The organism is Streptomyces sp. NPDC007189 (assembly GCF_040703635.1).
Taxonomy (GTDB): Bacteria; Actinomycetota; Actinomycetes; order Streptomycetales; family Streptomycetaceae; genus Streptomyces.
Window position 1 is genome coordinate 309809 of the sequence record NZ_JBEYEY010000002.1, and the last position, 57671, is coordinate 367479.

At 72.0% G+C, this 57671-nt stretch carries 45 protein-coding genes and 2 pseudogenes (1 of these 47 cut by a window edge); 23 read left to right on the plus strand and 24 right to left on the minus strand.

The window, feature by feature from the left end:
* Positions 1 to 628, minus strand: the 5' portion of a protein-coding gene (locus AB0950_RS04515) for a metal ABC transporter ATP-binding protein (protein WP_360144267.1). Its footprint begins 143 nt before the window's first position; the window shows 628 of its 771 coding nt (coding positions 1-628); its start codon is at positions 626 to 628; its stop codon lies beyond the left edge, outside the window.
* Positions 629 to 639: 11 nt separating this feature from the next.
* Positions 640 to 1599, minus strand: a complete 960-nt coding sequence (locus AB0950_RS04520; RefSeq protein ID WP_360144264.1) for a metal ABC transporter substrate-binding protein — start codon at positions 1597 to 1599, stop codon at positions 640 to 642.
* 195 nt (positions 1600 to 1794) lie between these two features.
* On the opposite strand from AB0950_RS04520, the gene AB0950_RS04525 reads away from it, so the two are divergent.
* The 5 genes from AB0950_RS04525 (at position 1795) to AB0950_RS04545 (ending at position 7213) form a co-directional block, all read left to right on the plus strand.
* On the plus strand, positions 1795 to 3177 hold the full coding sequence (locus AB0950_RS04525; protein WP_360144261.1) for a glycine--tRNA ligase: 1383 nt from the start codon (positions 1795 to 1797) through the stop codon (positions 3175 to 3177).
* Between the two features lie 207 nt (positions 3178 to 3384).
* Positions 3385 to 4665 (plus strand): GH25 family lysozyme, encoded by a 1281-nt coding sequence (locus AB0950_RS04530; protein ID WP_366777779.1) that lies wholly within the window; start codon positions 3385 to 3387, stop codon positions 4663 to 4665.
* Positions 4666 to 4710: 45 nt separating this feature from the next.
* Entirely contained in the window at positions 4711 to 5487 is a 777-nt protein-coding gene (locus AB0950_RS04535; protein WP_360144255.1) for a D-Ala-D-Ala carboxypeptidase family metallohydrolase, read from the plus strand.
* Between the two features lie 92 nt (positions 5488 to 5579).
* Positions 5580 to 6590, plus strand: a complete 1011-nt coding sequence (locus AB0950_RS04540) for an aldo/keto reductase (RefSeq protein WP_360144252.1) — start codon at positions 5580 to 5582, stop codon at positions 6588 to 6590.
* 26 nt (positions 6591 to 6616) lie between these two features.
* Complete coding sequence (locus AB0950_RS04545; RefSeq protein ID WP_360144249.1) at positions 6617 to 7213, plus strand: TetR family transcriptional regulator; 597 nt, start codon at positions 6617 to 6619, stop codon at positions 7211 to 7213.
* A 33-nt stretch (positions 7214 to 7246) separates the two neighbouring features.
* On the opposite strand, the gene AB0950_RS04550 is transcribed toward AB0950_RS04545, so the two are convergent.
* On the minus strand, positions 7247 to 7477 hold the full coding sequence (locus tag AB0950_RS04550) for a hypothetical protein (RefSeq protein ID WP_360144246.1): 231 nt from the start codon (positions 7475 to 7477) through the stop codon (positions 7247 to 7249).
* On the opposite strand from AB0950_RS04550, the gene AB0950_RS04555 reads away from it, so the two are divergent.
* Entirely contained in the window at positions 7467 to 7796 is a 330-nt protein-coding gene (locus AB0950_RS04555) for a hypothetical protein (protein ID WP_360144243.1), read from the plus strand. The two genes, AB0950_RS04550 and AB0950_RS04555, sit on opposite strands and share 11 nt — an antisense overlap.
* Before the next feature lie 160 nt (positions 7797 to 7956).
* Here AB0950_RS04555 and AB0950_RS04560 read toward each other — a convergent pair whose 3' ends face one another.
* Positions 7957 to 8181, minus strand: coding sequence for a hypothetical protein (locus AB0950_RS04560; protein WP_360144240.1), 225 nt, complete (start codon positions 8179 to 8181; stop codon positions 7957 to 7959).
* A 133-nt stretch (positions 8182 to 8314) separates the two neighbouring features.
* Complete coding sequence (locus AB0950_RS04565; protein WP_360570909.1) at positions 8315 to 9742, minus strand: MFS transporter; 1428 nt, start codon at positions 9740 to 9742, stop codon at positions 8315 to 8317.
* A 101-nt stretch (positions 9743 to 9843) separates the two neighbouring features.
* Here AB0950_RS04565 and AB0950_RS04570 point away from each other — a divergent pair, with 101 nt between their 5' ends.
* The 3 genes and pseudogenes from AB0950_RS04570 to AB0950_RS04580 all read left to right on the plus strand — a co-directional run bounded on the left by AB0950_RS04570 (position 9844) and on the right by AB0950_RS04580 (position 11639).
* Entirely contained in the window at positions 9844 to 10743 is a 900-nt protein-coding gene (locus AB0950_RS04570) for a helix-turn-helix transcriptional regulator (RefSeq protein WP_366777780.1), read from the plus strand.
* 66 nt (positions 10744 to 10809) lie between these two features.
* Positions 10810 to 11004, plus strand: a pseudogene (locus AB0950_RS04575) (maleylpyruvate isomerase N-terminal domain-containing protein); the annotation flags it as partial.
* A complete protein-coding gene (locus tag AB0950_RS04580; RefSeq protein WP_366777927.1) occupies positions 10929 to 11639 on the plus strand; it encodes a maleylpyruvate isomerase N-terminal domain-containing protein in 711 nt (236 codons plus the stop codon). The pseudogene AB0950_RS04575 and the gene AB0950_RS04580, both read left to right, overlap by 76 nt.
* Here the strand turns inward: AB0950_RS04580 and AB0950_RS04585 are convergent.
* Complete coding sequence (locus AB0950_RS04585; protein WP_360144231.1) at positions 11539 to 12990, minus strand: MFS transporter; 1452 nt, start codon at positions 12988 to 12990, stop codon at positions 11539 to 11541. The genes AB0950_RS04580 and AB0950_RS04585 overlap by 101 nt on opposite strands.
* Before the next feature lie 199 nt (positions 12991 to 13189).
* Between AB0950_RS04585 and dusB the strand changes: the two genes are divergently transcribed.
* The gene (gene dusB, locus AB0950_RS04590; RefSeq protein ID WP_360570915.1) at positions 13190 to 14320 is read left to right on the plus strand and encodes a tRNA dihydrouridine synthase DusB; all 1131 of its coding nucleotides are present in this window, start codon (positions 13190 to 13192) and stop codon (positions 14318 to 14320) included.
* Between the two features lie 45 nt (positions 14321 to 14365).
* Here the strand turns inward: dusB and AB0950_RS04595 are convergent, their stop codons facing one another.
* The 3 genes from AB0950_RS04595 to AB0950_RS04605 all read right to left on the minus strand — a co-directional run bounded on the left by AB0950_RS04595 (position 14366) and on the right by AB0950_RS04605 (position 20181).
* Positions 14366 to 16147, minus strand: coding sequence for a CDP-alcohol phosphatidyltransferase (locus tag AB0950_RS04595; RefSeq protein WP_366777781.1), 1782 nt, complete (start codon positions 16145 to 16147; stop codon positions 14366 to 14368).
* Positions 16148 to 16258: 111 nt separating this feature from the next.
* Complete coding sequence (locus tag AB0950_RS04600) at positions 16259 to 18196, minus strand: glycogen debranching N-terminal domain-containing protein (RefSeq protein WP_366777783.1); 1938 nt, start codon at positions 18194 to 18196, stop codon at positions 16259 to 16261.
* Positions 18193 to 20181 (minus strand): hypothetical protein, encoded by a 1989-nt coding sequence (locus AB0950_RS04605; protein ID WP_366777784.1) that lies wholly within the window; start codon positions 20179 to 20181, stop codon positions 18193 to 18195. The genes AB0950_RS04600 and AB0950_RS04605 overlap by 4 nt, the downstream gene beginning before the upstream one ends.
* A gap of 130 nt (positions 20182 to 20311) precedes the next feature.
* Between AB0950_RS04605 and AB0950_RS04610 the strand changes: the two genes are divergently transcribed.
* From AB0950_RS04610 to AB0950_RS04635, 6 genes are all read left to right on the plus strand, one after another.
* Positions 20312 to 21532, plus strand: a complete 1221-nt coding sequence (locus tag AB0950_RS04610; RefSeq protein ID WP_366777785.1) for an ROK family protein — start codon at positions 20312 to 20314, stop codon at positions 21530 to 21532.
* Between the two features lie 421 nt (positions 21533 to 21953).
* A complete protein-coding gene (gene ppdK / locus AB0950_RS04615) occupies positions 21954 to 24674 on the plus strand; it encodes a pyruvate, phosphate dikinase (protein ID WP_360144216.1) in 2721 nt (906 codons plus the stop codon).
* Positions 24675 to 25507: 833 nt separating this feature from the next.
* A complete protein-coding gene (locus tag AB0950_RS04620) occupies positions 25508 to 26044 on the plus strand; it encodes a hypothetical protein (RefSeq protein WP_366777786.1) in 537 nt (178 codons plus the stop codon).
* A gap of 216 nt (positions 26045 to 26260) precedes the next feature.
* Positions 26261 to 27523 (plus strand): sugar ABC transporter substrate-binding protein, encoded by a 1263-nt coding sequence (locus AB0950_RS04625; RefSeq protein ID WP_366777787.1) that lies wholly within the window; start codon positions 26261 to 26263, stop codon positions 27521 to 27523.
* Positions 27520 to 28422 carry a sugar ABC transporter permease gene (locus AB0950_RS04630; protein ID WP_361990621.1) on the plus strand — a complete coding sequence of 301 codons (903 nt, stop codon included), beginning with the start codon at positions 27520 to 27522 and terminating at the stop codon, positions 28420 to 28422. The genes AB0950_RS04625 and AB0950_RS04630 overlap by 4 nt, the downstream gene beginning before the upstream one ends.
* Positions 28415 to 29248, plus strand: coding sequence for a carbohydrate ABC transporter permease (locus AB0950_RS04635; RefSeq protein ID WP_360144204.1), 834 nt, complete (start codon positions 28415 to 28417; stop codon positions 29246 to 29248). The genes AB0950_RS04630 and AB0950_RS04635 overlap by 8 nt, the downstream gene beginning before the upstream one ends.
* Positions 29249 to 29273: 25 nt before the next feature.
* Here AB0950_RS04635 and AB0950_RS04640 read toward each other — a convergent pair whose 3' ends face one another.
* The 5 genes from AB0950_RS04640 to AB0950_RS04660 all read right to left on the minus strand — a co-directional run bounded on the left by AB0950_RS04640 (position 29274) and on the right by AB0950_RS04660 (position 34902).
* Entirely contained in the window at positions 29274 to 30038 is a 765-nt protein-coding gene (locus tag AB0950_RS04640; protein ID WP_360144201.1) for a glucose 1-dehydrogenase, read from the minus strand.
* A 71-nt stretch (positions 30039 to 30109) separates the two neighbouring features.
* Positions 30110 to 30694: a helix-turn-helix domain-containing protein gene (locus tag AB0950_RS04645; protein ID WP_360144198.1), complete on the minus strand. Its 585-nt coding sequence runs from the start codon at positions 30692 to 30694 to the stop codon at positions 30110 to 30112.
* Between the two features lie 43 nt (positions 30695 to 30737).
* Entirely contained in the window at positions 30738 to 31088 is a 351-nt protein-coding gene (gene nirD, locus AB0950_RS04650; protein WP_360144195.1) for a nitrite reductase small subunit NirD, read from the minus strand.
* On the minus strand, positions 31085 to 33685 hold the full coding sequence (gene nirB / locus AB0950_RS04655; protein ID WP_360144192.1) for a nitrite reductase large subunit NirB: 2601 nt from the start codon (positions 33683 to 33685) through the stop codon (positions 31085 to 31087). Before nirB ends, nirD begins: the two co-directional genes overlap by 4 nt.
* A complete protein-coding gene (locus AB0950_RS04660) occupies positions 33685 to 34902 on the minus strand; it encodes an FAD-dependent oxidoreductase (RefSeq protein ID WP_360570933.1) in 1218 nt (405 codons plus the stop codon). Before AB0950_RS04660 ends, nirB begins: the two co-directional genes overlap by 1 nt.
* A 282-nt stretch (positions 34903 to 35184) precedes the next feature.
* On the opposite strand from AB0950_RS04660, the gene AB0950_RS04665 reads away from it, so the two are divergent.
* Positions 35185 to 35967: a TSUP family transporter gene (locus tag AB0950_RS04665; protein ID WP_360144186.1), complete on the plus strand. Its 783-nt coding sequence runs from the start codon at positions 35185 to 35187 to the stop codon at positions 35965 to 35967.
* 36 nt (positions 35968 to 36003) lie between these two features.
* Here the strand turns inward: AB0950_RS04665 and AB0950_RS04670 are convergent, their stop codons facing one another.
* The 3 genes from AB0950_RS04670 to AB0950_RS04680 all read right to left on the minus strand — a co-directional run bounded on the left by AB0950_RS04670 (position 36004) and on the right by AB0950_RS04680 (position 39838).
* Positions 36004 to 36642 carry a class F sortase gene (locus AB0950_RS04670; protein WP_360570937.1) on the minus strand — a complete coding sequence of 213 codons (639 nt, stop codon included), beginning with the start codon at positions 36640 to 36642 and terminating at the stop codon, positions 36004 to 36006.
* Positions 36643 to 37384: 742 nt separating this feature from the next.
* Positions 37385 to 37891 (minus strand): hypothetical protein, encoded by a 507-nt coding sequence (locus tag AB0950_RS04675; protein ID WP_360570939.1) that lies wholly within the window; start codon positions 37889 to 37891, stop codon positions 37385 to 37387.
* Between the two features lie 294 nt (positions 37892 to 38185).
* Positions 38186 to 39838, minus strand: a complete 1653-nt coding sequence (locus tag AB0950_RS04680) for a M4 family metallopeptidase (protein WP_360144177.1) — start codon at positions 39836 to 39838, stop codon at positions 38186 to 38188.
* Between the two features lie 138 nt (positions 39839 to 39976).
* Between AB0950_RS04680 and AB0950_RS04685 the strand changes: the two genes are divergently transcribed.
* Positions 39977 to 40417, plus strand: coding sequence for a gamma-glutamylcyclotransferase family protein (locus AB0950_RS04685; RefSeq protein ID WP_360570941.1), 441 nt, complete (start codon positions 39977 to 39979; stop codon positions 40415 to 40417).
* Between the two features lie 28 nt (positions 40418 to 40445).
* Here AB0950_RS04685 and AB0950_RS04690 read toward each other — a convergent pair whose 3' ends face one another.
* The 3 genes from AB0950_RS04690 to AB0950_RS04700 all read right to left on the minus strand — a co-directional run bounded on the left by AB0950_RS04690 (position 40446) and on the right by AB0950_RS04700 (position 44784).
* Positions 40446 to 42533 carry a molybdopterin oxidoreductase family protein gene (locus AB0950_RS04690; RefSeq protein ID WP_366777788.1) on the minus strand — a complete coding sequence of 696 codons (2088 nt, stop codon included), beginning with the start codon at positions 42531 to 42533 and terminating at the stop codon, positions 40446 to 40448.
* Positions 42534 to 42632: 99 nt separating this feature from the next.
* Positions 42633 to 44102 carry a membrane-associated oxidoreductase gene (locus AB0950_RS04695; protein ID WP_366777789.1) on the minus strand — a complete coding sequence of 490 codons (1470 nt, stop codon included), beginning with the start codon at positions 44100 to 44102 and terminating at the stop codon, positions 42633 to 42635.
* 1 nt (position 44103) lies between these two features.
* Positions 44104 to 44784, minus strand: a complete 681-nt coding sequence (locus AB0950_RS04700) for an ElyC/SanA/YdcF family protein (protein WP_366777790.1) — start codon at positions 44782 to 44784, stop codon at positions 44104 to 44106.
* A gap of 153 nt (positions 44785 to 44937) precedes the next feature.
* On the opposite strand from AB0950_RS04700, the gene AB0950_RS04705 reads away from it, so the two are divergent.
* The 4 genes from AB0950_RS04705 to dnaG all read left to right on the plus strand — a co-directional run bounded on the left by AB0950_RS04705 (position 44938) and on the right by dnaG (position 50524).
* Positions 44938 to 45795, plus strand: coding sequence for a sirohydrochlorin chelatase (locus AB0950_RS04705; RefSeq protein WP_366777791.1), 858 nt, complete (start codon positions 44938 to 44940; stop codon positions 45793 to 45795).
* Between the two features lie 142 nt (positions 45796 to 45937).
* Positions 45938 to 47212: a deoxyguanosinetriphosphate triphosphohydrolase gene (locus tag AB0950_RS04710; protein ID WP_366777792.1), complete on the plus strand. Its 1275-nt coding sequence runs from the start codon at positions 45938 to 45940 to the stop codon at positions 47210 to 47212.
* A 103-nt stretch (positions 47213 to 47315) separates the two neighbouring features.
* Positions 47316 to 48581 carry an FAD-dependent oxidoreductase gene (locus AB0950_RS04715; RefSeq protein WP_360144156.1) on the plus strand — a complete coding sequence of 422 codons (1266 nt, stop codon included), beginning with the start codon at positions 47316 to 47318 and terminating at the stop codon, positions 48579 to 48581.
* Between the two features lie 38 nt (positions 48582 to 48619).
* Positions 48620 to 50524: a DNA primase gene (dnaG, locus tag AB0950_RS04720; RefSeq protein ID WP_360144153.1), complete on the plus strand. Its 1905-nt coding sequence runs from the start codon at positions 48620 to 48622 to the stop codon at positions 50522 to 50524.
* A 15-nt stretch (positions 50525 to 50539) separates the two neighbouring features.
* On the opposite strand, the gene AB0950_RS04725 is transcribed toward dnaG, so the two are convergent.
* Positions 50540 to 50881, minus strand: coding sequence for a hypothetical protein (locus AB0950_RS04725; protein WP_366777793.1), 342 nt, complete (start codon positions 50879 to 50881; stop codon positions 50540 to 50542).
* A 190-nt stretch (positions 50882 to 51071) separates the two neighbouring features.
* On the opposite strand from AB0950_RS04725, the pseudogene AB0950_RS04730 reads away from it, so the two are divergent.
* A pseudogene (locus AB0950_RS04730) lies at positions 51072 to 52274 on the plus strand (RNA polymerase sigma factor); the annotation flags it as partial.
* Positions 52275 to 52309: 35 nt separating this feature from the next.
* Here the strand turns inward: AB0950_RS04730 and AB0950_RS04735 are convergent.
* From AB0950_RS04735 to AB0950_RS04745, 3 genes are all read right to left on the minus strand, one after another.
* Entirely contained in the window at positions 52310 to 54241 is a 1932-nt protein-coding gene (locus AB0950_RS04735; RefSeq protein WP_366777794.1) for an ABC transporter ATP-binding protein, read from the minus strand.
* Positions 54241 to 55974 carry an ABC transporter ATP-binding protein gene (locus tag AB0950_RS04740; protein ID WP_360144144.1) on the minus strand — a complete coding sequence of 578 codons (1734 nt, stop codon included), beginning with the start codon at positions 55972 to 55974 and terminating at the stop codon, positions 54241 to 54243. Before AB0950_RS04740 ends, AB0950_RS04735 begins: the two co-directional genes overlap by 1 nt.
* Before the next feature lie 181 nt (positions 55975 to 56155).
* On the minus strand, positions 56156 to 57595 hold the full coding sequence (locus tag AB0950_RS04745) for an FGGY family carbohydrate kinase (protein ID WP_360144141.1): 1440 nt from the start codon (positions 57593 to 57595) through the stop codon (positions 56156 to 56158).
* Positions 57596 to 57671 lie beyond the last annotated feature (76 nt).

A 57671-nucleotide genomic window follows, 5' to 3' on the forward strand; every position in this document is an offset into this window, starting at 1 on the left:
CCCGGTCGATCAGGGGCTCCAGCGGGCCCAGTTCGTGCAGGACGAGCAGGACCGTCGTACCGGACTCGACCTGCTGCTCCAGGGTGCGGGCGAGCACCTCCTGGCTGGCCAGGTCGACGCCCGCCATCGGCTCGTCCATGATCAGCAGTTCGGGCTCGGCGACCAGGGCGCGGGCGATCAGGACGCGCTGGTGCTGGCCGCCGGAGAGGGCGCCCGCGGAGTCCTTGGCGCGGTCGGCCATCCCGACCAGCTCCAGGGCCCGGTGCACGGCGTCCCGGTCGGCCCTGCGGAAGACGCCGAAGCGGGTGCGGGAGAGCCGGCCGGACGAGACGATCTCGGTGACCGTCGCGGGCACGCCTCCCGCCGCCGTCGTGCGCTGCGGCACGTATCCCACGCGCGACCAGTCCCGGAAGGCGCGGCGCGGGGTGCCGAACAGCTCGATCGTGCCGCCGCTCGCCGGTACCTGGCCGATGATCGTGCGGATCGCCGTGGACTTGCCGGAGCCGTTGGCGCCGAGCAGCGCGACGACCTCGCCGCGGCCGACGGTGAGGTCGATGCCGCGCAGCACGGGCCGGGCGCCGAGTTCGGCGGTGACACCGCGCAGGGATATGACGGGTTCGCCGGTCATCTCGTGTCCCTTCACTTCGCGCCGAGCGCCTGCTGGAGGGCCTTGAGGTTGGCCTCCTGGACGGAGAAGTAGTCCTTGCCGCGGGACTTGGCGGTGATGCCCTCGATCGGGTCGAGCACGTCCGTCTTCAGGCCGGCGTCGTGCGCGATGGTCTTCGCGGTCTTGTCGCTGACGAGCGTCTCGTAGAAGACGGTGGAGACGCCGTCGGCCCTGGCCATCGTCTCCAGGTCCTTCACGCGGGCGGCGCTGGGCTCGGACTCGGGGTCGAGGCCGCCCACGGCCTCCTCGGTCAGGCCGTAGCGCTCGGCGAGGTAGCCGAAGGCGGCGTGGGTGGTGATGAAGACCTTGGTCTTCGGGTGCGCCAGGCCGCTGCGGAACCGCGTGTTCAGCTCGTCGAGCTGCTTGACCAGGGCCGCGGTGTTCTTCCGGTAGTCGGCGGCGTGCTTCGGGTCGGCCTTCTCGAAGGCCTTGCCGACGCCCTCGGCGACCTGGGCGTAGCGCACCGGGTCGAGCCAGATGTGCGGGTCCCTGCCGGCCGACTCCTCGCTGTCGTGGCTGTCGTGCGCGGCGGCGTGGCCGCCGACCTCGGTGCCGTGCTCCTCCAGCGTGGTGAGGGAGGCCGCGTCGATCCTGGTCTTGACCGGGGACTGGGCCACCGCGTCGTCGACGGAGGGCTGGAGGTTCTTCAGGTACAGGACGGCGTCGGAGTCCTGGAGCAGCGCGATCTGCCGGGGGCTGATCTCCAGGTCGTGCGGTTCCTGGCCGGGGGAGGTCAGACTGGTGACGTGGACGTGGTCCCCGCCGATCCGCTCGGCGAGGAAGGCCATCGGGTAGAACGACGCGACGACGTCGAACTTGCCGGTGTTCGCCGCTTCCGCCCCGTCCCCGGAGCATGCGGTGAGGGTGCCGAGGCCGAGGGCGGTCACGGCGGTGATCGCGGCGGCGGGTATGAGGCGTCGTCGTACGTTCATGACAGTCATTTTCAACAAACATGGAAACCGTTGTCAACAACGGCCGGTGAGAGGCCGGTGAGAGCCTCGCGGACCTGGGGAAGGCGTCTCGCTGAGGGGGGCCGATTTGGTCCGGGGGGAGCCTGCGCCGGTAACCTGAATCATTCGCTGGAAGCATCTCGCTTCAACGCCCGTCGTCGTAATGAAGAGAGCACCGTGGCCGCCGACAAGATCGACACCATCGTCAGCCTGAGCAAGCGCCGTGGCTTCGTTTTCCCGTGCAGTGAGATCTACGGCGGACAGCGCGCCGCCTGGGACTACGGACCGCTGGGTGTCGAGCTCAAGGAGAACATCAAGCGCCAGTGGTGGCGCTACATGGTGACGTCGCGCGAGGACGTCGTCGGTATCGACTCGTCCGTCATCCTGGCCTCCGAGGTGTGGGTCGCCTCCGGTCACGTCGCCACCTTCACGGACCCGCTGACCGAGTGCACCGCGTGTCACAAGCGGTTCCGCGCCGACCACCTCGAAGAGGCCTACGAGGAGAAGAAGGGCCACGCCCCGGCGAACGGCCTGGCCGACATCAACTGCCCGAACTGCGGCAACAAGGGCCAGTTCACCGAGCCCAAGCAGTTCTCCGGCCTGCTGTCGACGCACCTCGGCCCGACCCAGGACTCCGGCTCCGTCGCCTACCTGCGCCCGGAGACCGCCCAGGGCATCTTCACCAACTTCGGCCAGGTGCAGACCACCTCACGCCGCAAGCCGCCGTTCGGCATCGCCCAGATGGGCAAGTCGTTCCGCAACGAGATCACGCCGGGCAACTTCATCTTCCGCACCCGCGAGTTCGAGCAGATGGAGATGGAGTTCTTCGTCAAGCCCGGCGAGGACGAGAAGTGGCACGAGTACTGGATGGAGCAGCGCTGGAACTGGTACACCGGCCTGGGTCTGCGGACTGAGAACATGCGCTGGTACGAGCACCCGAAGGAGAAGCTCTCCCACTACTCCAAGCGCACCGCCGACATCGAGTACCGCTTCCAGTTCGGCGGCTCGGAGTGGGGCGAGCTGGAGGGCGTCGCGAACCGCACCGACTACGACCTCACGGCCCACTCCAAGGCCTCCGGCCAGGACCTGTCGTACTTCGACCAGGAGGCCGGCGAGCGCTGGACGCCGTACGTCATCGAGCCCGCGGCGGGTGTCGGCCGGACCATGCTGGCCTTCCTGCTCGACGCGTACGTCGAGGACGAGGCGCCGAACGCCAAGGGCAAGATGGAGAAGCGCACGGTGCTGCGCCTGGACCACCGCCTCGCCCCGGTGAAGGTCGCCGTCCTCCCGCTGTCCCGCAACCCCGAGCTGTCCCCGAAGGCCAAGGGTCTGGCTCAGGCGCTGCGCCAGAACTGGAACATCGAGTTCGACGACGCCGGCGCCATCGGCCGCCGCTACCGCCGCCAGGACGAGATCGGTACGCCGTACTGCGTGACCGTCGACTTCGACACGCTCGACGACAACGCCGTCACGGTGCGCGAGCGTGACTCGATGAAGCAGGAGCGGGTGTCTCTCGACCAGATCGAGGGCTACCTCGCCGGACGCCTGCTGGGCTGCTAGCCCCTCCGGCCCACCGCCTCACCGGCCCCTGACGGGGTTCCGCCCGGAACCCCGTCAGGGGCCGTGGTGTGTCCGGTGGGGGTGCGGGCGGCCTGGGCCGTTCTGGTTGCCGCAGTCGACTGTTCATGCGCGGACTGTTGCAGCCATGACAATCCACTCCTACGGTTTACGCGCGTCAACCCTTCCTTTCCGAGGAGTTGATCAGTCATGCCGTCCCCCAGACATCCGCGGTCAGCGGCGCCGGCCGGCGCGGCCGTCCTGCTGACCGCCTTACTGTTCCTGCTCTTCCTGCCCGGCACCGCCTCCGCCCAGCCCGCCGGCCCCGCGGCCCACGGCCAGGACCGCGGCACCCCGGTGCACATGACGCACCCCGAGGACGACTACGCCGGAGCCGGACTGCAACGCCTCGCACCCAACGCCCTCGCCCCGGCCGCCGTCACCGGCACCGGCCCGGCCGGACTCGACGTCAGCGGCCATCAGGGCACCGTCGACTGGGCGTCCGTGAAGGCCGACGGCGCCGCCTTCGCCTACGTCAAGGCCACCGAGGGCACCACCTACACCAGCCCCGACTTCTCCCAGCAGTACGACGGCGCCTACAACGCCGGCCTGGTCCGCGGCGCCTACCACTTCGCCCTGCCCGGCAACTCCAGCGGTACGGCGCAGGCCGACTGGTTCGTCGGCCACGGCGGCGGCTGGAGCGCTGACGGGAAGACCCTGCCGCCCGCGCTGGACATCGAGTACAACCCCTACGGGGCCACCTGCTACGGCCTGAGCCAGAGCGCGATGGTGTCCTGGATCCGGGACTTCAGCAACGAGGTGCACGCCCGCACCGGCCGCTACCCGACGATCTACACCACCACCGACTGGTGGACCACCTGCACCGGCGACAACGGCGGCTTCGGCGCGACCAACCCGCTCTGGATCGCCCGCTACGCCAGCGGTCCCGGCACACTGCCGGCCGGCTGGTCCGCCCAGACCATCTGGCAGTACGCCGACTCCGGTGTCTTCCCCGGCGACCAGGACACCTTCAACGGCACCGCCGCCCAGCTCCAGTCCTTCGCCCGCAGCGGCTACACACCCCCGCCGGCCGCCGGCTGGCCCACCGTGCGGCAGGGCGCCACCGGTGAGCGCGTCAGAACCGTGCAGTACCTGCTGAACGCGCACGGCGCCGGGCTCACCGTGGACGGCGCGTTCGGGGCGGCGACGGACAGCGCGGTGCGTTCCTTCCAGTCGGCGCACGGGCTCAGCGTCGACGGCATCGTCGGCCCGGACACCTGGCAGGCGCTGATCGTCACCGTGCGCCAGGGCTCCACCGGCCAGGCGGTGTCGGCGGTGCAGAGCCAGCTGAACGCGCACGGCGCCGCGCTCACCGTGGACGGCGCGTTCGGAGCGGCGACGGACAGCGCGGTGCGTTCCTTCCAGTCGGCGCACGGGCTGAGCGTCGACGGCATCGTCGGCCCGGACACCTGGCAGGCCCTCGTCGCCTGACCGCTGCCCGCTCTCCCATCCCACCCGAGAGAAGAGGAGACACGCATGAACGAGTCACAGCCGCACGACCGGATCATCGGGCGGCGCACACTCCTGCGCGGAGCGGCCGGCATGACCGCCGCGCTCGGCGCCGCGGCCGTCACCCTCGGCACGGCCGGCCCCGCCTCCGCGTACGGCTGGTCCCGCACCCTCCAGCAGGGCGCCTCCGGCTCCGACGTCGTGGAACTGCAGATCCGCGTCGGCGGCTGGGCGGCGTCCGGGGCCAGCCAGACGTACATCGCCTGGGACGGCGACTTCGGCCCGGCCACGGACGGCGCGGTCAGACGCTTCCAGTCCGCCTACGGCCTCAGCGCGGACGGCGTCGTGGGCCCGCAGACCCAGAGCGTGCTCAACAGCCTGGAGAGCAGCGACGGATCGACGGCGCACTTCGACTGGAGCGAGTTCACCTCGCACGACGGCTCCGGCTTCAGCGGCGGCAAGGTCGGCTCCGCCGCGGTCAAGGAGAACGTGCGCCGGCTGATGTACAAGCTGGAGGCGCTGCGCAGGAAGGCCGGCGACAGCGCGGTCACCATCAACTCCGGCTTCCGCAGCGTCTCGTACAACTCCTCGGTGGGCGGCGCGTCCAACAGCATGCACTGCTACGGCGTCGCCGCGGACGTCGTGGTCTCCGGACACACCACCTACCAGGTCTACAAGATCGCCGAGACCTGTGGGTTCTCCGGCCTGGAGGCGTACTCCCACTCCTGGCAGCACTGCGACAGCCGGGTCCAGTACCCCTCGTACGGCTCCGGCTCCTGGTGGTGGGAGAGCGGCGTGGTGTGACCGGCCGGGCCAGCAGCGACACCTGACACCACCCTGACACATGACAGCTGACAGATATTGAAATCTGTCAGCTGTCATGGCAAGGTGGTGCCATGACGATGCGAACCCGAACCCTCGGAACCACCGGCCCCCAGGTCTCCGCCCTCGGCCTGGGCTGCATGGGCATGTCCGCGCTCTACGGCGACGCCGACCGCGCGGAGTCCGTCGCGACCATCCATGCCGCCCTGGAGGCGGGCGTGACCCTGCTGGACACCGGCGACTTCTACGCCATGGGGCACAACGAGATGCTGATCGGCGAGGCCCTGCGCACCGCCCCGGCCGCCCTGCGCGAACAGGCCCTGACCAGCGTGAAGTTCGGCGCCCTGCGCGATCCGGAGGGCAACTGGAGCGGCTACGACGGCCGCCCGGCCGCCGTGAAGAACTTCGCCGCCTACTCCCTGCAGCGCCTCGGCGTCGACCACATCGACGTCTACCGGATCGCCCGCCTCGACCCCGACGTGCCGATCGAGGAGACCGTCGGCGCGATCGCCGAGCTGATCGAGAAGGGGTACGTCCGGCACGTCGGCCTGAGCGAGGTAGGAGCCGAGACCATCCGCCGGGCCGCCGCCACCGCTCCCGTGGCCGACCTGCAGATCGAGTACTCGCTGATCAGCCGGGGCATCGAGCGGGAGATCCTGCCGGCCACGCGCGAGCTGGGCATCGGCATCACGGCCTACGGCGTGCTCTCCCGCGGCCTGATCTCCGGCCACTTCTCCCGCGACCGGCAGCTGGCCGCGAACGACTTCCGCGCACACTCGCCCCGCTTCCAGGGCGAGAACCTCCAGCACAACCTGAACCTGGTCGAGGCCCTGCGCAAGATCGCCGAGCAGAAGGGCGCGAGCGTCGCGCAGATCGCCATCGCCTGGGTGCTCTCGCGCGGCGAGGACATCGTGCCGCTCATCGGTGCCCGCACCCGCGAGCGGCTCGGCGAGTCCCTCGGCGCGCTGGACGTCACCCTGGACGCGGCCGACCTCGCCGCGATCGAGGAGGCCGTGCCGGCGGACGCGGCGGCCGGCGACCGCTACCCGACCGCGCAGATGGCACACCTCGACAGCGAGCGCTGAGTGCGGCGCCGGGTACGGTCTAAGGCATGGCACCGCCCGCAGAGACCCTGACCGCCGAGCGCATCCTCGAAGCGACCGAGGAGGTGCTGCGCCGCCACGGCCCGGCCAAGGCCACCGTGGTCGACGTGGCCCGCGCGCTCGGCGTCAGCCACGGCAGCGTCTACCGGCACTTCCGCACCAAGGCCGCGCTGCGCGAGGCGGTCACCAAGCGCTGGCTGGACCGGACGGCGGAGAAACTCGCCGTCATCGCCGCCGGGGACGGCACCGCGGAGGAGAAACTGCGGGCCTGGCTCACCGCCCTGTTCGAGGCCAAGCGGCACAAGGCGGGCGACGATCCCGAACTGTTCGCCACCTACACGGTGCTGACCGACGAGAACGGCACGGTGGTCGGCGAGCACATCGCCGACCTGACCGGGCAGCTGACCCGGATCATCGCGGAAGGGGCCGGGTCGGGCGCCTTCCCGGTGCCCGACCCGGCCGCCGCGGCCCGAGCCGTCTTCCAGGCCACCGGCCGCTTCCACGACCCCTGTCACGCCCGGGAATGGACCGCTCCCGGCGTCGACGAGGAGTTCACGGCCGTAGTCGACCTGCTGATACGCGGGCTGACGACACCCGCACGGTGAGCCTCCCGGTACGGGGGCCGGCTCACCCGGGGGTCAGCTCACCTTCACCGTGACCGTGGACGAGTAGACCTTGGCCGAGCCGTTGACGGCCGCGACCCGCAGGGTCTCGGTGCCCTTGGTGTTGAGCTTGGCGACGATCGAGTACGAGCTGCCCCTGCGGACCTTCGCGGTCGCCTTCAGCGGCGTCCACTTGCCGGACTTCATGTGCTGGAGCACCAGCGGGGTGCCGATCTTCAGGCCCTTGGTGCGCCCGGTGAAGTTCACCGCCTGCCCCGCCTTCACCGAGGACTTGTGGGCGCGGACGGTGATCGACGCCATCCCGGTGGTCGGGGAGGCCATCGTCCCGCCCGGCGTCGGGCGCGCCATCGTGTCGCTCATCGACGGGCTGGCCATCGACATGCCGGGCGACGGGCTGTCCATCGACATGCCGGGCATCGTGCTGTCCGTCGACATGTCGGGCATCGGACTGTCCATCGACATGCTGGGCGTCGGGCTGGGACTCGGGCTCGCGGCGAACGCTCCGGCTGTTCCGCCGGAGAGCAGCGCCACGGACAGGGCACCAGCGCCGAGCGCCCGGACGTAGCTGTGGCGGAGTACCGAGGTCATGAGTGTCTCCTGTCGCTCGTGGAAGGGACGTCTCAAGGCTGACCCCGGTCCGCCACACGGGCCACTCGAGTTGTGACTCAGCGTGACAGTATTTGGTAAGAGTGCAGGTCAGGTGGGTTGCCGGGAACCTGTTTTCCCTACCGTGACGGCTGCCGGGCAGCCGCCGGGTCGACCGTCGCCTGATGGGCCTCGGCCAGATGCTCCTCCGCCTTCAGCCACGGCAGGAACTGGGCCCCCCTGCGCCAGCCGCACGTGTCGCATCTGATCGTGCGCTGCACCCCCGTGCGCTGCACCCGGACCACGTGCTCCCGGCCGTGCTGGTCCCAACGGCTCACCTTGCTCGTGGTGTTGCCCTGCGCCATGACGCCTCCCGCTCTCCAGGGTCCGCGAACACCCGGCCGGGACAGGAGTGTGCAGCACAACGAACATCAACAGGGGGAGCTTCACGCGGACTTGTCCGAGCCGTGGCCGGGAGCCGGCCGCCCGGCCCCCGGCTCAGCCGATCTCGCGCGGCAGCCGCAGGCTGAGCAGCCCGGTCAGCACCACCCCGGCCAACTGCACCAGCAGCGCCGTGACCAGCGCGTTCCGCATGCCCATGCGCGGCACCAGGGTGAGGAACAGCGTGCCCAGCGTGGCCACGCCGAGCGCGAGCGCCGACTGCTGGGTGGTGACCATCACACCGCTGCCCACGCCGGCCCGCGCGGGCGGCACCTCGGACATCACGATCCGGAAGACGTTGGGCAGTTGGAGCGCCTGCCCGGCGCCGGCCACGGCGGCGCCCGGCAGCAGCGAGCCGAAGTCCAGGTGCGGCCAGTCCCGCCACGCCGCCAGCACGATCAGCAGCACGCCCACGCCCTGCACCACCGAACCGGCGGTCACGACCCGGGTGCCGTAACGGCCGATCAGCCGCGGCCCGGCGAGGGACACGAAGAGGAACGTCACGGCCATCGGCGCGAGCGCCAGCCCGGCCGGCACCGGACCGAGCCCGGCGCCCTGCTGCAGCGCCAGCGCGATGACGAACATGAACCCGCTGAAGCCGATGGAGAACGGCAGCATCAGCACCAGACCGCGCCGCAGCGAGGCCAGCGCCAGCAGGCTCGGCGGCACCAGCGGGGTCCGGCCCGCCCGGTCGGCCCGCCGCTCCACGGCCCAGAACGCCCCCGCCGCGAACGGGAACGCGGCCAGCGACAGCCAGGTCCACAGCGGCCAGCCCGCGGCCCGGCCCTCGGTGAGCGGGGCGAGCAGCGTCAGCAGGGACACCGCGAGCAGGACCGTGCCGGGCACGTCGACGGGCTCGGGGTGCTGCGAGCGGGTCTCCGGCACCGCCCGCACGGCGAGGACCAGCCCCACCGCGACCACCGGCACGTTGACCAGGAACACCGACCGCCAGCCGGTCCCGGCGACGTCGGCGGCGACGAGCACCCCGCCGAGTATCTGCCCGGCGACCATGGACAGTCCGGCGGTCGCGCCGTACAGGCTCATGGCCTTGGCGCGGCGCGTGCCGCGGGTGGTGGCCTGGATGGTGGCGAGGACCTGCGGCAGCATCGCCGCGGCCGAGGCGCCCTGGGCGACCCGCGCCGCGACCAGGCTCCAGGCGCCGGGCGCCAGCCCGCAGGCCAGCGAGGTCAGGCCGAACGCGGCCATCCCGCCGAGGAACAGCCGGCGCCGTCCGAACAGGTCGCCGAGCCGCCCGCCGAGCACCAGCAGCACGGCGTACGCGACGCCGTACCCGGCCACGACCAGCTCCAGCACGGCCTCGCCCGCGGCCAGATCGGTGCCGATGGTCGGCAGGGCGACGTTGACGATGAAGAAATCGACCAGCGGCAGCGCCGCCGCCAGCAGTACGGTGAACAGCCCGAGCCCGCCGAGTGCGGGCGGCGCGGCCGTCGTACGGACGGCCCGGGTGGTGACGGTTTCACTCATGTCCCCGAGCCTGCGCCACCGCCCAGAGGGGTACCAGAGTGTCCTCATCCTGGTACAAGAACTACCTGGCAACAGGATGGCCGACAGGGCACCCTGGAACCATGACGACCATGGTCACGGACCGGACGAGCGCCCCGCAGCCGGCGAGCCGGGGCTCGGAGATCCGGCGGCACGAGCTGGCCGCGTTCCTGCGCAGCCGGCGTGAGCGCATCACCCCGGAGCAGGTGGGCCTGCCGCGCGGCGCCCGCCGCCGTACCCCCGGACTGCGCCGGGAGGAGGTCGCCCAGCTCTCCGCGGTCGGCGTGACCTGGTACACCTGGCTCGAACAGGCCCGCGACATCCAGGTCTCCGTGCAGGTGCTGGACGCTCTCGCCCGTACCCTGATGCTGGACGCCAGCGAACGCGCCCACCTGTTCCAGCTCGCCGGCGCCACCGACCCGACGCCCGCCGCGAGTTGCCCCAGCGTGACCCCGGCCCTGCGCGCGCTGCTGCGCCAGCTGGAGCCGGTCCCGGCCTGCGTCCAGAACAGCCGGTACGACATCCTCGCCTACAACCGCACCTACGGCCGCCTCCTGTGCGACCTGGACGCGATACCGGCGGAGGACCGCAACTGCATGCTCCTCGTCTACACGAACAAGGACTGGCAGTCATCGGTCGTCTCCCTGGAGGAGACCCAGCGCCTGATGGCCGCCCGGCTGCGCGCGTCCCTGGCCGGCCACCTCGGCGAGCCGGCCTGGAAGATGCTCCTGAAGCGGCTGGAGACGGAGTCCCCCAACTTCCGCGAGCACTGGGAGCGTTACGAGGTCGTCGGCACCCGCTCCAAGACCAAGGAGTTCCTCAACGCGCACGTGGGCCACCTGAAGGTGGAACACACCGACCTGTGGCTCGGCCCGGAACACGGCGCCCGCATGGTCACGTACACCCCGGCCGACGAGGAGACCCGCGAGCGCCTGGAGCGCCTGCACGCCCTCGCACTCGCCGACGCCACCGCCACGGTCTGACGCGCCTGGCCGCGCAGGCCGGGAAAACCGCTGTCCGGCAGGCGGAGTGCGGTGACAGACAGCGGAGTGGAAGAGACTCTGGAGTTCCCCGCCCTGCTGCGGCTCCTCGACGAGCGGTCGGCCGCCTTCCGTGCCGCGGTCGCCTCCGCGCCCGGCCTCGACGCGCCGGTGCCGACCTGCCCCGCGTGGACGCTGGCCGATCTGGCGCGGCACCTGGGCGAGGGGTGCCGCTCGTGGGCCGCCACGATCGCCGCGGGCCCGCGCCGCCTCGGCCAGGTCCGCACCGGACGACGCAGCGGTTGCTGGACGCGTTGCGGGAGGCCGGCCCGGGCCGCGGGTGCTGGACGTGGTGGGGCACCTGGCAGTCGCCGCGGACCTGCGGCGCCGTCGCCCGGCACCAGCTCCAGGAGATCGCCGTGCACACCTACGACGCGCAGCTCACCGCGGGCGCGCCGCAGCCGCTGCCGGACGAGGTGGCGCTCGACGGTGTCGAGGACTTCCTGTTCACCTGCTGCGCCACGACGGCCGCCTGGCCGCACCGGCCGGCCGTCGTCGACTACCACGCCACCGAGGCCGCTCCTGGCGCACCTGGCTGTCCGCCGACGGCGCACGGGCCGCCCGCCTGCCCGGCGAGGCCCCGGACGCGGCCGACGCCTCCGCCCGGGGCGCGGCCGCCTGCCGCTGGACTCGCTGAAGCTCGACGGCGACTGCCGGCTCTTCTAGCTGCTCCAGGCCTGGGAGCCGGAGGGGTAGGGCGCGGCACGGTGATCCGGCCGGGAGCACGGGCGGTACGGCCTAGCCGCGCCCGGACGCTCCCACCGGCTGGCGGATCTCCGCCGCCTGGAGCTTCTCGGCCGTGCGCTCCGCCGTACGGTGGGCCCAGGGGCCGCTGGTGAGCAGGCCGAGGACGAGGACGGCCAGGCCGCAGGCGGTGAGGATCCACCAGCCGGGGCGGGCCGCCGAGACGAAGGTGCCGCGGAAGGCGGAGGCGTGGATGCCGGAGGCCAGCACCGCGCCGATCACCGCGACGCCGAGCGTCTGGCCCAGCTGCCGGCTCGTGGAGGCGACCGCGGCGGCGACGCCGGCCTGGGCGCGCGGCATCCCGGAGACGGCGGTGTTGGTGATCGGCGCGTTCACGAAGCCGAAGCCGATGCCGAACAGGACGTAGCCGACGAGCAGGGTGGCGTTCGACGTCTCCGCCTCGAAGGCCGCGAACAGGGCGCCGCTCGCCGTCATCGCCGTACCGGCGATCAGGAGGGGCACACGGGGGCCGCGGCTGCCCACCAGGCGGCCGGACAGGGGCGCGCACAGGAAGGTCGGCGCGGCCATCGGCAGCATCCACAGACCCGCGTGCAGGGCGTCGAGGCCACGGACGTTCTGCAGGTAGAGCGTGGACAGGAACAGGAAGCCGCCCAGCGCCGCGAACGCGCTGATCGCTATCACCGTGGCGCCGCTGAACGGAGCCGAGTGGAAGAAGCGCAGGTCGATGAGGGGTTCCTCGCGCCGCGGCTCGTACCAGAGCAGGCCGAGCAGGGCCACGAAGGCGATCGCCGCGTAGGGGGCCACCGCGGCCGGGCCGGAGTCCGGCGCCTCGATGATCGCGTACGTCAGCGAGCCGAACAGGGCGATGACCAGGATCTGGCCGACGGGGTCGGGCCTGCGGGCCTTGGGCGCGCGGGACTCGGGGACGAAGCGGAGGGTGAGCAGCAGCGCCGCGAGGCCCACCGGGAGGTTGATCCAGAAGATCGCGCGCCAGCTCACCGACTGCACCAGCAGGCCGCCGACCAGCGGTCCCGCCGCCATGGAGATGCCGACGACCGCGCCCCAGACGCCGATCGCGCGGGCCCGCTCCCGGGCGTCGGTGAAGGTGTTGGTGATGATCGACATGGCGACCGGGTTGAGCATCGAGCCGCCGACCGCCTGCACCATGCGGAAGACCACCAGCAGGGACAGGTTCGGCGCGAGCGAGCACAGCAGCGAGCCGACGGAGAAGACCACCAGGCCGGACATGAAGACCCGCTTGCGGCCGATGCGGTCGGCCGTCGACCCCGCCAGCATCAGCAGTGAGGCGAGGACCAGGGTGTAGGCGTCGATCGTCCACTGCAGGCCTGAGGTGCTTGCGTGCAGATCGCGCTGCAGGGACGGCAGCGCCACGTTCAGCACGGTGTTGTCCAGGCTCACGATCAGCAGGCTCATGCAGCAGATCGCGAGCACCAGCAGACGGCGGCGAGGGCTCAACTCGGGCATGACGACAATCGTACGCGCAACTCGATAGTGCGTCTAACTAATAGTGTGCCTAAATGGTGTGGCGTACACGATGATCGCCGCGCCGCTCCCGCCCGGTCCGGCCGCTCAGCCGCAGTGGCCTGCCGGGCCGGTGGTGCGGTGAGGGACAATGGGTGCTTGCCCTGTGTCCCGTGTCGTAGATCCGTCCCGGAGCCCTGTGATGACCCAGCCCCTGACCATCGGCCCGCACGCCGTGACGCCGCCCGTCGTGCTCGCACCCATGGCGGGCATCACCAACGCGCCTTTCCGCACCCTCTGCCGTGACTTCAGCGGCGGCAAGGGCCTGTTCGTCAGCGAGATGATCACCACGCGGGCGCTGGTCGAGCGCAACGAGAAGACCATGCAGCTGATCAGGTTCGACGCGAGCGAGAAGCCCCGCTCGATCCAGCTGTACGGCGTCGATCCGGCGACCGTCGGCAAGGCCGTCCGCATGATCGCCGAGGAGGACCTGGCCGACCACATCGACCTGAACTTCGGCTGCCCGGTCCCGAAGGTGACCCGCAAGGGCGGCGGCTCGGCGCTGCCGTACAAGCGGAACCTGCTGCGGGCGATCCTGCGGGAGGCGGTCTCCGGTGCCGGTGACCTGCCGGTGACCATGAAGATGCGCAAGGGCATCGACGACGACCACCTCACCTACCTCGACGCCGGCCGCATCGCCGTCGAGGAGGGCGTCACGGCGATCGCCCTGCACGGCCGTACGGCCGCCCAGCACTACGGCGGCACCGCCGACTGGGACGCCATCGCCCGGCTCAAGGAGCACGTGCCGGAGATCCCCGTGCTCGGCAACGGCGACATCTGGTCGGCCGAGGACGCGCTGCGGATGGTGCGCGAGACCGGCTGCGACGGCGTGGTCGTGGGGCGCGGCTGCCTGGGGCGGCCGTGGCTGTTCGCGGACCTGGTGGCGGCGTTCGAGGGGCGGACCTCCTTCGCGCGGCCGACGCTGCGGGAGGTGGCCGACGTCATGGTCCGGCACGCGACCCTGCTCGGGGAGTGGAGCGGCGACGAGACCAAGGGCGTGGTCGACTTCCGCAAGCACGTCGCCTGGTACCTGAAGGGCTTCGCGGTCGGCTCCGAGATGCGCAAGCGGCTGGCGATCACGTCGTCGCTGGAGGAGCTGCGGGCCGGGCTGGACGAGCTGGACCTCGACCAGCCGTGGCCGGCCGGCGCGGACGGGCCGCGCGGCCGCACGTCCGGCAACAACCGGGTGGTGCTGCCGGACGGGTGGCTGAAGGACCCGTACGACTGCGCGGGCGTGACCGAGGACGCGGAGCTGGACACGTCGGGCGGGTGACCGTCCCGGGGGCTCCGCCCCGGACCCCCGATCGGCGGGCTGCTGTCAGCCCTTCTTCGGGTGCGGGGTCGACCCGTACGCCGTCAGGAAGCGGTCGCGGAACGCGCTCATCTTCCACACCGGGGCGTTGTGGGCGGGGCGCAGCCCGTCCGTCCAGCCCCAGCCGGCGATCTTGTCGAGGACCTTCGGGTCCTTGGCGACGATCGACACCGGCACGTCACGGCTGGCGTGGTTGCCGCTGACCCGGGCGATGGGCTGGTGGTCGCCGAGGAAGACCAGCACGGTGTCCTTGCTGCCGTAGCGCGTCAGCCACTCGGTCAGCGCGGTCACCGAGTACTGGACCGACTTGCCGTACTCCTGGCGGGACTTGGTGGTGTCGGCGATGACGTCGGCCGGCTTGTTGCCCGCCGCCTGGATGCCCTTGAAGACCGAGCCGTCGCCCAGCTGGTCCCAGCCGACCATCTTCGGGATCGGCGCCCACGGCTGATGGCTGGAGGTGAGGATGAGCAGCGACATCCGCGCCTTGCCGCCGGCGGGCTTCTTGCTGTGGACCCGCTCCTGGTACTGCTGCAGGGCGTACTGGTCGGGCATCGTCGACCAGCTGAACTTCGGTCCCTTGTAGCCGAGTTCGAAGGCGTTGTAGACCTTGTCCAGGCCGTACCACTTCTGCTCCGGCCACGCCTTCTGCACGCCCGGCATGACCCCGACCGTGTCGAAGGCGCCGGTCTTCTTGAACGCCTCGGTCAGGCTGAGGTGGTCGCTGGCCATGACCGTGCGGTAGCGCTGCTGGTTGCTGATCCACAGGCCCGACATGGTGGTGGAGTGGCCGAGCCAGCTGCTGCCGCCGTAGGTCGCCGAGGTCAGCCAGCCGCTCTTGGCGTGGAAGCCTGCCTTGGCCAGGGCCTTGGTGCGGGCGTCGAGGGTCGCGTCGACGCCGGGCGCCATGATCGGGTCCTCGATCGCGCTGCGGCCGTAGCTCTCGATGAACGTGAAGATCATGTCCTTGCCGCGCAGATCCGGGACCAGCTGGCTGCCCGGGGTGTTGCCGAAGGCGTCGACCTTGGCGACCTTCTGGAACTCCGCCTCGTCCTTGAGCGTGGCCGACACCAGACGGGCCTGCGCCTTCAGCGCGGTGGCGGTGCTGTCGGCGGCGAGCGGCACGCCGGACATCTGCAGGCCGAGGGAGGAGCAGGTGATCCAGACGACGCCGGCGACCAGCGTGCCCCGGGTCGCGATGCCGGTGTGCCGGGCGAGCAGGTTGCTCAGCCGCACCATGGACAGCGCCAGCAGCAGGAAGAGGAGCAGCACCGCGGCGATCACACCGGCCACGGCGGCCAGGGTCTCCGTACGGCCGAGCGAGTCCTCCAGATACGACTCCGCGTCGCCGAACAGGCTCCAGTCCAGTACGACGTTGAAGCCGCGGCCGAGGTACTGCTTGAACCCCATGTCGAGCGCGTTCAGCACGGTCATCACGCCCAGCGCGACCCCGGACACGGCCGCCAGCACCACCCGCGGCCGGCGCGGCAGCGCGATCAGCACGGCCGCGCCGATCACGGCCTCCGCCGGAATCCGCACGAACTGCCGGGGCTCCAGCCGGACCACGGTGTTCGGCATCACCAGCGCGGCGATCACCAGGGCGGCGGCCAGCACGGTGACGGAGACGGACAGGCCCTGAGCCGCCGCGGGGTGCTCCTCGCGCCAGCGCCGGGCACGGTCCTTGACCGCGGCCCAGGGGCGCGGCACGGAGCGGGGGCCGGGTATCGGGGGTGCGGACTGCTCCGGCTCCGCCTCTTCGGCTTCCGCTGCGGCTGGTTCGCGCGTGCTCATGTCCTGGGACAACCCGGCGTCCTTCCCTACGTGACCCGATCCGCAGTCCCGTACGGCGGCTCCCGGTCCCCTGTTCAGGGCACTGAGCAAACACCGGGCAAATACAGCGCGCTACACCCCGCCCATCGCCGTCAGCAGGGCGAGCGGCACCGCCGCCGACCGGGACTCCCGCACACACGCGTGCGGATACGGCACCGGCTCCGGATGCGTGTCCCTGCCGTACCCGGCCAGCGCCTCCGGCAACCGGTGCCCGGCCGCCGTCGCCGCGTCCACCAGCGCGTGCGCCACCGTCCGGGCCTCGTCGTGCAGCCCGTACCGCGCGAGACCCAGCGTGATCAGCGCGTTGTCGTGCGGCCACACGGAACCGCGGTGACAGGACAGCGGATGGTACGCCGACTGCCCCGCGGCCAGCGTCCGCACGCCCCACCCGGAGAAGAAGTCCGGCTCCAGCAGCCGCCGGCCCACGACCTCGCCGTACTCCTTGTCCAGCAGCCCGGACCACAGCAGGTGCCCGGCGTCGGACGCCAGCGCGTCGATCTGGCGGCCCTCGCCGTCCAGCGCGAGCGCCGGGAAGGAGTGTTCCCGCATCCAGAAGTCCCGCTGGAACCGGTCCCTCAGATCGGCGGCGGCCTGTTCCAGCAGGGCGCCGTACGTCTCGTCGCCCCACACGGTCCGTGCCAGCCACGCCGTGCGGCGCAGCGCGTCGTACGCGTAGCCCTGGGCGCCCGCCGCCATCACCGCGCCGGTGGGCCGGGTGCCGTCGGCGCAGCAGATCGCGCCGGGGGAGTCCTTCCAGTTCTGGTTGGCGAGGCCGCCCTCGTCGGCGCGGTAGACGAGGTAGCCGCGCGAGGTCAGGCCGCCGTGGTCCAGCATCCAGCCGACGGCGGCCCGCGCGTGCGGCTGGAGCCGCAGGGCCGGCCCGGTGTCCCCGGTCTGTTCGGCGTACGCGCCGAGCAGCACGAGGAACAGGGGGGTGGCGTCGACCGAGCCGTAGTACCGCCCGAACGGCACCTGGCCGAAGTGCGCCAGTTCGCCGTGCCGCACCTCGTGCACGATCTTGCCGGGCTGGGCGAGCGGGGAGGGGCCGGCGCCGGTGGCCTGGCTCGCGGCGAGCGCGGGGAGCGTGGCGGCGGCCAGTTCCGGCCGGTACGGCAGCGCGAACAGGGAGGTGAGCAGGGCGTCGCGGGCGAGCAGGGTGAGGAACCAGGGCGCGCCGCCGGCCGGGACCCGCAGCTCCTCGCCGTCCGGGCCGGTGGCCGGGACCTGGAGCGCGGCGAGGTCGGCGAGGCCCCGCGCGCAGGCCGCGGCCAGCTCCGGCCGGCCGGTGGGGAAGGCCACGCCCTCCATGAACTCCCCCTCCAGCGCGAGGAGTTGCTCGTGCACGGCGGCCGGGTCGCGCGGCACCCGCACGGCCCGCCGCTCGCCGTGTGGACGGGCGATCACGCGCAGCAGCAGTTCGGTGGTGCCGTGCGGCGGCAGTTCCAGGGCCCACACCAGCCGGCGGGCGCCGGTGCCGGTCTCCTCCACGGCGTCGGGGGCGGGGTCCGCGGTGATCGTCGTACAGGACCGCCACTCGGCGCGCCGGTAGGTGAACTCGATGCCGTCGTCGAGGACTTCGCGGGAGCGTACGGCGCCGGGCTTGGCGTAGGTGCGGTGGTCGCAGCGGAGTTCGAACTGGTCGGTGAAGTCGGCGTCGACGGTGAGGGCGAGGCGGACGGTGGTGGGCACCGGGCGGTTGCTGGTCACCCGCACGGACTCCACGAACGAGCCGTCGCCGACCGCCTGCCGGCGGAACAGGGTGTGCGCCGGAGGCTCCTGCCGGCCGCCGCGCGGGACCAGGACGCAGCAGGGCGCGTCACCGTCGGTGACCGGAGCGAGGACCTCGGGGACGGCGCCGTCGACGGTGAGCTGCCAGCGGCTGAGGTGCCGGGCGTCCCGTACGAAGAACCCGTCCGGGGAGCCGCTGCCGCGGACCCCGCTGATGTCGCCCCGGTCGCCCACGGCGGCGAACGTCGCTCCGTGCACGAGCAGATGGTGCCGGTCCGTCATCGCCGGTTCCCTCCTTCGTCACTCCTGTCGAACGTGCCGGTGACCGCCTCGGACACGCCCTCGCTGGCGCCCTTGAGAAGGTCTTGGTGCAGCTCGTGATGCAGGTCGAGGGCGAGCGCCGCGGTCCAGCCGAAGCCGGTCGCGCCGCAGGCCTCGCCGGTGTACGGGTCGACGTACTCCGCGAAGCCGGTGGCCTCGGCGAGCTGCAGCACGGCCGCGCGCAGCGCGTCGGCCCGCGCCCGCTCGCCGTGCACCCGCAGGCCCCGCTCCAGCAGCCAGCTGATGTTGAACCAGGCCGGCCCGCGCCAGTACCGGTGCGGGTCGAAGGCCTCGCCGAGCAGGTCGTAGCTGGGCACCAGCCGGGTGCGGTCACCGAGCCCGAAGTGCGGCCCGCACAGGGTGCGGACCAGCGCGGCGACGATCTCACGCGGCAGCCCGGGCAGGAGCAGCGGCACCAGCCCGGAGACCCCTCGCTCGGGAATCAGACGGGAGTCCGGGCCGGACAACCCTGGCCGGCCGCCCGGTCCGGACGCCGTGGGTTGGCCGCTCGTGCCGGAGGCCGTCGGTTGGTCGCTCGGGCCGGACGCCCAGCGTTGGTCGATCGTGCCGGAGGCTGTCGGTTGGTCGCTCGGGCCGGACGCCCTCGGTCGGTCGCTCGGGTCGGACGCCCCCGGTCGGTCGCTTTGGCCGGAGGCCCCGGGTCGGTCGCTCGGGCCGGGCACCCTGGGTCGGTCGCTCGGGTCGGACGTCCGGGGTCGGTCGCTCGGGTCGGACGCCCTGGGTTGGTCGCTTGGGTCGGACGCCCTGGGGTGGTCGATCGTGCCGGAGGCTGTCGGTTGGTCGCTCGGGTCGGACGCCCTCGGTCGGTCGCTCGGGTCGGACGGCCTCGGTCGGTCGCTCGGGCTGGACGCTCCGGGTCGGTGGCTCGGGCCGGACGCCACAGGTCGGTCGCTCGGACCGGACCCCCTCTGCCGGCCGCCCGAGCCGGACACTCCCCGCTGGCCGCCCGGGTTGCCCCGCCCGTCCGCGCGTAGGTCCCGGCATCGGAACATGCCGGCCGCCGGGTCCCACAGCCGGTGCACCAGGGCCGTCGTCAGCCGGTCGGCGCGGGCGCGGCGGGCGGCGCCGGACGCGCCGAGTTCCTCGGCGATCCGGGCCAGCGCCTGTTCGGAGGCGATGAGCAGGGCGTTGAACGCCGGGTCCTCCACGGCGAACTCACCGCCGCCGTCGGCGTACCCGGCGTCCCGGTAGTCGGCGGCCAGCCGTACGTACCGCCCGTAGTCCAGATCCGTCGGCCGGTCCTCGGGCGCGCCGTGGTCGAGGTCGGCGCGGCGGAAGGAGCGGGCCGGGGCCGGGGTGATCCGGGCGAGCGGGGCGTCCCAGCAGGGGCTGTTGTCCATGCCCTGCTCCCAGGGGTGGATCACGGACACCAGCCCGCCGCCGCCCAGGTCCCGGCGGTGCAGCAGATAGCGGTGCCAGGCGGCCAGCCGCGGGTACACCCGGGCCAGGAAGCCGCGGGCGCGCGACAGTTCGGGGTCGGCGCGGTGCACCAGCCAGGCCGCGAGCGCGTGGACGGGTGGCTGCACGATCCCGGACGTCTGTACGGTGCGCGGGGCGCCCGCCGCGCGACCGGCGGTGGAGGAGCGCCAGAAGTCGGGGCTGGGGAAGTAGGCGTCGAGCGGTACGGAGGGGTTGAAGACGATGTGCGGTACACGCCCGTCGGCCCACTGGGCGGCCAGCAGCGTCTCCAGCTCCATCTGCGCCCGCCGCGGCGAGAGGCGCCGCAGGCCGATCGCGATGAACGCCGAGTCCCAGGACCACTGGTGCGGATACAGGTTCAGGGAGGGGACGGTCGAGCAGCCCGTCCAGTTGGCGTCCAGCACGCGGGCCGCCTTGAGGTGCAGGGAGGCGGTGGCGGGCGGCGGGGGATCACAGGAGGTCCCGTACGGCGCGGGACGGACGGTGAGCTGCGTGCTGCGATCCACTCGGGGCTCCCCGAAGACGAAGACGCCCGGCCGGACGACCGGGTTTGGCGGTAACCGTCGTAGAGTTACGTCTATTTAACACGCAAAACTCAATATGTAATGCAGGCTTGGGAAACACAAGGGGGTGCACATGACCGGACGTCCGGGAAGAGCGGGGAAGAGCGGCGGTCCGGCCGGCGCCGGAGAACTCCTCGAACTGGTCCGCAGCGGGCGGGCGGTGACACGCGGTGCGCTCCAGCAGGCGACCGGACTGTCCCGGGCGACCGTCGGCCAGCGCCTGGACCGGCTGTTCCGGGCGGGCTGGCTGCGCGAGGGCGCCGGCGGCCCGGTCGACTCGCCGCTCGGCGGCCGCCCCTCCATCACCCTGGAGTTCGACGACTCCCACGCCGTCGTCCTCGCCGCCGACCTGGACACCCGGCACGCCCGCGCGGCCGTGCTGTCCCTGACCGGCGAGATCCTCGCCGAGCACTCGGGGACACTGGTGATCGGGGACGGCCCCGAGGTCGTCCTGCCCGAACTGGGCCGCTGGTTCGGCGAGTTGCTGGAGAAGACCGGGAACCCGGCGGCGGACGTCTGCGGCATCGGTCTCGCCGTGCCCGGCCCGGTGGACACCCGGACCGGCCGGGTGGTGCAGCCGCCGATGATGCCGGGCTGGGACGGCTACGACATCACGGGCCGCCTCTGCCGCGCCTTCACCGAGCACACCGGCGCCCCGGCCGTCCCCGTCCTGGTCGACAACGACGCCAACCTCATGGCGTACGGCGAACAGCGCGCCGGCCACCCCGACTGCGCGGCCTTCGTCCTGGTCAAGGTGTCCACCGGCATCGGCGCCGGGGTGGTCGTGGACGGCTCGGTCTACCGGGGGATCGACGGCGGCGCCGGCGACATCGGGCACATCCGGGTGGGCGCGGACGCGCTGTGCCGGTGCGGTGCGCAGGGCTGTCTCGCCGCCGTCGCGAGCGGGGGCGCCGTGGCCCGGCGGCTGGCGGAGAGCGGGGTGCCGGCCGCCTCCGGCGCGGACGTGCGGGACCTGCTGGCGGCCGGGCATCCGCAGGCGGCGGCGCTGGCCCGGGAGGCCGGGCGCCGGGTCGGCGACGTCCTGGCGACGGTGGTGACCCTGCTGAACCCGGGGGTGCTGATGATCGCGGGCGACCTGGCCGGGACGCCCTTCCTCACCGGCGTGCGGGAAATCCTCTACCAGCGGGCACTGCCGCGCTCGACGGCCCACCTGGACGTCGTGACCTCCCGGCTGGGGGAGCGGGCGGCGCTCATCGGAGCGGGGGCGCTGGTGGTGGAACACCTCTACGCGCCGGAGCGGGCCGAGGAGCGGCTGCGGGCGCTGGGCCTCTGACGCGGCGTGTGACATGGGGGTTTCCGGGTACTGGGCAGCGGTCCGCATGGTGAAATCCGGCGGGCTGTGGCAGCGTGATTCTCGCCACCCTTGATAAGGGTTGCGCTCAGATGAGCGGATCTTGGGCGACTGCACTTCTCCAAGGGGTGGCACTGGGTGCCACCCCTTGATCGTTCATCGATCGAACTCAGACGTGCGGGATGGCCGCTCATGTGAGCGGAAGAGAGGTCTTCAGGAGGTAGTTGTATTCAAGAAGTGAACACATTCGACGGTGTCGGCTTGCCAAGCCTTGACTTTCGATCCGCTGGCGGACGACTGGTTACAGGCGCATGACGCACAAGTGGACGTACCGATGTTCCTTCGATCTGGGTATGTTCCTCGCCGTCAGGGCAGCCACCGCGGCCTCAAGGAGTCGAGACCCGTGTCGGAAAACAAAGGACCCCACGTAGTGAAGTTCGTTTACGACTTCACCGAGGGCAACAAGGACCTCAAGGACCTCCTCGGCGGCAAGGGCGCCAACCTCGCCGAGATGACCAACCTCGGTCTGCCGGTCCCTCCCGGCTTCACCATCACCACCGAGGCCTGCAAGGTCTACCTCGAGAGCGGCGAGGAGCCCGCGGCACTGCGTGACGAGGTGAGTGCGCACCTCGAGGCGCTCGAGGCCCGTATGGGCAAGAAGCTGGGCCAGCCCGACAACCCTCTGCTGGTCTCCGTCCGCTCGGGCGCCAAGTTCTCCATGCCCGGCATGATGGACACGGTCCTGAACATCGGCCTGTCCGACAAGTCGGTTCAGGGCCTGGCCAAGCAGGCCGGCGACGACCGCTTCGCGTGGGACTCCTACCGCCGCCTGATCCAGATGTTCGGCAAGACCGTCCTCGGCGTCGACGGCGACCTCTTCGAGGAGGCCCTCGAGGCGGCCAAGGAGGCCAAGAAGGTCACGGTCGACACCGATCTGGAGGCCGCCGACCTGAAGAAGCTGGTCACCAAGTTCAAGAAGATCGTCAAGGCGGAGGCCGGCCGGGACTTCCCGCAGGACCCGCGCGAGCAGATGGACCTCGCCATCAAGGCGGTCTTCGACTCGTGGAACGGCGAGCGCGCCAAGCTCTACCGCCGCCAGGAGCGCATCCCGCACGACCTGGGCACCGCCGTCAACGTCTGCTCGATGGTCTTCGGCAACCTCGGCCCCGACTCCGGCACCGGCGTCGCCTTCACCCGCGACCCCGCCTCCGGCCACCAGGGCGTCTACGGCGACTACCTGCAGAACGCCCAGGGCGAGGACGTGGTCGCGGGCATCCGCAACACCGTCCCGCTGGCGGAGCTGGAGAAGATCGACAAGAAGTCGTACGACCAGCTCATGCAGATCATGGAGACGCTGGAGAACCACTACAAGGACCTCTGCGACATCGAGTTCACGATCGAGCGCGGTCAGCTGTGGATGCTCCAGACCCGCGTCGGCAAGCGCACCGCCGGCGCCGCCTTCCGCATCGCCACCCAGCTGGTCGACCAGGGCCTGATCGACGAGACGGAGGCGCTCCAGCGCGTCACCGGCGCCCAGCTCGCCCAGCTGATGTTCCCGCGCTTCGACGAGGACGCGAAGGTCGAGCAGGTCGCGCGCGGCATCGCGGCCTCGCCGGGCGCGGCGGTCGGCAAGGCGGTCTTCGACTCGTACACGGCCGTGAAGTGGTCCCGCTCCGGCGAGAAGGTCATCCTGGTCCGCCGCGAGACGAACCCCGACGACCTGGACGGCATGATCGCGGCCGAGGGCATCCTGACCTCCCGCGGCGGCAAGACCTCCCACGCGGCCGTCGTGGCCCGCGGCATGGGCAAGACCTGTGTCTGCGGCGCGGAGGAGCTGGAGGTCGACACCAAGCGCCGCCGTATGACGGTCCCCGGCGGCCACGTCGTCGAGGAAGGCGACGTCATCTCCATCGACGGCTCCTCCGGCAAGGTCTACCTGGGCGAGGTCCCGGTGGTCCCCTCCCCGGTGGTGGAGTACTTCGAGGGTCGGATGCACCCCGGCGCCGACGACGCGGACGAGCTGGTCGAGGCGGTCCACCGCATGATGGCCTTCGCCGACCGCAAGCGCCGCCTGCGCGTGCGCGCCAACGCCGACAACGCCGAGGACGCGCTGCGCGCCCGCCGCTTCGGCGCCCAGGGCATCGGCCTGTGCCGCACGGAGCACATGTTCCTCGGTGACCGCCGCGAGCTGGTCGAGCGCCTGATCCTGGCGGACACGGAGGAGGAGCGCGAGGCGTCCCTGAAGGCCCTGCTGCCGCTCCAGAAGAAGGACTTCGTGGAGCTGTTCGAGGCGATGGACGGCCTGCCGGTCACGATCCGCCTCCTCGACCCCCCGCTGCACGAGTTCCTCCCCGACATCACCGAGCTGTCGGTCCGCGTGGCGCTGGCGGAGTCCCGCCAGGAGCCGCACGAGAACGACCTCCGCCTGCTCCAGGCGGTGCACCGGCTGCACGAGCAGAACCCGATGCTGGGCCTGCGCGGCGTACGCCTCGGCCTGGTCATCCCCGGCCTGTTCACCATGCAGGTCCGGGCGATCGCCGAGGCGGCGGCGGAACGCAAGGCGGCCAAGGGCGACCCGCGCGCCGAGATCATGATCCCGCTCGTCGGCACGGTCCAGGAGCTGGAGATCGTCCGCGAGGAGGCCGACAAGGTCGTCGCGGAGGTCGAGGCGGCGACGGGCACGCAGCTGAAGCTGGCGATCGGCACGATGATCGAGCTGCCGCGCGCCGCGCTGACGGCGGGTCAGATCGCCGAGGCGGCCGAGTTCTTCAGCTTCGGCACGAACGACCTGACGCAGACGGTGTGGGGCTTCAGCCGCGACGACGTGGAGGCCTCGTTCTTCACCGCGTACCTGGAGAAGGGCATCTTCGGCGTCAGCCCGTTCGAGACGATCGACAAGGACGGCGTCGGCTCCCTGGTGAAGGCGGCGGCGGAGGCGGGCCGGCGCACCCGCCCCGACCTCAAGCTCGGCGTCTGCGGCGAGCACGGCGGCGACCCCGAGTCCGTCCACTTCTTCCACGAGGTCGGCCTGGACTACGTCTCCTGCTCCCCCTTCCGCATCCCGGTCGCCCGCCTCGAGGCAGGCCGCGCGGCGACGCAGTCGGAGGGCAGCGACCACCGCTAGGCCCTTCCGGCCCCGCAGGACCCCGAAGCCGCCGCCGGTCCCCGACCCTCACCGATCGGCGGCGGCTTCGGCGCACGAAAGAGGAGAGGCGGCACCCCGTGCGGGGGGTGCCGCCTCTCCGTGCGTCGGACCGGTCCGAAGCCTTAGTGCCCTCGCCGTGCCCCCCATCAGGCCACCCGGAGCCCTGTTGTGTGCTGACCGGCTCATATCCACCTGCTGGGTCTCCGCCTGCCACGCCGAGTACCGCGACGCCGCCTGGGGCCGCTGGTCGCCTACCTCGACTTGATCGAGCAAGCGAAGCCCCTCCGGCCGATGACGCCCGCCAAACGGGTGGCCCTGGCCGAAGCCAACGCCGCCCGCCGCGGCCCGACCCACCGGCGACGTCCGCTGCCGGGGGCCACACGACGGGCCGTCGGCCTGCGTGCGGACGGCCCGGCAAGCCGAAAAGGCCTGCCAGGCAAACTGACGGGCCGTCATGAAAAATGTGAGCCCAATTACTTTATCGCCGGATCTCCAGAGGCGCCATCGGTGCTGATCCACGTGTCGGAGACAGGCCAGCATCTGGCCTAACAATGCAGGTCGGACCGTTATCGCAGGCAGTTCGCACGGAAAGCGTGTTGAAGCTGGATGCAGCTCAACGTTTGCATCCTCGAACCCATCGGACAGTTTCCTCGGCTATACGAGGAGAGAGAGGACGCAAAATGTCCCCGAATCGCAAGGCGACGCGCAACCGGCCCGAAGGCGAGGGTACTCCCTCGCGTCACTCCCGGCTGGGCGCGAGGACGGCGGCCCTGATCGTGCTCGGCGGAGTGGTGGGTCTCTCGTCAGCGCCCATGGCGCACGCCGCAGCTCATGATTCGCTCAAGACCTTCCGCTCAAGCGGCACCTTCACCGTCGCCAAGGATGACGCTGACGCTGCCGAGGACCGGTCGGAGGCCAGGGATGAGGCGGAGGACCGGTCGGAGGCCAAGGGCGAGGCCGAGGACCGGTCGGAGGCCAGGGCTGAGGCGAAGGACCGGTCGGAGGCCAAGGACGATGACGACGACCGGTCGGAGGCCAGGGACGAGGCGGAGGACCGGTCGGAGGCCAAGGACGATGACGACTGCCGGTCGGACGTCAAGGGTGAGGCGGAGGACCGGTCGGAGGCCAGGGACGAGGCCGAGGACCCGTCGGAGGCCAAGGACGATGACGACGACTGGTCGGACGTCAAGAATCATGAGGGCGACTGGGCGGAATTCTACGACGACGGCTTCCAGATCGTCGTTGTCGTCAACAACAACAACAATAACAACAACGGCGCCAATGCCAACAACAACAACAATAACAACAACGGCGCCCGCACCGCCAACAACACCAACAACAACGTCTGATTTCAGGGTCCGGGCGGATGGAAAAGCCATCTGCCCGGACCGTGATTTTCCGCGGCGCTCCGGGCCGGGGCGCCGTGGATCCTGCCGAGGTGTGGCCCGGCGCCCGTACTGACCGATGGCATACGGCCACAGCCCCCCTTCCGTAATCAGGACGCATGGCTGATCGTTGGGCCGTGCATCGATGAGGAAGACGAGCGACGGCAGGGGGCGCCAACGATGACGATGAGCCGTAGGGGAGTGCTGGCCGCGGGGGCCACGGCGGGGGCCGGGCTGCTCGCCGCCTGCGGGTCCAACACCGGGCGCGGGGGCGGGGGGTCCGGCACCGGGCTGTCCCAGTGGTACCACCAGTACGGCGAGACCGGCACCGAGCAGGCCGTGCAGCGGTACGCCGCCGCCTACAAGAAGGCGCACGTGACCGTGCAGTGGCGGCCGGGGAACTACGACCAGCAGACCGCCGCCGCCCTGCTCACCGACTCCGGGCCGGACGTCTTCGAGGTCAACGGGCCGACCCTGGACCAGATACAGGGTGGGCAGGTCGTCGACCTCACCGATCTGATCGAAGGGGTCAAGGACGACTTCAATCCGGCCGTGCTCACGCCGAAGACGTACGACGGCCGGGTCTGGGGCATACCGCAGGTCATCGACATGCAGATGCTCTACTACCGCAAGAGCCTGCTGAAGGACGCCGGGGTCGAGCCGCCCGCCACGCTCGACGCGCTCGTGGACGCCGCACGGGCGCTCACCAGCGGCAAGGTCAAGGGACTGTTCCTCGGCAACGACGGCGGAGCGGGCGTGCTCGGCGGCACGCCCCTGTACGCCGCGGGGCTGCGGCTCGTCACCGAGGACGGCAAGGTCGGCTTCGACGACCCCGCCGCCGCCCGCACCCTCGGCAAACTGCACCGGCTGTACGCCGACAAGTCCCTCCTGCTCGGCGCGCCCGCCGACTGGTCCGACCCGTCCGCGTTCCTCCAGGGGCTGACCGCGATGCAGTGGTCCGGACTGTGGGCGCTGCCGCAGGTGCAGAAGGAACTGGGGGACGACTTCGGCGTCCTGCCCTTCCCGAAGGACGGCGGCGCGGGCCGGCCCTCCGTACCCGTGGGGGCGTACGGCTCCGCCGTCAGCGCGCGCGGCAGGCACAAGGCGGCCGCCAAGGAGTTCGTGCGCTGGCTGTGGGTCGAACGCACCGACTTCCAGGAGGACTTCGCGCTGTCGTACGGCTTTCACATCCCGGCCCGGATCTCCCTCGCGAAGAAGGCCGCCAAGCTGCGCTCCGGCGCCGCCGCCGACGCCGTGCGCTTCACCACCGACCACGGTTACGCCCAGCCCCTGCTGTGGACGCCGGCCGCCCAGACCGCCTACCAGGACGCCCTCAGCCGGATCATCAGGAGCGGAGCCAGTCCCGAGAGCGAACTGCGGGCCGTCGTACGGAAGGTGACCGCCGAACTCGACCGCGTGAAGAACGCGAAGAAGAACTCGTGAGGCGGCGCAGGACCCTGTGGTTCTGGGTGTTCGTGGGGCCCTTCGCGCTCGGGCTCGCGGTGTTCACCTACGTTCCGCTGCTGTGGAGCGTGGGCCTCAGCTTCTTCGACGCCCACAACACGGTCACGCCCACGCACTTCGTCGGCCTGGACAACTACACGGCGATGCTGCGGGACGACGCGTTCGTCGACAGCCTGAAGACCTTCCTCGTCTTCACGGCCTTCATCGTGCCGGTCACCTACGTCTTCTCGCTCTCCCTGGCCCTGATGGTCAACCGGCTCAGGCGCGCCCGCGCGTTCTTCCGCTCGGTCTTCTTCCTCCCCGCCGCGTGCAGTTACGTCGTCGCCGCGCTGGTGTGGAAGATGTCACTCTTCAACGGGGTGCGGTTCGGGCTCGCCAACACCGTCCTCGGGTGGTTCGGCGGGGACCCGGTGGCCTGGCTGTCCACCACCGATCCGCCCTGGTACTGGCTGGTCATCGTGACCGTACGGCTGTGGCTGCAGGCCGGTTTCTACATGATCCTCTTCCTCGCCGGGCTGCAGCGGATCGACCCGGTGCTGTACGAGGCGGCCGCCGTGGACGGGGCCCGGCCCGGCTGGACGGTGCTGCGCCACATCACCCTGCCCCAGCTGCGGGCCACCTCGGTCGCGGTGCTGCTGCTGCTCGTCGTCAACGCCTTCCAGGCCTTCGACGAGTTCTACAACCTGCTGTCCGACGCCCGGGGTTACCCGCCGTACGCCCGGCCGCCGCTCGTCTACCTCTACTACACCGCCCTCGGCCAGGGGCAGAACCTCGGCCTGGGCAGCGCGGGCGCGGTGATCCTCGCGCTGATCATCGCGGTCGTCACGGTGGGCCAGGCCCGGTGGCTGCGGCTGGGAAGGACGGACGCCGATGGATGAGGCCCTGGTGCGGGCCGGGCGGGCGCTCAGACTGGTGCTGCTGATCGCGCTCGCCCTGCTCTTCCTGATCCCCTTCTATCTGCTGCTCCGCAACGGGCTGTCCCGCGAGCAGGACATCACCTCGCCCGAATGGACCTTCTTTCCGCGCGAGGTGAGGTGGGGCAACGTCCGGGAGCTGTTCGACGATCCGTCCGTCCCGTTCGCCCGCTCCCTGGTCAACTCCGCGCTGATCGCGGTCGCGACCACGCTGGGCACCCTGCTCCTGGCCTCGCTCGCCGGCTACGGCCTCGCCCGCATCCCGTACCGGCACGCGAACAAGGTCTTCTACGGCATCCTGGGCACCCTGCTGGTCCCGGCCGCCGTCACGTTCGTACCGAGCTTCGTGCTGGTGTCGTCGCTGGGCTGGATCTCCACCCTGCGCGGGCTGATCGTGCCGACGCTGTTCTCCGCGTTCGCCTGTTTCGTCTTCCGCCAGTACTTCCTGGGTTTCCCACGGGAACTGGAGGACGCGGCGCAGGTCGACGGGCTCGGGTACTGGCGCACGTACTGGCTGGTGGTCGTGCCGAACGCGCGGCCGGTGTTCGCCGCCGTCGGCACGATCGTGTTCCTCGGCGCGTGGAACTCCTTCCTGTGGCCCCTGGTCATCGGGCAGGACCAGAGCGCCTGGACGGTGCAGGTGGCGTTGTCGTCGTTCACGACGTCGCAGGTGATCAGGCTGCACGAACTCTTCGTCGCGGCCGTCGTGTCGATCCTGCCGTTGCTGGTGGTGTTCCTGTGCTTCCAGCGGTGGATCGTGGCCGGGGTGGAGCGCTCCGGGATCGACTGACCCCCAGCGTGAGGGCCGGCCCCGGCTACAGCGTGGCGCCGCTGTCCACGACCAGGTCGGTGCCGACGACCGAGGCGGCGTCGTCCGAGGCGAGGTAGAGGACGGCGGCGGCGACCTCCCGGGTGGTGGCGATGCGGCCGAGCGGCAGCGTGGCCCTCGCGCGTTCGGCGCGGTCCGCCTCGGTCTCGCCGGGGCGCAGGGACATGGGGGTCTCGGTGGCGCCGGGGCTGACCACGTTGATCCGGACGCCGTCCCGGATGTGGTCCAGGGCGGCGCCCCGGCTGAGCGCGGTCACGGCGGCCTTGGTCGCGGCGTAGGCGGCGGCGCCGGGGGAGGCGGTGTGGAGGCCGAAGGTGGAGGAGACGTTCACGATCGCGCCGCCCGCCGGCTGGGCGCGCATCTGCCGGATCTGCGCCTGGAGGGCCAGGAACACGCCGGTGACGTTGGTCGCGAGCTGGGTGTGCCAGTCCTGCTCCGGCAGGTCGGCGAGGGGCTGCCCGCCGCGGAAGACACCGGCGTTGTTGACCGCCACGTCGAGCGAGCCGAAGTGTTCCACGGCGGCCCGCACGAGCGCCTCGGCGTCCGCGGCCTGGGAGACGTCGGCGCTCACCGCGAGGGCCTTGCCGCCCTGTTCCTCGATGAGCGTGACAGTCTCCTCCAGCGGCTCCCGTCGCCGCCCGGCGACGACGACCCGGGCGCCCTCCGCGGCGAACGCAAGGGCGACGGCCCGTCCGATGCCGGAGCCCGCGCCGGTGACGAGGGCCGTCCGGCCGGTGAAGCGGTGCGTCATGATGATCCCCCTGTTTTTGACCGATCGATTCAATATCAAGTGAAAAAAAGGGCGCTGCCCGGCCGGATGGCTCAGTCGAGCAGCGCCAGTGCCTGTTCCGCCGCGTCCCGCACCCGCGCCGGGTCCGCCGACGCCTTGCCGACGACCCGCAGGCCCTGCATCAGCACCAGCAGGGTGCGGGCCAGGGCGAGCGGATCGCGGCCGGCCGGCAGCTCGCCCTGGCTCTGGGCGCGGACCAGCGCGGAGTGCAGCAGTGTCTCCAGGTGGTCCCAGTTGCGCTCGACGCGCCGGGCGGCGGCCGGGTCGTGCGGGGCCAGCTCGGCGGCCGTGTTGGTGATCAGGCAGCCGTTCAGCCGCAGCCGTTCGTCGGCGGCCTCCGCCGCATAGCGCCGTACGACCGCGCGGACGGCCGGCAGGGCGGGGCCCGGCTGGGACAGCTCCCGCACGATCACCGAGAGCCCCGACTCCTCGTAGCGCGCCAGCGCCTTGAGGTACAGGTCGTGCTTGTTGCCGAAGGTCGCGTACAGGCTCGCCCTGCCGATGCCGAGGTGCTCGACCAGGTCGGCCATCGACGTCGCCTCGTAGCCGCGCCGCCAGAACAGCTCGAGGGCCGACTGCAGCGCGGCGTCCGGATCGAACTCCTTGGTCCTGGCCACGCACCGCAGCCTAGGCTTTTCTGGAACGATCAGTCAAGCAATCTCAGGCCGCGCGCACCTCGTACGCAGCCACCCGCACCTCCGCGTCGTCCAGGCACTGGCCGCTGACCAGGTCGAAGCGCTGCTTCAGCAGCGGCGAGGCCACGAACGGGCGGCCGGCGTGGGTGCCGGTCAGACCGCGGGAGAGGACGGCGGCGCCGGTGAAGGGATCGCGGTTGTCGACGGCGTACAGGCGGTCGGCGCGGTCCCGGAAGAGGGCCACCTGGCGGCCGTCCGGCAGCAGGGCGGCCACCCCGCGGCCCGGCGTCAGCACGCTCAGGTCGCAGGCGGTGAACCAGCCCTCCGCCACTCGGAGCTGGACCTTCACATCGGTGGTCTCGACAGCCAGGGTCATCGGGCGCTTCCTTCCAGGACGTCGTCGGCGGGCCGCATGCCGATGTTCAGCAGCGGCAGGTCGGGCTTGATCTGGTCGCGCTCGGGGACGAAGGCGACGACCGGGTCCGGGGTGTCCGGGGCGTTCACGAAGGACACGAACCGGGCGAGCTTCTCCGGGTCGTTGATGGTCTCCGCCCACTCGTCGCGGTAGTGGGTGATGTGCGCCCGCATCAGTGCTTCCAGCTCGTCGCAGATGCCGAGCGAGTCGTGCACCACCACGTCCCGCACGTGGTCGAGGCCGCCGGGGATGCGCTCCAGCCAGGTCGAGGTGCGCTCCAGGCGGTCGGCGGTGCGGATGTAGAACATCAGGAACCGGTCGATCAGACGGACCAGTTCGGCGTCGGACAGGTCCTGGGCCAGCAGGTCGGCGTGGCGCGGGGTGGCGCCGCCGTTGCCGCCGACGTACAGGTTCCAGCCGCTCGCGGTGGCGATCACCCCGAAGTCCTTCGACTGGGCCTCGGCGCACTCGCGCTGGCAGCCGGAGACCGCCGACTTCAGCTTGTGCGGCGACCTCAGGCCCCGGTAGCGCAGCTCCAGGTCGATCGCCATCTTCACCGAGTCCTGCACGCCGTACCGGCACCAGGTGGAGCCCACGCAGGACTTCACGGTCCGCAGCGCCTTGCCGTACGCGTGGCCGGACTCGAACCCGGCGTCCACCAGCCTCGCCCAGATCAGCGGCAGTTGCTCGACCCGGGCGCCGAACATGTCGATCCGCTGGCCGCCGGTGATCTTCGTGTAGAGGCCGAAGTCGCGGGCGATCTCGCCGATCACGATCAGCTTCTCGGGCGCGATCTCGCCGCCGGGGATGCGCGGCACCACCGAGTACGAGCCGTTCTTCTGCAGGTTGGCCAGGAAGTGGTCGTTGGTGTCCTGCAGGGCGGCCTGCTCGCCGTCCAGGACATAGCCGCTCGCGCCGATCGTCGGGGCGAGCGAGGCGATGACCGAGCCGACCGCCGGCTTGCAGACCTCGCAGCCGTCGCCGCCCCGGGCGCCCTCACGGCCGTACCGGTCCAGCAGCTCCTGGTACGACGTGATGCGCAGGGCGAGGACGATCTCGTACAGCTCCTCGCGGGTCTGGGAGAAGCAGCCGCACAGGCCCTTGTCGACCTCGATCCCGGAGGCCTCCAGCTCGGCGTCGACCAGCTGGCCGAGCACCTTCACGCAGGAGCCGCAGCCGGTGCCTGCCTTGGTGCACTTCTTCACCTCGGGCACGGTGGTGCACTGGTGCTCCGTCACCGCGCCCCGGATGGTGCCCTTGCTGACGTTGTGGCAGGAGCAGATGATCGCCTCGTCCGGCAGGGCGGACGGGCCGAGCTGAGCCCCCGAGCCGGCTCCGGCGGGCAGGACGAGCGACTCGGGGGAGACAGGGGGCACCGAACCGGTCAGCGCGCGCAGGGTGCCGTACGCCTCGGCGTCGCCGACCAGGATGCCGCCGAGCAGCGTGCCGTCCGGGCCGATGACCAGCTTCTTGTACAGGCCCGCGCGGGAGTCGGAGTAGACGACGTCCAGGCAGTCCTCGGCGGTGCCGTGCGCGTCGCCGAAGGAGGCCACGTCCACGCCGAGCAGCTTCAGCTTGGTGGACAGGTCGGCGCCCGCGAAGGACGCCTCGTCCTCGGCGATGGTGGCCGCCGCCGTCTCCGCCTGCTCGTACCCGGGCGCCACCAGGCCGTACACCCGGCCGTCCGCCGCCAGCGCGCATTCGCCGATCGCGAAGACGTGCGGGTCGCTGACGGTACGGCACTGCTCGTCGACGGTGATGCCGCCGCGCTCGCCGACGGCGAGGCCGCAGTCCCGGGCCAGCTGGTCGCGCGGGCGCACACCGGCGCTGAACACCACCATGTCGGTGGCCAGTTCGGAGCCGTCGGACAGCTTCATGCCGGTGACGGCGCCGGAGGCGTCCGTGACGATCTCCTGCGTGCCCACGCCCGTGTGCACGGTCAGGCCCATGCCCTCGATGGTCCGCAGCAGCGCCGCGCCACCGCCCTCGTCGACCTGCACCGGCATCAGACGCGGCGCGAACTCCACGATGTGCGTGGTCAGTCCGAGCCCGTTGAGCGCACCGGCCGCCTCCAGGCCGAGCAGGCCGCCGCCGACCACCGCGCCGGTCGTCGCCCGCGTCTTCGCGTACTCCTCGATGGCGAGCAGGTCCTCGATGGTCCGGTAGACGAAACAGCCCTCGGCGTCCTTGTTCGGCACCGGCGGCACGAACGGGTAGGAGCCGGTGGCCAGCACGAGGGTGTCGTACGCGAAGACCCGGCCGGACCTGGCCGTCACCTTCCTGCCCGCGCGGTCGATCGTCTCGGCGGGATCGCCGACGTACAGCTCGATGCCGTGCGCGTCGATGAACTCCCGGTCGGTCAGCGACAGTTCCTCGGGGCTCCTGCCCGAGAAGTACGAGGTGAGGGCGACACGGTCGTAGGCGGGGCGCGGCTCCTCGCACAGCACGACCACGCGGTGCGTGGCGGTCAGGCCGCGCTCGGCGAGCGCTTCGAGGAAGCGCTGGCCGACCATGCCGTGGCCGACGAGCACGATCGTGGGGGTGGTGTCCGTGGACATCAGGAGCCTCCGTCGTTGGTGAGCAGGTGGAGCAGGGGGCCGCCGTCCGTCGGGAGCGGCTCTGCTCCCTCCCAGGCGCGGGCGAGCGCGCCGACGGTGCCGAGTTCGCCGACGAGGACCCCGCCGACCAGGCGGTCGTCGCGGACGACGACCTTGCGGTAGGTGCCGCGGGTGGCGTCGGCGAGCCGCACCACGTCGTCGCCGGGGCGGGCCTCGGTCTCGCCGAACGCGGCGAGGTCGAAGGGGGAGCCCGGGCCGGTGAGGGTCAGCCGGGTCAGGGAACGCGTGCCGGAATACCGGGCGCCGGCGTCGCCCGCGAGCAGCTCGGCGAGCGCTTCGGCCTGTTCCAGCGCGGGTACGGCCAGGCCGTAGACCGTGCCGTCGTGCTGGACGCAGTCGCCGACGGCGTGGATGTGCGGGTCGGAGGTGCGCAGCTCGTCGTCGACGAGGATGCCCTTGTGGACGGCGAGGCCGGCCTGTTCGGCGAGCCCGGTGCGCGGGCGCACCCCGCAGGCCAGGACGACGAGGTCGGCGTCGAGCGCGTACCCGTCGGCCAGCTCCACCGAACGGACGGCTCCCGCGATGCAGCGCACGTCCCGCACCCGGCACTCGGTGTGCACCTCGACGCCCAGGTCGGTGAGGTGCCGCAGCACCAGCCGGGAGGCGTCCGGGTCGAGCTGGCGTTCCATGAGCCGCTCGGCCTGCTGGGCGAGGACCACCTGCGCGCCGCGCACGGCGAGCGCGCGGGCGGCGGAGACGCCGAGCAGCCCGCCGCCGATGACGACCGCGCGCACCCCCGGCCGGACCGCCTTGGCCAGCCCCAGGCAGTCGTCCATGGTGCGGAACGCGTGGACGCCCTCGGGCAGTTGGTGATCGGGGGTGAACAGGCCGCGCAGCGGCGGCAGCACGGGGTTGGATCCGGTGGCGAGAACCAGGGTGTCGTATGCGATCGAGGAGCCGTCGGCGCACTCGACGGTCCGGGCGCCGCGGTCGATGCCGGTGGCCCGGGCGCGCAGCAGTCCGTCCGGCGCGGGCAGGCCGATCACCTCGGGGGCGTACCGGCCGGCCAGCACCTCCGCGAGCAGCACCCGGTTGTACGGCGGGTGCTCCTCCTCGCCGACGAGCAGCGCGGGCGTGCCCAGCTCGCCGAGCCGCCGGGCGAGCCGTACGCCCGCGAGGCCGGCGCCGATCACCACCACACGCGTATTCGAGGTCATGTCCTTGAGCGTGCGGTGCCGACGTTACCCGGCCGCATCACGTCTGTTTCCCGTGAGGAACGCTGCCCTCAGCCTGCGGCGCGTCGGCCTGTGAGGTGCGGGAGGCGAGGGGTCGTCTTTCGGGCGCGGCGCCGTCGGGGCTGGTCGCGGCCCGGGCGGGGGACTGCCGTCGCGGCGGGCCGCAGGCCGATACGGCCGTCCGGGCGGGGGACCCTCGTCGCGGCGGGCCGCATGGCGATACGGCCCCACGCCCTCCCGGGCGCCGAGGTTAAGGTCGCGATCATGTCCGACATACCCATGACGACCGTGGCCCTGCTGTGCACCGCCTCGCTGGCGGCCGGGTGGATCGACGCGGTGGTGGGCGGAGGCGGGCTGCTGCTCCTGCCGGCCCTGCTGCTCGGGCTGCCGCCGGCGACCCCGGCCGCGTGGGCGCTCGGCACCAACAAGGCCGTCGCGATCGTCGGCACCAGCGGGGCGGCGGTGACGTACGCCCGCAGGGCGCCGGTGGACGTCGGGACGGCCGTGCGCATCGGGCTCGCCGCCCTCGCCGGTTCCTCGGCGGGCGCCTTTCTCGCGGCCGGGATGAGCACGGACGTCCTCAAGCCGGTGATCATGGTGGTGCTGCTCGCGGTCGCCGCCTTCGTGATCCTGCGCCCGTCCTTCGGCACGGCTCCGGCGCCCGGACCGGCCACCCGCCGGCAGAGGCTCGCCGCGATCGGCCTGGCCGGACTGGGCATCGGCTTCTACGACGGCCTGATCGGCCCCGGCACCGGGACCTTCCTGGTGCTCGCCCTGACCGCGCTGCTCCGGCTCGACCTGGTCACCGCCTCCGCCACCGCGAAGATCGTCAACTGCTGCACCAACGCCGGCGCGCTGGCGATGTTCTCCTGGCAGGGCACGGTCCTGTGGAAGCTGGCGGCCCTGCTGGCCGTCTTCAACCTCGCGGGCGGCACCCTCGGCGCCCGCACCGCGCTCAAACAGGGCAGCGGCTTCGTCCGGGTGGTGCTGCTGACGGTCGTCTTCGCGCTGGTGGCGAACCTGGCGTACGAGCAGTGGGCGGCGTAGCGGGGCGGCAGGCCGGCGGGCCCGGTGCCGGGTCTGTCAGCGGCTCCCGGTGAGGTGCGCGAACACCACGACGTTGCCCAGGTAGCCGGTGCTCTTCGAGTAGCCGCCGCCGCAGGTGATGACGCGGAGTTCGGGGCGGGGGGCGGCGCCGTACACCTTGTCGTCGGGGAAGTTGTTCGCCGCGTACACCTCCACCGCGTCCACCGTGAACACGGCCACGGAGCCGTCCCGGCGGTCCACGTCGACACGGGCGCCCCGCTTCAGCGCGCCGAGGTCGTAGAAGACGGCGGGGCCCTCGGCGTTGTCGACATGGCCGGCGACGACCGCGGTGCCGGTCTCGCCGGGCATGGTGCCGGCCTCGTACCAGCCGGCCAGGTTCTTGTTCTGGGCGGGCGGCACGTCCAGGCTTCCGGAGCGGGTGAGGGACAGGCCCATCAGCGGGGCGTTCACGCGTATGGAGGGGATCCGGATGCGGGTGGGCACGGACGGGGCGAGGGCGGGGGCGGCGGACCGCGCGCCTCCCGGCTCCGGGCGGCCTTCGACGGCGGCCGGCTGGGGCGGCGCGTGCGTCCCGCTGGCGCCGCCGAGCAGCCACACCCCGGAGCCGAGCGCCACGACGGTGACCGCGGCTATCGCGGTGTCGCCGAGCCTGTCGTGCCTGCTTCTCCTGCGCATACCAACCTCTCCGAAGGCAGACCCCGAGCACTCCTGACGGCGGCCCTCCGGGGACCCGGAGGCGAACCCGGAAGACCTGCGGGGGCGGCCTCCGGGGGTGCCGGGGCCTCCCCGGGGGAACCCCGAGATTTCCGGCGGCGCCCTGCGAGGGCTCCCGGGGGACCTTCCGGGGCTCGGAGGGACCTTCCCGGACTCCCGTAGGTTGATCCCCGGACTCCCGGGCCGGCCCCGCGCCCGGCGGTTCTCCGGCGGCTCCCGGGGTGGATCCCCGGATGGCTTCCGGGGCGTGTCCGACGCCTCTGGAGCGGCCCCGATGGCTTCGGGGGTGCCCCACGTCTGCTGTGGCGGGCCCGCCGACTGCTGCGGCAGCCCCCGATGGCTTTCGGGGTGTGCCCCGGCGTCTGCTGGAGCGCGCCCCTGATGGCTCCCGGGTGCCCCCACGTCTGCTGTGGCGGGCCCGCCGGCTGCCGAGGCGGGCCGCGGCGACTGCTGTGGCGAGCCCCGCCGGCTGCCGAGGGTGGGCCCCGATGGTTTTCGGGGTGCGCCCCGGCGTCTGTCGTTGTGGGCCCCGATGGCTTCCGGGGTGTCCCGACGGCTTTCCCGGGCTTCCGGCGCCGCCTGTCGGGACTTGCCCGAGGCGGAGTCCGCTGGGTGGTCCCTCCCCCTCCGGGCCGCGAGGGGCTTCGGACCCGGAGGGGGTGGGACGTTGCGGTACCGGTGGACGGACAGCGGAGGGTGTCCGTCAGATCCCGTCGCCTCTCGCCCGGCGATGCAGGAGCCAGGTACCGCCCGCGGCGGCGACGGCCAGTGCCGCCACACCCGCCGTGGTCTGCACGGGGTCGGTGCCGAGTGCGCCGCCGACCCCCGTCTTCATGCTTCCCCGCGGCTGCACCTGTTCGTGCGCCGCGCTCACCGCGACCACCAGGTCGCCCGTCACCTGCCGTCCCCCCTCCGCGCACTTGGCGACGATCTCGTACGTCCCAGGCTGCGCACCCGGCGGAACCTGGAACTGACCGATCGCCTCGCCCTTGTGCGCGCTGGGCGCCAGCGTGAAGGTGCCGGCGCCGACCGCGCCCGCGTCCCCGACCGCCGAACCCTTCTCGCCGCACGCCGCGGTGTTCACCGTGACCTGGCCGCCGGGCGCCACGGTGGCGGGGTACACGTCCAGGCTGCCGGTACCGGCCCAGGCGGGCGCCGCGGCCGCCACGACGAGCGCGGTACCGGTCAGCAGACGGGCGGTGCGTAGCATGGGTGCTCCCCAGAGCTTGTCCGGCTGGTGTGTGCCCTGCCCTTCCGAGGTAACTGGCTCCGGCCCGCGTCCGCTCCCTGACGAGACGTCAGGAATGCGGTGAACGGGTGTCGCCCCCCGCCCCCCACACGGACTAGCCGCCGACGTGTTCCAGCAGGTCACAGGCGACGCGCAGGGGTCGATGAAATGGCTGTGCGAAGAGAACACGAATGGAGTGCGCCGGAACGCGGCAGGCCGGCGCCCGTCCCGGCGCCGGCCTGCCGCGTTCCGTGCGGGTCCCGGTTCGTTCGGTGCTCAGTTCACGTTGACGGCGCTCCAGGCCGCGGCCACGGCGTTGTACTCCGTGCTGCCCGCGCCGTACAGATCCTTGGCGGCGTTGAGGGTCGCCGTGCGCGCCCCCGCGTAGTTCGTCGAGGAGGTCATGTAGACCGTCAGCGCCCGGTACCAGATCTTGCCGACCTTGTCCCGCCCGATGCCGGTGACCGTGGAGCCGTTGTACGTCGGCGAGTTGTAGCTGACCCCGTTGATGGTCTTCGGGCCGCTGCCCTCCGCCAGCAGGTAGGCGAAGTGGTTGGCGACGCCGGAGGAGTAGTGGACGTCGAGGTTGCCGACCGAACTGCTCCAGTAGTCCGCCGAGTTGCCGTCCTTGGACGGCTTGTCCATGTAGCGCAGGGCGGTCTGGCCGAAGCCGGGCTTCACGATCTTCTCGCCGATGAGGTAGTCACCGGGGTCGGAGGGGTTGTTCGCGTACCACTCCACCATCGTGCCGAGGATGTCCGAGGTGGCCTCGTTGAGCCCGCCGGACTCGCCCGAGTAGGTCAGCGCGGCCGTCTTGGAGGTGACGCCGTGCGTCATCTCGTGCCCGGCGACGTCGAGGGCGACCAGCGGCCCGAACGTGGTCCCGTCCCCGTCGCCGTACGTCATGCAGAAGCAACTGTCGTCCCAGAAGGCGTTGTTGTAGTTGCTGCCGTAGTGGACGCGGTTGTACGACCCCTTGCCGTCGCCGCCGATGCCGTTGCGCCCGTGGACGTTCTTGTAGTAATCCCACGTCATGTCCGTGCCGTACTGGGCGTCGACGGCGGCCGAGGCGCGGTCGGCGGTGGTGCCGCTGCCCCAGTGGTTGTCCGCGTCGGTGAACAGGTCCGCGGGCGCCCGGCTGAGGCAGACGCTGAGGACGCACAGGTCCGTCTTGCCCCCGGCGTCACCGGTGTAGGTGTTGCCGCGCGTCGGGTCCTTGAGCTGGTACGACGACCCCGACTGCGTCGTCTCCAGCGGCACCGTCCCGCTGTACAGGGACTTGCCGTCACCGGCGGCGGTCTCGATGCTGTCCCAGGCGTCGATCTGACGGCCGGTGCGGGCGTCGGTCAGCACGGTGCGGGCGACCGGGTTGCCGAGCGAGTCCAGGCCGACGGCGTTGGTGCGCCAGGCGAGCTTCGGGGCGCCGTGCAGGGCGTCGACGACCAGCTCGGGCCTGGCCTTGACCTGCCTGAGCGCGTCGCCGAGGTGGACGGCGCGCAGCGCGTTCACGGCGAGGTCGGCGGCCTTGGTCGCCGGGACCGTCGGGAGGACCGAGTCCAAAGACAGGGTCCCGCGGGTGGCCCGGTTCGCGCTGCGGTAGGCGCCGTCGGGGGCGAGGTGGACCACGAAGTCGCCGCCCAGTACGGGCAGTCCGTGGTAGGTGCGGTCGTAGCGGACGTGCTGGGTGCCGTTGGTGTCCACGATCACGTCGCGGACGCTGGTCTGCTCGGCGGAGGTCAGGCCCAGGCTGGTGGCGTGGGCGAGGAGCGCGGACGCCGCGTTCTGGATCGCGGTGGCCCGGGTCGGTCTGGCGTCGGCGTGGGCGGTGGGGGAAAGGGCCACGGACAGCAGTGTCGCGGTGGTGACGGCGACGCCGGCGGTGGTGGCGAGACGACGGGATCCTCGGACGTGCTGGCCTATCCGGCTCATCGATCTCCTCGGGGGAAGCGCCTGGCTGGGCGTGGGGGGCGGCGCTGTCCCCAGTGATTTAAGGAGCCCTGACATGTCATGTCCATAGCCCCTTCATGGAGATGTGTGTGGAGCCGAAGGGGGTACAGAATCGTTTCCGTGATCACTGAGGAGCCCGAGGGGCCCGGAACCCCGCTGCCCTTCTTCGTCTACGGCACGCTCCGCCCCGGCGAACCGAACCACGACCTGTTCCTGCGGGACCGCACCGCGTCGGAGGAACCGGCCCGCCTGCGGGGCGCCGCCCTCTACGACGGCCCCGGCTACCCCTACGCCGTGGAACATCCCGGCGCCGAGATCCACGGCGAACTGATCACCGCCCGCCCCGAGTCGTACCCCGATCTGCTCGCCGCCCTGGACCGCCTGGAGGAGTACACCCCCGGCGACCCTCGCAACCTCTACGAACGCGCCGCCAGAGCGGTCGCACGCGCCGACGGCACCACCACCCTCGCCTGGGTCTACCTGGCCGCCCCACCCGTCGCCGCCCACCTGCGCGCCACCGGCACCCCCATAGAGAGCGGCGACTGGCTGTCCCGCCGCTGACGACGACTTCCGCAAGCCGGGAGCCGGCCTACTTCCCGGGTACGGCCTCCACCCGCACCGCGCACGACTTGAACTCCGGCATCCGGGACGTGGGGTCGAGGGCGGGGTTGGTGAGGGTGTTGGCGCGGCCCTCGCCCGGCCAGTGGAAGGGCATGAAGACGGTGTCCGGGCGGATCGCGGTCGTGATCCTCGCCGGTGCCACGGCCCGTCCCCGCCGGGAGACCACCGCCACCGGGTCGCCCTCCGCCGCGCCGATCCGGGCCGCCAGGCGCGGGTGCAGTTCCACGAAGGGGCCCGGCGCGGCAGCGTTCAGTTCCGGTACGCGGCGGGTCTGGGCGCCCGACTGGTACTGCGCCACCACCCGGCCGGTGGTCAGCAGCAGCGGGTACTCGGCGTCCGGTTCCTCCGCCGTCGGCCGGTGGGCCACCGGCACGAACCGGGCCCGGCCGTCCGGCGTGGCGAAACGGTCCAGGAACAGGCGCGGGGTGCCCGGATGGGCCGCCTCGTCGTCGGACGGGCACGGCCAGAACACCCCGTTCTCCTCCGCCAGCCGCCGGTAGGTGATCCCCGAGTAGTCCGCCGGGCCGCCCGCGCTCGCCCGGCGCAGCTCCTCGAAGACCTCCTCCGCGTCGGCCGGGAAGCCCTTCTCCACCCCCAGCCGGGCCGCCAGCTCGTGCAGCACGTACAGGTCGCTGCGGACACCGGGCGGCGCGGTGACCGCCCGGCGGCGCAGCAGCACCCTGCCCTCCAGGCTGGTCGTCGTGCCCGTCTCCTCCGCCCACTGGGTGACCGGCAGCACCACGTCCGCCAGCTCGGCCGTCTCCGACAGCACCACGTCACAGACGGCGAGGAAGTCCAGCGACCTGATGCGCTGCTCGATGTGTGCCGCGCGGGGCGCCGACACCACCGGGTTGGAGCCCATCAGCAGCAGCGCCCGGACGTCGGTGCCGAGGGCGTCGAGGAGCTCGTAGGCGCTGCGTCCCGGGCCGGGGAGGGCGTCCGGGTCGACGCCCCACACGCCGGCCACATGCGCCCGCGCCTCGGGGTCGTCCAGCTTGCGGTAGCCGGGCAACTGGTCGGCCTTCTGGCCGTGTTCGCGGCCGCCCTGCCCGTTGCCCTGCCCGGTCAGGCAGCCGTATCCGGACAGCGGGCGGCCCGCCCGGCCCGTCGCCAGGCACAGGTTGATCCACGCGCCCACCGTGTCCGTGCCCTTGGACTGCTGCTCCGGACCGCGGGCCGTCAGCACCATCGCGCTCTCCGGCTCGCAGAACAGCCGTACCGCCTCGCGGAGCTGCGGAACGGACACCCCCGTGATCCGCTCCACGTGCTCCGGCCAGTGCGCCATCGCCGCCGCCCGCGCCTGCTCCCAGCCGCTGGTCCGCTCCCGGATGTACGCCTCGTCCGTTCGCCCCTCGGCCACCACCAGGTGCAACAGGCCCAGCGCCAGGGCGAGATCGGTGCCGGGGCGGGGGGCCAGGTGCAGGTCCGCCTGCTCGGCCGTCCGCGTCCGGCGCGGATCGACGACGATCAAGGTGCCGCCGTTCTCGCGCAGTTCGGTGAAGAAGCGCAGGGACGGCGGCATGGTCTCGGCGAGATTCGATCCCACGAGGATCACGCAGCCCGTCTTCGGGATGTCCTCCAGGGGGAAGGGCAGGCCCCGGTCGAGACCGAACGCCTTCGTGCCGGCCGCCGCGGCCGACGACATGCAGAACCGGCCGTTGTAGTCGATCTGCGAGGTGCCCAGCACCACCCGAGCGAACTTGCCGAGCGCGTACGCCTTCTCGTTCGTCAGCCCGCCCCCGCCGAACACGCCCAGCGCGTCCGCGCCGTGCTCCTCGCGTATCCCCCCGAGCCGCTCGGCGATCCGGTCCAGCGCCTCCGCCCAGCTCGCCTCGACCAGCCTGCCGCCGGAGCGCACCAGCGGCGCGGTCAGCCGTACCGCGGGCGTCAGCACCTCGGCCGCCGTACGGCCCTTGCCGCACAGCGCGCCCCGGTTCACCGGGAAGTCCGCCCGCTCCGAGACCTCGGCGCCCCCCTGCGGCAGGGGTGTGACGTTCATCCCGCACTGCAGGGCGCAGTACGGGCAGTGGGTGGGCGTCGCGGCGATGGTCTCCATGCCGCCAGCGTGCGTCGGACGTGTTACGGCCCCGGCCGCTTTTCGGTTACACGCCCGGCACGGCGGCCTCCCCGCCCGGCCGGTGGCGCCGTGAGGTCCCTACTGGCGGCTCAGGGAGCGGCTGACGCCCGCCGCGATCGTCGTGGCCAGCACCCAGCCGGTGACGATCAGCAGATACGACAGCCACTGGTACCAGCCCCGCGGCGCGTACGCCCCCTCCTGGCCGAAGTCGATGATCGGCAGCAGCAGGTCGAGGGTGTAGAAGAGCGGGTTGAACGCGGGCGCCTCCGACGGCTTCAGTGCGGGCGGACGGTGCAGGGCGAAGGCGAGCGTGCCGGTGCACAGCAGGAGCAGCAGCCAGCCCGCCGCCCGCATCGGCCGGAAGCCGTAGCCGACGGCCGCGTCCTGCAGCAGGCCCCACAGCCGGGCGTACGGCGGCAGGGTGCGGCGGTGCCGGCGCAGCTTGGCCAGCTGCACGGTGCGCGCGGCCGCGTCGTCGCCGACCGCGCGGTACGCCGTGGTCAGCTGCTCGTAGGGGTGCGGAAGGTAGCCGTCCCCGTCGCGTTCCAGCAGCGGAAGACGCCGCTCGGCGGGCAGGTGCGGGGTCAGCAGCCGGTAGCTGAGCCCGTCGAGCTGGACCTGCCGCGGCCACACCTCGGGCGGCACGTGCAGCAGGTCGAGCTGGGCCCGGCGCAGATTGACGGCCCCCTCGATGGGCGCGGCCTCCCGCAGCCACAGCTCGCCGACGGCGCTGCTGCTGGCGCGCAGGGCCTGGCCGCCCGGGTTGGACAGCCGGGCGTACGCGAGGTTGAGCTGGCGGGGTATCCGGGCGCCGCTCAGGTTGACCCGGCCCCGGGCCCGCAGCCGCATGGCGTGCAGGTCGGTGCCGACCGTCAGGACCTCGGCGTGCAGCGCGGTCTGTCCGGGCGCGTTCAGCTCCGCGTCGTTGAGGTTGACCTGGTTGCGGACGACCGCGCCGTTCAGGTGCACCTCGCCGTGCGCGACCAGCCCCCGGGCCCACACGTCCGTGCCCACCTCGGCGTGGCCGAGCTGGAGCACGGCCTCCTCGGGCACCTCGCCGGGCCTGCCGAGATGCGCGCCGTTCGCGAAGAGCGCCCCGGCCAGCTTCGCCCCCTGCAGCCGTACCGGCCCCGTGATCCGGCAGCAGGTGATCCGTACGACCCCCTCGGCCCGCAGATTCCCGGCGGTCAGCCCCGGCAGCACCGAGTCGCTCAGGACCAGGACGACCACCTGAGCCCCGTACAGATCGGGCGCCTGCTCGAAGTGGCAGTGGCGCAGCCGGACCGGATGGGCGACGGCGCCGTACTTCAGGTCCAGCCGCCCGGTGATCCGCGCGCCCGTCACCTTCAGCCCGGCGACGTGTCCCTCCCGCACCGGCCCGCCCAGCAGCAGCTCCCGCAGCACCTGAGCCCGCAGCGAGCGCTCGGGCCCCCACGCGGCGCCGTCCGCGGGGTCCTCGTCGTCGCCCGCCCGGAAGTCGACCCCCTCGCCCAGCGGGAAGGCGTCCCGGACGCGCCGCTCGGCGGGCGTCAGCTCCGTGATCTCCATGTCAGTTCCGCGCCCCCGCCAGCGCCTTCGCCACACCCTGCTCCCGCGGCCCCAGGAACGTCGGGTCGGGGTGGAACACCGTGTCCAGCAGCGCCTTGCCCGCCGCGAACACCTCGCGGGTGCCGCCGTAGTACCAGGTCGTGTCGTGCGCCTCGTCGACCCCCACCCCGTACGAGTCGACCCCCGCCGCCTCGCACAGCGCCACCGCGCGCCGGATGTGGAAACCCTGGCTGACCAGCACCGCCCGGTCCACCCCGAAGACCTTCCTGGCCCGCACACACGAGTCCCAGGTGTCGAACCCGGCGTAGTCGCCGACGATCCGGTCGCCGGGCACGCCGTGCCGCGTGAGGTAGGCGCGCATGGCGTCCGGCTCGTCGTAGTCCTTGCGGCTGTTGTCCCCGGTGACCAGCAGGACCTTCACCCGCCCCTGCCGGTACAGCCGCGCCGCCGCGTCCAGCCGGTGCGCCAGGTACGGCGACGGCTCCCCGTGCCACAGCCCCGCGCCGAACACCACCGCCACGGGCGCCCGCGGGACGTCCGCCGCCGTGCGCAGCCGGCCCTCCGTGGACAGGAACAGCCAGGTCGCCGGCAGCAGCGCCAGCACACACCCGGCCATCACGGCCTGCACCAGCCGCCGCTGCCCCGTGCGGGTGCGCGGCAGCCGCGGTCGACGGATCCTCATGCGGCCCCCCACCATCTGCTGTCGACCATGGAGGACGCCGCCCGCCCCGGTCCGGTTCGCCTCACATCGAGCGTCCGTACGACGTGAAGCAGCGGAAAACGCCCGTCATCGCCCGGCAACGGCCACGCAACCTCACGCCGTCAGGATCCTGACATGACGGCGTCGCATCCTCCCCGCTCCGAGCCCAGCGCCCACCTCGACAGCACGGCGCACCTCATGGACAGCATCAGCAGCCGGCTCGCCGGCCGGCTGCGCCTGCTCTCCCCGCTCGGCCACCGCCGCCCGGTGCCGGACCTGGTCCTCGTCGCCCACGGCAGCCGTGACCCACGCGCGCTCGAGACCGTACGGGCCCTGGCGGAACGGGTGCGTGAGCTGCGCCCCGCCGTCCCCGTCCACCTGGGTCACATCGAGCTGAACGAGCCCCTGCTCCCGGACACCCTCGCCGCCCTCGGCGACACCTCCGCCGTCCTCGTCCCGCTGCTGCTGTCCCGCGGCTACCACGTCAAACGGGACATCCCCGAGCTGGCCGCCGCCGCCCCGGCCCGCACCCGCCAGGCCGCCCCGCTCGGCCCGCACCCGCTGCTGGCCGAGGTCCTGTACGACCGCCTGGTGGAAGCGGGCTGGCCGACGGCCATGGACGCCGCGACCCGGCGCGTGAGCGCGGTCGTCCTGGCGGCGGCGGGCTCCCGCGACCCGGACTCGGCCACGGACACCCGCCGCACCGCCCGCCTCCTCGCCGACCGCCTGGGCGTCCCGGTCGTCCCGGCCTACGCCTCGGCGGCGACCCCGACCGTCCCCACGGCCGTACGGGCCCTGGCGGCGCGCGGCCGGCACCGGGTGGCGATCGCGTCGTACTTCACGGCACCGGGCCGCTTCGCGACGCAGTGCGCGGACGCAGCGCCGTGGACAGCCTCGGCCCCGCTGGGTGCGCATCCGGCGATGGCCCGCTTGATCCTGCACCGGTACGACGAGGCGAGGGTGGTGAGGCAGGCGGAACTGGCCTCGGCCTGAAAGAAGCAGCGGGGCAGCGCCGCTGAACGGGCGCGGGGCCGTACCGACATGCGGCCGGCGCCGCGCGGGGGCGCCAAGCCACAACGACGCCGCACCCGCCCGACAACGGATCTCGGCAGACGAGTGGGCTTAGTGTCGAATCATGGAAGGCACCGCACCCCTCACCGCCTACGACCCGGCGTCAGCCGACCGCTGGGCCCCCGAGCCCGACAAACGCCCCGGCCGCACCGCCTTCCAGCGCGACCGCGCCCGCATCCTCCACTCGGCCGCCCTGCGACGCCTCGCCGGCAAGACCCAGGTCGTCACCCCGGGAGCCCGCAGCCAGGTCTGGGACGCCAGCCCCCGCACCCGCCTCACCCACTCGCTCGAATGCGCCCAGGTCGGCCGGGAACTGGGCGCGGCCCTCGGCTGTGACCCCGATCTGGTGGAGGCCGCCTGTCTGGCCCACGACCTCGGCCACCCGCCCTTCGGCCACAACGGTGAACAGGCGCTGAACGCCTTCGCGGACGACTGCGGCGGCTTCGAGGGCAACGCCCAGTCGCTGAGGATCCTGACCCGCATCGAGCCGAAGCGGTTCACCGAGAAACGGTCCGTCGGTCTCAACCTCACCCGGGCCGCCCTCGACGCCGCCACCAAATACCCCTGGCCGCGCGGCGCCCACCCCACCGACCCGGCGTCGCGGAAGTTCGGCGTCTACGAGGACGACCGCCCGGTGTTCGACTGGGTCCGCGCGCACGCCCCCGGCACCCGCACCTGCTTCGAGGCCCAGGTCATGGACTGGTCCGACGACGTGGCGTACTCGGTGCACGACGTGGAGGACGGGCTGCACGCCGGCCACATCGACCCGAACTGCCTGCACGCCGAGCCGGAGCGGCAGGCGGTGTTCGAGGTGGCCGTCGGCCGGTACGTCCCGGCGGACACCGACGCGGCCGAGCTGGCCGCCGCCCTCGACCGGCTCCTGGACGAGGAGTGGTGGCCGCACGGCTACGACGGCACGGCGGTCGCCCAGGCCCGGCTGAAGGACGCCACCAGCCAGCTCATCGGCCGGTTCTGCCTGGCCGCCGAGGGCGCCACCCGCACCGCGTACGGCTCCGGCCGGCTCACCCGCTACGGCGCCGAACTGGTCGTACCCCGCGAGACGCGCATGGAGTGCGCGGTGCTCAAGGCGGTCGCCGACCGGTATGTGATGCAGCGCGCCGAGCAGGAGCGGCTGCGCGCCGATCAGCGGATCGTCGTGGCGGAGCTGGCGGAGGCGCTCACCGCCCGCGCGCCGGACGGCCTCGACCCGCAGTTTCGGGCACTGTTCGACGGGGCAGACGACGACCACGCGCGCAAGCGGGTGATCGTCGACCAGATCGCCTCCCTCACGGACGCCTCCGCACGCTCGCTGCACGCGAGACTCACGGGGCATATGTGAAAGGAACATGTCGTCCGTGGCCTGATCGGGTCACTCCCTCTTCCCGCAGCACGCCCGGTGCGGGACGCTCGCATGTGGCGGCACCCTTACGAGGAGGCATCAAGTGGTCGACGCGGATCAGACATTCGTCATCGTCGGGGGCGGGCTCGCCGGCGCGAAGGCGGCCGAGACGCTCCGGGCGGAGGGCTTCACCGGCCGGGTGATACTGATCAGTGACGAGCGCGACCACCCCTACGAGCGGCCGCCGCTGTCCAAGGGCTATCTGCTCGGCAAGGCGGAGCGCGACAGCGTCTTCGTGCACGAGCCGGCCTGGTACGCGCGCAACGACATCGAGCTGCACCTCGGCCAGTTCGTCGACCGCATCGACCGCAGCGCCAAGACCGTCCGCTTCGGCGACGACGGCACCCTCGTCCGCTACGACAAGCTGCTGCTGGTCACCGGCGCCGAGCCGCGCCGCCTGGACATCCCGGGCACCGACCTGGCCGGCGTGCACCATCTGCGCCGGCTCGCGCACGCCGAACGGCTCAAGGGCGTGCTCGGCTCGCTCGGCCGGGACAACGGGCACCTCGTGATCGCGGGCGCCGGCTGGATCGGCCTGGAGGTCGCGGCGGCGGCCCGCGAGTACGGCGCGGAGGTCACCGTGATCGAGCCGGCGCCGACCCCGCTGCACGGCGCGCTCGGCCCCGAGCTGGGCGAGGTCTTCGCCGAGCTGCACCGCGAACACGGCGTCCGCTTCCACTTCGGGCGGCAGCTCACCGAGATCGTCGGGCAGGACGGCATGGTCCTCGCCGTGCGCACCGACGACGGCGAGGAGCACCCGGCGCACGGCGTCCTCGCCGCGATCGGCGCGGCCCCCCGCGTCGGCCTCGCGGAGGCGGCGGGCCTGGAGATCGCCGACCGGGCGCACGGCGGCGGCATCGTCGTCGACGAGCGGCTGCGCACGTCCGACCCGGACATCTACGCGGCGGGTGACGCGGCGAACTCCCCGCTCGCCCGGTCCGGCACCCGGGTGCGGGTCGAGCACTGGGCCAACGCCCTGAACGGCGGACCGGCCGCCGCACGCTCGATGCTCGGCCAGGAGGTGACCTACGACCGCGTGCCCTACTTCTTCACCGACCAGTACGACCTCGGCATGGAGTACAGCGGCTGGGCGCCCGCCGGGTCGTACGACCAGGTGGTGATCCGGGGCGACGCCGGGAAGCGGGAGTTCATCGCCTTCTGGGTGAAGGAGGGCCGGGTCCTGGCCGGGATGAACGTGAACGTGTGGGATGTCACAGAGCCCATCCAGAAACTGATCCGTTCCCAGGCCCAGGTGAACACGGAGGACCTGGCCGACCCGCACGTACCACTGGACAGCCTGGCTTCCTGAACACCGGGTGTGTCAGTTCGTCCCCGTAGAATTCACGCGTGGCAGGACGGATCAACGACGAGGACGTGAAGGCGGTACGGGACGCGGTCCCGATCGACGCCGTGGTCTCCGAGTACCTCCAGCTGCGCAACGCGGGCGGCGGCAACCTCAAGGGACTGTGCCCGTTCCATGACGAGAAGTCGCCGTCCTTCCAGGTCAGCCCGAGCAAGGGACTCTTCCACTGCTTCGGCTGCCAGGAGGGCGGCGACACCATCACCTTCGTGATGAAGGTGGACCACCTCTCCTTCTCGGAGGCGGTGGAGCGGCTGGCCGCCCAGGCCGGCATCACGCTGCGCTACGAGGAGGGCGGGTACAACCCGGCCCACCAGCGCGGCGAGCGCATCCGCCTGGTCGAGGCCCACAAGATCGCCGCGCAGTGGTACGCCGAGCAGCTCGCCACCGGCCCCGAGGCCGAGACCGGCCGGATCTTCCTCGCCGAGCGCGGCTTCGACCAGGCCGCCGCCGTGCACTTCGGCGTCGGCTACAGCCCCCAGGGCTGGGACCACCTCACCCGCTATCTGCGCGGCAAGGGCTTCACCGACAAGGAGCTGCTCCTCTCCGGCCTCGCCCAGGAGGGCCGGCGCGGCCCCATCGACCGCTTCCGGGGCCGGCTCATGTGGCCGATCCGGGACATCGGCGGCGAGGTCGTCGGCTTCGGCGCCCGCAAGCTCTACGAGGCGGACAACGGCCCGAAGTACCTGAACACGCCGGACACGCCGATCTACCGCAAGAGCCAGGTGCTGTACGGCATCGACCTCGCGAAGAAGGAGATCGCCAAGACCAGCCGCGCCGTCGTCGTCGAGGGCTACACCGACGTCATGGCCTGCCACCTCGCCGGGGTGACGACGGCCATCGCCACCTGCGGTACGGCCTTCGGCGGCGAGCACATCAAGATCCTGCGCCGGCTGCTGATGGACAACGGCAGCGCGCGCGTCATCTTCACCTTCGACGGCGACGCCGCCGGCCAGAAGGCGGCCCTGCGCGCCTTCGAGGACGACCAGAAGTTCGCCGCCGAGACGTACATCGCGATCGCGCCGGACGGCATGGACCCGTGCGAGCTGCGTCTGGCGAAGGGCGACGAGGCGGTGGCGGACCTGGTCGAACCCCGCACCCCGCTCTTCGAGTTCGCACTCCGCCAGATCGTGAGCCGCTACGACCTGGACACCCCGGCCGGCCGGGCCGCCGCGCTGGACGAGGCGGCGCCCATCGTCGCCCGCATCAAGAACAGCGGCGCCCAGCACGAGGTCGCCGTCGAACTCGCCGGCATGCTCGGCATCCTCGACACCCAGTTCGTGGTCCGGCGCGTGGCCCAGCTGGCCCGCTGGGCGAGGGAGGGCAAGGGCCGGCAGCAGGACCGGACCCGCCCGGCAGGCCAGCAGTGGGCGGCGCCCGCGTCCCGCCCGGCGAACAGCGGCCCGGCCCTCACCCTGCGCAACCCGGTCTACGCCGCCGAGCGCGAACTGCTCAAACTCGCCCTGCAGCGCCCCGAGCTGGTCTCCCCGGCCTTCGACGCCTACGGTGTGGACGAGTTCACCGCGCCGCCGTACGCGGCCGTGCGCCAGGCGATCGCCGAGGCGGGCGGCGCCGAGTACGGCGTCCCCGACCCGCAGGAGTACCTGGTCCGGGTCCGCGAGGCCGCGCCCGATGACGCCGTGCGCGCGATGGTCACCGAACTGGCGGTCGAGCCGATCCTGCGCCGCACCGTCGACGAGGTCTACGCCGGCACGGTCCTGGTCCAGATCCGCCGCCGCGCCGTGGAACGCCGCATCCACGACGTCCAGTCCCAGATGACCCGCCTCGCAGGCGCCGGCGACCCCGCCCGACTGACCGCCGTGCAGAACGAGTTGTGGGTCCTCCAGCAGTACGACCAGGCCCTGCGGGAGCGGGGGGCGGAGGCGTTGTAGGGGGCCTGCGCGGGATCAACCCTGGGGGGACCGGCCGGGCGGTGCGATGCCGAGGTGGTTTGTGATCGCTCCGACATGAGTGGTGAGCGATTCGAGCTGCTCCATCATCGCCACCTGCCCGGACACGAGAGCGCCGAGCAGCTTGCTGTGCTCGGCCAGCGTCTTGCTGTGCTCCAGCTGCGTCTGCCGCAGAGCCTGCATGAGCTGCATGTCCGCCCTCCGCTGCTCCTGCAGCGCGGCCACGTCACGGTCGGAGTTCACGGCGAGGTGCCGGGTGGCAGCCTGCTGCTCCACGACCTCGTCCACGCGAGCCTCCAGCGCCTCCAAGCGCCGCCGCAGCTCCTCCATCTCGCTCATGCCTTCCATCCTGCCTCAAGTCCGCGCGGGACCACCGCCCGCAGTTGCCAATCGCATAGTCCAACGAACCGAGTAACCGACCGGTCACCGTGCGGACGCAAAAAGTCACCGCACGCCCCTCGTGGCGGGGATGCGTCTTCCCCCACACTGGGGGCGGTGCCCGAGTCCTCGGAGCGCAGGCCGTCGACTCTCCGCTTCCGAAGTGCCGCTGCCGCAGCCGACGGCAGCGATCATCCTGGAGGTCGCCCCCGTGCAGACCCAGACCCTCACCCAGACCGACAGCGCCACCAGTACCACCGCGGACGATCCGGACGCCGAGCCGGACGTCCTCATGGCCGTGCCCCCGCAGAGCCGCGCCGTCCTCCACCCGGAGAACGGGCCCGCCGAGCCGGCCGAACCACCGGCGGAAGCGCTCGTGGACGAGCCCGAGGAGACCGCCGAACCCGTCGAGGCGGCCGTATCGGCGCGGACCGAGACCGGCGGTCCCTCGGCCGACCTGTTCCGCCAGTACCTGCGCGAGATCGGCCGCATCCCGCTGCTCACCGCCGCCGAGGAGGTCGAACTCGCCCGCCGCGTCGAGGCCGGCCTGTTCGCCGAGGAGAAGCTGAGCAACACCCCTGACCTGGACAGCGAGTTGGCCCTCGATCTGGACCGGCTCGTGGTCATGGGGCGGATGGCCAAGCGGCGGCTCATCGAGGCCAACCTGCGGCTCGTCGTCTCCGTCGCCAAACGCTACGTCGGCCGCGGCCTGACCATGCTCGACCTGGTGCAGGAGGGCAACCTCGGGCTGATCCGCGCGGTGGAGAAGTTCGACTACGCCCGCGGCTACAAGTTCTCCACCTACGCCACCTGGTGGATCCGCCAGGCCATGTCCCGGGCCCTGGCCGACCAGGCCCGCACCATCCGCGTGCCGGTGCACGTCGTCGAGCTGATCAACCGGGTCGTCCGGGTGCAGCGCCGCATGCTCCAGGAACGGGGATACGAGCCGACGCCCGCGGAGGTCGCCGCGCACCTCGAACTGCCGCCCGAGCGGGTCTCGGAGGTGCTGCGCCTCGCCCAGGAGCCGGTCTCGCTGCACGCCCCGGTCGGCGAGGAGGACGACGTGGCCCTCGGCGACCTGATCGAGGACGGGGACGCGGCGAGCCCGGTCGAGTCGGCCGCGTTCCTGCTGCTCCGGCAGCACCTGGAGGCGGTGCTGTCGACGCTGGGCGAGCGGGAGCGGAAGGTCGTACAGCTCCGCTACGGGCTCATCGACGGCAGGCCCCGCACGCTGGAGGAGATAGGCCGGCTGTTCGGGGTGACCCGGGAGCGGATACGGCAGATCGAGTCGAAGACCCTGAACAAGCTCCGGGACCACGCGTTCGCGGATCAGCTCAGGGGATACCTGGACTGAAAAGGGGGGCCGCCGGCCGGCGGCCCCCCCGGTGCCTAGTCCACCTCGGCCACGGCCTGCGTGAACTGGGCCTTGTACAGCCGGGCGTACGCGCCGTCGGCCGCCAACAGCTCGGCGTGCGCGCCCTGTTCGACGATCGACCCGTTCTCCATGACGAGAATCGTGTCGGCGTCCCGGATGGTCGACAGGCGGTGGGCGATCACGAACGAGGTACGCCCGGCCGCCAGCTTCGCCATCGCCTTCTGGATCAGCACCTCGGTACGGGTGTCGACGGAACTCGTCGCCTCGTCCAGCACCAGGATCACCGGGTCGGACAGGAACGCCCGCGCGATGGTGATGAGCTGCTTCTCACCGGCGCTGACGCCCGTGCCCTCGTCGTCGATGACGGTGTCGTACCCGTCGGGGAGGGTGCGGACGAACCGGTCGGCGTGCGCGGCCCGCGCGGCCTCCTCGATCTCCCCGCGGGTGACCTCCCGGGAGGCGCCGTAAGCGATGTTCTCCGCGATGGTGCCGCCGAACAGCCAGGTGTCCTGGAGCACCATGCCGATCCCGGACCGCAGTTCGTCGCGGGACATCTTCCGGATGTCCACCCCGTCGAGGGTGATCCGGCCGCCGGAGACGTCGTAGAACCGCATCAAGAGGTTGACCAGCGTGGTCTTGCCCGCGCCGGTGGGGCCCACGATGGCCACCGTGTGACCGGGTTCCACGGTCAGCGACAGGTCCTCGATCAGCGGCTTGTCCGGGTCGTACCGGAACGACACGTGCTCCAGGCGGACCCGCCCGCGCAGCTCGGCCGGCCGCTCGCCCGGCACCGGATCCGCCTCCTGCTCCTCCGCGTCCAGGAGTTCGAAGACCCGCTCGGCCGAGGCGACACCGGACTGCACCAGGTTCGCCATCGACGCGACCTGCGTCAGCGGCATGGAGAACTGGCGCGAGTACTGGATGAACGCCTGCACGTCACCGATGGACAGCGCGCCGGAGGCGACCCGCAGGCCGCCGACGACCGCGACCAGCACGTAGTTGAGGTTCGACACGAACATCATCAGCGGCTGCATGACGCCGCTGTTGAACTGCGCCTTGAACGCGGCCTGGTACAGCGCCTCGTTCTGCTCGGCGAACTGCTGCGCCGACTCCTCCTGCCGGCCGAACACCTTCACCAGGGCGTGCCCGGTGTACATCTCCTCGACATGGGCGTTCAGCTTGCCGGTGGAGCGCCACTGCTGCACGAAGTGCGGCTGCGACCGCTTGCCGACGCGGGTCGCCACCAGGAACGACAGCGGCACGGTGACCAGCGCGACCAGCGCCAGGATCCAGGAGACGTAGAACATCATCGCGAGCACGCCGATGATGCTCAGCACCGAGTTGATCAGCTGGCCCATCGACTGCTGGAGCGTCTGCCCGATGTTGTCGATGTCGTTGGTCGCCCGGCTCAGCACCTCGCCGCGCTGGCGCTGGTCGAAGTACGACAGCGGCAGCCGCGACAGCTTCGTCTGCACGTCGCCGCGCAGCCGCAACATGGTGCGGTTCACGGACCGGTTGACCAGCCGGGTCGCCACCGCCATCAGCAGGCCGGAGACCAGGAACGTGCACAGCGCGAGCAGCAGGACGGTGCCGACGGCGCCGAAGTCGATGCCCTTGCCGGGCGTGAAGTCGGTGCCCTTCAGCATGTCCGCGATGCGGCCCTGGCCATGGGCCCGCATCTGGTCGAGGACCTGCTGCTTGGTGGCCCCGGCGGGCATCTGCCGGCCGATGATGCCGGAGAAGACCAGGTCGGTGGCCCGGCCCAGGATCTTCGGGCCGACCACGTTCAGGGTCACGCTGACGACCACGCAGAGCAGCAGGCCGTAGATGGTGAACCGTTCCGGTCTGAAGTGGGACAGGAGCCGTTTGCCCGACCCCTTGAAGTCCATCGAACGCTGGTCGGGGCCGCCCCCGGCCATCATGCGCGCCCCCATGGGCCCGGCCATCAGGCAGCCTCCGCTTCCGTCAGCTGGGAGAGCACGATCTCCCGGTAGGTATCGTTGCTCGCCATCAACTCCCCGTGCCGGCCGGAGCCGACGACCCGGCCCTCGTCCAGCACGATGATCCGGTCGGCGTCGCGGATGGTCGCCACCCGCTGGGCGACGATCACGACGGTCGCCTCGGCGGTCTCCCGGGCGAGCGCGGCGCGCAGGGCCGCGTCGGTGGCGTAGTCGAGCGCGGAGAAGGAGTCGTCGAACAGGTAGATCTCCGGGCGCTGGACCAGGGTGCGGGCGATCGCCAGCCGCTGGCGCTGACCGCCGGAGACGTTCGTGCCGCCCTGCGCGATCGGCGCGTCCAGGCCGCCCTCCAGCCTGCTCACGAAGTCCTTGGCCTGCGCCACCTGCAGCGCGTGCCACAGGTCCTCGTCGGTGGCGTCCGGATTGCCGTACCGCAGATTGGTGGCGACCGTGCCGGCGAACAGGTACGGCTTCTGCGGCACCAGTCCGACCGTCCGCGCGAGCAGCTTCGGGTCGACCTCGTCCACCTTCACGCCGTTGACCAGGACTTCACCCTCGGTGGCGTCGAACAGCCGCGGGACCAGCCCGAGAAGCGTGGACTTGCCGCTGCCGGTCGAGCCGATCACGGCGGTCACCTCACCCGGGCGGGCCACCAGGTCGATGGACTTCAGCACGGGCTCCTCGGCGCCCGGATAGCGGAAGCCCGCGCCCCGCATCTCCAGATGGCCGTGCGCGCGCAGCTCGGTGACGGGCGCGGCCGGCGGGACCACGCTGGAGTCGGTCCCGAGAACCTCCTCGACGCGCTCGGCGCACACCTCGGCGCGCGGCACCATCATGAACATGAAGGTGGCCATCATCACGGACATGACGATCTGCATCAGATAGGCGAGGAACGCGGTCAGGTCGCCGATCTGCATCCCGCCGCTGTCGATGCGGTGGGCGCCGAACCACACCACGGCGATGGACGACAGGTTCACCACCGTCATGACCATCGGGAACATCAGCGCGAGCATCCGGCCGGTGGCCAGCTGCATGTCGGTCAGGTCGCCGTTGGCCTTCCCGAACCGCTCCTGCTCGTACTGGTCCCGCACGAAGGCGCGGATCACGCGGTTGCCGGTGATCTGCTCGCGCAGCACCCGGTTCACGGTGTCCAGGCGGACCTGCATCGACCGGAACAGCGGCCGCAGCCGGCGCACGATGAGGGTGACGCAGATCGCCAGCACCGGCACCACCGCGACCAGCACCCCGGACAGCGGCACGTCCAGGCCGAGCGCCAGCACGATGCCGCCCACGCACATGATGGGCGCGGACACCATGAGGGTGAACGACATCAGGACCAGCATCTGGATCTGCTGTACGTCGTTCGTCGTACGGGTGATGAGCGAGGGCGCCCCGAAGTGACCCACCTCACGCGCGGAGAAGGACTGCACCCGGTCGAAGACGGCGCCGCGCACGTCCCGGCCGAGCGCGGAGGCGGTCCGCGCACCGAAGTACACGGCGCCGATGTTGCACACGACCTGCGCCAGCGAGATGCCGATCATCAGGGCGCCGAAGGAGAGGATGTAATCCGTGTCACCCTTCACGACACCGTTGTCGATGATGTGCGCGTTCAGCGTGGGCAGATAGAGGGTGGCGCAGGTCTGCAGGAACTGCAGCAGCACCAGCAGGGTGATGGGTTTCTTGTAGGGCCTGAGATAGGTCCGCAGGAGTCGTATGAGCACGCTAGGTCTCTCGGAGGTCGGCGGGCGGGGGCTGGTGAGGTGTCCTTGGCCCCTATCGTCGGACACTCCACCCGCGTTACCTCAACCGATTAACCGGGGGACGGCTGCATTGAGCTGTCGGCGGAACGGGCCGGCGGCCGAACGGGCCGGTCGTGGGCCGGGTCGGCAGCCCGTGCACGGGTCAGGCGCGGAACGCGCCCGGGTGGGTCTGTTCGCGCACCGCCGTGAACTGCTGCCGTACCGCCTGTCCCACGGCCAGCTCGTCGCCCGGCTCCAGCACCTGCGCCGCCGCGCCCTGCCAGGCCGGCGGGGTGCGCGGGTCGAGGGTGCCCTGCGACACGCCGAGCGCCCAGGCCGCCTGCCGGGCCGCGCCGATCGCCGCGTAGTCCGCGGGCTGCGGCACGACGACCTGCGCGCCGAACAGCGAGGGCGCGGAGGCCTGCACGGCGGGCAGCTCGGCGGCGGGGCCCAGCAGGAAGATCCGCCGTACGTCCACGCCCCGCCCGCGCAGCACGTCCAGCGCGTCGCCGAGCCCGCACAGCATGCCCTCGAACGCGGCCCGCGCCAGATGCTCGGGCTTCATCGACTCCCGCCTGAGCCCCGCGAGGGTGCCCGCGGTGTGCGGCAGGTTCGGCGTCCGCTCGCCCTCCAGATAGGGGAGGAGCACCAGCCCGTGCGCGCCCGGCGTGGACTTCATCGCCAGGTCGGACAGGCTCTCCAGGTCCGGCAGCCCGAGGAGTTCGGCGGTCCCGCGCAGGGTCCGTACGGCGTTGAGGGTGGTGACGACCGGCAGGTGCATGCCGGTGGCGTCGGCGAGGGAGGTGATCATCCCGGACTGGTCCGTCAGGGCTTCGGGGTGCACGGCCATCACGGACCCGGACGCCCCGAGCGAGACGACGGCGTCCCCCAGCCCGATGCCGAGGCCGAACGCGGCGGCCATGGTCTCCCCGGTCCCGGCGGAGATCAGCAGCCCTTCCGGGGTCGTACCGGCCGCGTCCGACGGGCCGATCACCTCCGGCATCATCGCCTGGTGCCCGAGCGCCAGCTCGACCAGGTCGGGCCGGTAGGCGCCGGTCGCGGCCGACCAGTACCCGGTGCCGGAGGCGCCACCGCGGTCGGTGGTCCTGCGCACCGGCCGGCCCAGCAGCTGCCAGACCAGCCAGTCGTGCGCCTGGAGCAGGACGGCGGTCCTGCGGGCGTTCTCCGGCTCGCTCTTGGCGAGCCAGCGCAGCTTGGTGACCGGCTGCGCCGCCGACGGCACGCACCCCACGGCCTGCGCCCAGGCCTCCCGGCCGCCGAGCGCGTCGACGAGGTCCGCCGCCGCGACCTGCGCCCGCTTGTCCCCGCCGGCCATCGCCGGGCGCACGGTGTTGCCCTGCGCGTCGAGCGGGATCAGCGCGTTCTGCTGGGCCGACACGCCGATGGCCTGCACGCCCTCCAGCAGTCCGCCGCCGGCCGCCTCGCCGAGGGAGAGCAGCCACGCCTGCGGATCCACGTCGCTGGGCCGGCCCTCCACCGGGTGCGGGGCATACCCCTGCCGTAGTACGGCACCGGTGTCCGTGTCACAGACCACGATGCGTGTGAAGTCCGGTGCGCTGTCCAAGCCGGCGACTATCCCCATGCACCGAATTTTGCAGCATCGGCGGGGATGCTCGTCGCCTCGCGGGCGCGGCTGCGTGGTGGGCGGACCTCCGCGC

What these genes read in the sequence shown, in the direction of transcription:
- nirB (WP_360144192.1), bottom strand. Translation starts at nt 33,685, where the DNA reads ATGTCCACGGACACCACCCCCACGATCGTGCTCGTCGGCCACGGCATG.
- AB0950_RS04610 (WP_366777785.1), top strand. Translation starts at nt 20,312, where the DNA reads ATGACCGGACGTCCGGGAAGAGCGGGGAAGAGCGGCGGTCCGGCCGGC.
- AB0950_RS04725 (WP_366777793.1), bottom strand. Translation starts at nt 50,881, where the DNA reads ATGAGCGAGATGGAGGAGCTGCGGCGGCGCTTGGAGGCGCTGGAGGCT.
- AB0950_RS04690 (WP_366777788.1), bottom strand. Translation starts at nt 42,533, where the DNA reads ATGGAGACCATCGCCGCGACGCCCACCCACTGCCCGTACTGCGCCCTG.
- AB0950_RS04530 (WP_366777779.1), top strand. Translation starts at nt 3,385, where the DNA reads ATGCCGTCCCCCAGACATCCGCGGTCAGCGGCGCCGGCCGGCGCGGCC.
- AB0950_RS04635 (WP_360144204.1), top strand. Translation starts at nt 28,415, where the DNA reads ATGGATGAGGCCCTGGTGCGGGCCGGGCGGGCGCTCAGACTGGTGCTG.
- AB0950_RS04710 (WP_366777792.1), top strand. Translation starts at nt 45,938, where the DNA reads ATGGAAGGCACCGCACCCCTCACCGCCTACGACCCGGCGTCAGCCGAC.
- AB0950_RS04665 (WP_360144186.1), top strand. Translation starts at nt 35,185, where the DNA reads ATGTCCGACATACCCATGACGACCGTGGCCCTGCTGTGCACCGCCTCG.
- AB0950_RS04565 (WP_360570909.1), bottom strand. Translation starts at nt 9,742, where the DNA reads ATGAGTGAAACCGTCACCACCCGGGCCGTCCGTACGACGGCCGCGCCG.
- AB0950_RS04540 (WP_360144252.1), top strand. Translation starts at nt 5,580, where the DNA reads ATGACGATGCGAACCCGAACCCTCGGAACCACCGGCCCCCAGGTCTCC.
- AB0950_RS04670 (WP_360570937.1), bottom strand. Translation starts at nt 36,642, where the DNA reads ATGCGCAGGAGAAGCAGGCACGACAGGCTCGGCGACACCGCGATAGCC.
- AB0950_RS04600 (WP_366777783.1), bottom strand. Translation starts at nt 18,196, where the DNA reads ATGACGGACCGGCACCATCTGCTCGTGCACGGAGCGACGTTCGCCGCC.
- AB0950_RS04545 (WP_360144249.1), top strand. Translation starts at nt 6,617, where the DNA reads ATGGCACCGCCCGCAGAGACCCTGACCGCCGAGCGCATCCTCGAAGCG.
- AB0950_RS04680 (WP_360144177.1), bottom strand. Translation starts at nt 39,838, where the DNA reads ATGAGCCGGATAGGCCAGCACGTCCGAGGATCCCGTCGTCTCGCCACC.
- dusB (WP_360570915.1), top strand. Translation starts at nt 13,190, where the DNA reads ATGACCCAGCCCCTGACCATCGGCCCGCACGCCGTGACGCCGCCCGTC.
- AB0950_RS04735 (WP_366777794.1), bottom strand. Translation starts at nt 54,241, where the DNA reads ATGGCCGGGCCCATGGGGGCGCGCATGATGGCCGGGGGCGGCCCCGAC.
- AB0950_RS04520 (WP_360144264.1), bottom strand. Translation starts at nt 1,599, where the DNA reads ATGAACGTACGACGACGCCTCATACCCGCCGCCGCGATCACCGCCGTG.
- AB0950_RS04535 (WP_360144255.1), top strand. Translation starts at nt 4,711, where the DNA reads ATGAACGAGTCACAGCCGCACGACCGGATCATCGGGCGGCGCACACTC.
- nirD (WP_360144195.1), bottom strand. Translation starts at nt 31,088, where the DNA reads ATGACCCTGGCTGTCGAGACCACCGATGTGAAGGTCCAGCTCCGAGTG.
- AB0950_RS04585 (WP_360144231.1), bottom strand. Translation starts at nt 12,990, where the DNA reads ATGCCCGAGTTGAGCCCTCGCCGCCGTCTGCTGGTGCTCGCGATCTGC.
- AB0950_RS04640 (WP_360144201.1), bottom strand. Translation starts at nt 30,038, where the DNA reads ATGACGCACCGCTTCACCGGCCGGACGGCCCTCGTCACCGGCGCGGGC.
- AB0950_RS04620 (WP_366777786.1), top strand. Translation starts at nt 25,508, where the DNA reads ATGGCGCACGCCGCAGCTCATGATTCGCTCAAGACCTTCCGCTCAAGC.
- AB0950_RS04570 (WP_366777780.1), top strand. Translation starts at nt 9,844, where the DNA reads ATGACGACCATGGTCACGGACCGGACGAGCGCCCCGCAGCCGGCGAGC.
- AB0950_RS04700 (WP_366777790.1), bottom strand. Translation starts at nt 44,784, where the DNA reads ATGAGGATCCGTCGACCGCGGCTGCCGCGCACCCGCACGGGGCAGCGG.
- AB0950_RS04595 (WP_366777781.1), bottom strand. Translation starts at nt 16,147, where the DNA reads ATGAGCACGCGCGAACCAGCCGCAGCGGAAGCCGAAGAGGCGGAGCCG.
- AB0950_RS04625 (WP_366777787.1), top strand. Translation starts at nt 26,261, where the DNA reads ATGACGATGAGCCGTAGGGGAGTGCTGGCCGCGGGGGCCACGGCGGGG.
- AB0950_RS04660 (WP_360570933.1), bottom strand. Translation starts at nt 34,902, where the DNA reads ATGACCTCGAATACGCGTGTGGTGGTGATCGGCGCCGGCCTCGCGGGC.
- AB0950_RS04705 (WP_366777791.1), top strand. Translation starts at nt 44,938, where the DNA reads ATGACGGCGTCGCATCCTCCCCGCTCCGAGCCCAGCGCCCACCTCGAC.
- AB0950_RS04745 (WP_360144141.1), bottom strand. Translation starts at nt 57,595, where the DNA reads ATGGGGATAGTCGCCGGCTTGGACAGCGCACCGGACTTCACACGCATC.
- AB0950_RS04695 (WP_366777789.1), bottom strand. Translation starts at nt 44,102, where the DNA reads ATGGAGATCACGGAGCTGACGCCCGCCGAGCGGCGCGTCCGGGACGCC.
- AB0950_RS04560 (WP_360144240.1), bottom strand. Translation starts at nt 8,181, where the DNA reads ATGGCGCAGGGCAACACCACGAGCAAGGTGAGCCGTTGGGACCAGCAC.
- AB0950_RS04675 (WP_360570939.1), bottom strand. Translation starts at nt 37,891, where the DNA reads ATGCTACGCACCGCCCGTCTGCTGACCGGTACCGCGCTCGTCGTGGCG.